Here is a 48,026-nt window from a genome sequence, read left to right as displayed (position 1 = left end):
CTGCATATCAGCAAGGGATATGATGTGCTAGTGTCGGCCTTCCGGCGGTCGGCACCCGACAATGCCGCTCTCGTCATCGTCGGCGAGGGGCCGCATCGCGCCGCGCTGGAAAAGCTCGCCAAGGGCGACAGCCGCATCCATCTGCTCGGCCATTGCAACAATGTGGCGGGGTTCCTGCGCAATCTGGATCTTTTCGTTTCGCCGTCCCGCGAGGAATCGGCGGGGCTTGCGATCCTCGAAGCCATGCATGAGGGACTGCCGATCATCGCGACGGCGGCTGAAGGCCCGTCGGAATATCTGCGTGAGCATCCGGTGACGCTGGTCGCGCCCGGCTCCGTCGAGGGGCTCACCGAGGCGCTTGCCGATGTGCTGCGGGAACAGCCTGTTGTCCGCCTGTCGCGTGTAGGCTACGACTTGGCTCCTTTCTCTCGTTCGGCAGGTATTGCGAATGTTCTCGATTTCTATTCCCGGGTTGCCCGCGGAGCCGCAGTCCAGGCTGCGCCCGACATCGATCAGCCGCGGTTGATCTATGCGTCTGAAGCCCAAGAGTGATTTCTGGCAGGTGGGCATCGTGCCCGCATCCGCTGAGGCGCTGCTCGATGCCGAGACTTTGGCGGATTGTTCCGATCGAATTACATGGCTGCCCGATCCGGGACCGTGGCGATATCTCGCCGATCCCTTCGCCGTGAAGAAGGGCGACAGCCTGCACGTCTTCGTGGAAGCCTATGACTACCACACCAAGCATGGCTTCATCGAGCGCCATGAACTGGTGGGGCCGGACCTGCAATGGCGCGGCAGGGCGGTGGTTCTCACCAAGCCTTTTCATCTCTCCTATCCCTTCCTGATCGAGCAGGATGGCGAGGTGCTGATGATGCCGGAAAGCCATAAGGCCGGGGAGGTCGCGCTGTACCGCGCCCGCTCGTTCCCCGATGGCTGGGTGCGGGAAACGGTGCTCCTGGCCGACTTGCCCGCTGCCGAGGCCTGCCTGATCGAGCATCAGGGCAAGTGGTGGATGTTTTACACGCTTGTCGGCGCCGGCGCGCGTGACCAGCGCGAGCTGCATATCGCCTTTGCTGATCGCCTGACCGGCCCGTGGAAGACCCATCCGCAAAATCCGGTTCTGGTGGATCGCTCCGGCGCCCGGCCGGGCGGCACGCCCTTTATCGGCGCTGACGGGCAGGTCATCCTGCCGGTTCAGGACTGCAGCGTCAGCTATGGCGGCGGCCTGCGCTTCCTGCGCTTCAGCCTGCTCAGCGAAACGCATGTGACCTGCGCGCATCTGCCGGCCCAATTGACGGGCGGTCTCGCCACTGCCGATTACCCCGATGGCCTGCACACATTTTCTGCCTGCGGAGAGCTGACGCTGATCGATGTGAAGCGTATCGACAGATCCTTCGGCCGCCATATCGTCAACCTGAAACGCAAGCTGCTGCCGAAGCCCGCCTTGTCCGCATTGGGGTGATATCGGCCGTTTTGCCCTCGCAATCTGCGCCGACACGGGTGAAACTGGACCCCAGCGGATTCGATGCGGAGGAACGGTCGGGATGCCTTGCCGGCGAGGGCGACAATGGTCTGGAGATGAGCGATGACGAAGCCGATGCTGTCGTTGCAGCTCTATTCGATGCGCGGGCTTGGAGATCTCGGCACGCAGCTCGACAAGGCGGCGAGCGCCGGCTTTGGCGCCGTCGAGCCGCTCGAAGGGCATTTGCGTGACGCGAATAACCTTCAGGCCGGGCTTGTCAGGAACGGGCTGACGGCACCATCCGCTCATGTCGGGCTGGAGGCGCTGCGCAGCGAACGGCAGCGCTTTGTCGATGCCTGCCAGCAATGCGGCATCGGGCAGCTCTTCGTTCCGCATCCGGCACCGTCTGCGATGAAGGAAACGAAGGCGGCATGGCAGCGGATCGGCCATGAGCTGGGCGCGCTTGCGGAGCAGATGAAGGAAGCGGGCATCGTGCTCGGCTATCACAACAAGATGGCAGGCTTCGACCGTACCATTGGCGGGCGCTACGGGTTCGAGCTGATGTTCGATGCGGCCAAGGGCAGCCCGCTCACCTGGCAGGCGGATATTGCGTGGCTGGCGCGCGCCCAGCCGAATGCGGTCGAATGGATCAGGCGCTATGCCAGCGTGCTGGTCTCGGTGCATGTGAAGGATCAGGCGCCCGAGAATGTCGGTCCGGAGGAAGGCGGCTGGGCCAATGTCGGCTCCGGCGTGCTCGTCTGGCCGTCGCTGTGGCAGGCGGCTGTCGCAAGCGGCGCGCGGCTCTTCGTCGTCGAGCACGACAATCCGCGGCTGCCCTTCGAATTTGCGGCACGCAGCTATGCCTATCTCAGCCGGTTTGTGACGTAGAACACCGGCCTTTGCTTGCCGCTGATCGCTGGAAATGTGGGGAGAGATGCGGCCGGGAACAATCATCATCCCTGCTATGCCTTTAGATATGGCGCAGGGGGGACTTGCGGCAAGACCCTAGAGAGGGCGTAGAACGCTCAACCTGATCTACAGCATCGGGAGATGAGCATGCGTGTATTGCTATCCACATACGGATCACGGGGAGATGTGCAGCCATTGGCGGCGCTGGCGGTCGCCTTGCAGACAATAGGCGCCGAGGCGGTGGTCTGCGCGCCGTCGGATGCGGAGTTTGCCGGGCTGCTTGATCGGCTCGGCGTGCCGCTGGCGCCGGCCAATGCGCCCGTGCGGCAATGGGTGAGCGAGGTGATGAAGACTGCAGAGCGCAACACGCGGGAACGTTCGGCCGATGGCATTTCGGAGCGGGCGGCCGGGATATTGGGGGGACAGTTCGAGGCGCTCTCGGCAGCTGCGGAAGGGTGCGATCTCATCGTCGCAGCGGGGCTGTTTCCCGCGATGGCAGCGGCACAGCTGGTGGCCGAGCGGGCCGGCATCGGCTATTTCGGGGCAACATTCTGCCCGATCTTCCTGCCGTCGCATCATCACAAGCCGCATGAATTCAAGGGCCGGCCGCATCCGCCCGGCGTGACCGACAACCGGGTTCTCTGGGACTATGATATCGAAACGAAGAATGTAATCTTTGGCGGCGCCTATAATCGGCTGCGCGTATCGATGGGCATGGCGCCGCTGGACAATGTGCGCGATCCCGTTCTGACCCGCCGGCCGTTGCTTGCGGCCGATCCGGTCATCGGGCCGCTGCTTGCGACGGATCTGATCGACGCGGTGCAGACGGGCGCCTGGATGCTCGATGACGACAGGCCGCTGCCGGCGGCGCTGGAGGCTTTTCTCGATGCAGGTGCACCGCCCGTCTATGTCGGCTTCGGCAGCATGCCGATGCATGCGCTGAAGGATGCCGCCGGCGTGATCCTTGCGGCGATCCGCGCTCAGGGGCGGCGTGCGGTGCTGTCGCGCGGCTGGGCCGGGCTGGTGCCTGATGAGGACGCAAGCGACTGCTTCGTCATCGACGAGGCCAATCATCAGGCGCTCTTTCCGCGAGTTGCGGCGATCGTTCATCATGGCGGAGCAGGGACGACGGCAGCGGCAAGCCGGGCGGGCGTGCCACAGGTGGTCGTGGCGCAGATTGCCGACCAGCCCTATTGGGCGGGCCGCGTTGCAGCGCTCGGCATCGGCGTGGCACATGAGGGGACGATACCGACGCCTGAGACCTTCTCCACCGCGCTTTCGGCGGCGTTGCAGCCTGATATGCGCCAGCGCGCTGCGGCCGTCGCCCCCACGATCCGAAGCGATGGGGCGATGGTGGCAGCAAGGCTGCTGCTTGCATCGGCTAGCACATAAGCGGGAGGAAACACGGTCAATCGCGCGGCAGCCTGCCGAGCAGCAGCTGGTTTCCCGTGTGGTTGCCGCAACCGATGCATTTCAGGCGAGGGCCGATCCTCGCCAGCGATATGTCCTTGCCGTAGCGGTAGGCGAGCATGCGCCGGTCGATCCTCGTCTCGTGCTGGCAGGCCGGGCAGCGGGCGTGGAGGACATACCATTGCGGCAGGGTGGCGAGCGTCTCCCTGTCGGTTGCGACCTCCTCATGGCTGGCGACGAGATCGATGCTGCGGCGGTGTTTCATGTCCGGTCAAAGGAGGACCTGTCGAAGGTGGGCCGCCAGCCGCGGGTCATGCCCCGGCTCATGGCGCCTTCGGCAAGCGCAAGCTGTTCGCGCAGGTGGCGGCAGTCTTGCAGAAGCGTAGCGATGGCAGCCTTGGCATCCTCGTCGTGCCAGGAGAGCACGGCCTCGACCTCCCAGCTCAAATCTTCGTTTCCGATCACATCACCATCGGTTTTTGGGGCCAATTGCGGACGCATGTTCTCATTCTCCTTGCAGAGCATTTCAGTTCAGGATTGTCGGGATGGCGACCGCAGCGCCAGGAATGTTCTTATTATGTTCTCATTCTGGCGGGAGTCAAGGGCTGTGGTCAGGCTGAGCGCGGAGAAGAGAATTGGATCGGGCGCGGTTTGCGGACATCACGTGATTGGGGCAGGATAGGCTCATCGAAACAGGCAGGGATGAAACGGTGCGCTGATGCTGATCGGCTCATGTCATTGCGGCAAGGCGGGCTGGACGCTGGAAGGCGATCCCGGCTCGATTACGGCGTGCAACTGCACGCTCTGCCGGCGCTATGGGGCGCTCTGGGCCTATGATTACGAGGGCGAGCGGATCAGCATGAACGGCGAGACCGGCTCCTATACGCGGACCGGCCGGGAGACGTCGTCGCTGGAAATATTGTTCTGCCCGACTTGCGCCTGCGTGCTTAGCTGGCGCGGCTTGAAGCTCAACAGGGATGGGCGCCGGCGCATGGCGGTCAATTTGCGGCTGGCGCCGCCGGATCTCGTTTCCGATCTGCCGATCGATCATTTCGACGGGCTGGAAACGTTTGACGACCTTCCGTCCAAGGGACGGTGCGTGCGCGATCTCTGGTTCTGACGGACGCAAAACCGCTGCACAATTTTGTTGGAATTGCGCTAGACCAGTCCGTGACCTCCGATAAGGATCGCCGCGCACAGGATTAAAATCGCCGCGACCGCATGGAACCGGGAAAACCCATGTCCTTCATGCGTTGGAGCCTCTGCACCATAGCCGAGGCTGCGATGGTCTTCTTCGAAGTTTGACAATAAATCGCGCATTTCATGCCCCCTAAGTATCTGGCCCAAACATCTGTCAGGCCAAGGGAATCAGCATGCGCTCGTTCTGATGATTTGGGCAGATCGCCAAAGGTTCAATCACCTTCCGGTGGATACCTCATCACCCAGCGGAAACGGCCGGTGAAACCGGCCGTCTCGAGATATGCGGGGCGCGCGCCCGTCATACGAGCAGGGAGCTGTTTACCAGGACGTCGGTATTGTCGAAGAACGTCTTGTTCACACCGATGAAAGCAATGTCCTGCGCAGCATGGGTCGTGCCGGCGCCATCGGCGTCGTAGGACAGAACACCGGTCGCGGAATTGTAGATCAGCTCAGGCCCACCCTTGGTGCCGCCGGCGCCCCACTTGTTGACGATTTCGAAAGAGGCGGCATCCACCACGCCATTATTGTCCAGATCGAGGCCGGTAAACGCCGGGCCGAGCTGGATCTTGTCGTCTGCATCGAAGTCCCAGACGAAGTCCTTGTTGGCCGTGCCCATTTCATCGAAATGGAAAGTGTCGGCGCCGCCCTTGCCGTTGAGGCTGTCGTTGCCGGCACCACCGGCGATGAGATTGCTGCCGGCATTACCGGTGATCATGTTGGCAAGGTCGTTGCCTGTCGCGTTGATATCCGCCGTGCCGTTCAGGCGAAGGTTTTCGACAGGCCCCTGGTCACGCAGATCCACGCTGACCGTCGTCCAGATCGTGTCCACGCCGCCATCGGGAACGGTGAGCAGCGGCCCTGAATAGATCGCGACGCGATCACCCGTATCATCGAATATGTAGGTGTCGTTGCCCATCGTTTCGAAAAAGATGTCGGCCCCGCCCTTGCCATCCAGCTTGTCGTCGCCCGCATTGCCGATCATTCGGTCAGCGAAATTTGAACCGATGACCGAGACATGTTCGACGTCCGGCTGGATGAAGAACTGGCCTGCATAACCGCCGTCCGCGTGAGTCAGGGCCAGGATGGATGTGTAGGTGCCCGGACCGATATTCGTGAAATCGACGTCGAGAGCTCCCATCGGCTGAAAGTTCAGGTAGGCGGAATCCGTTCCTGCGTCGCCGAAAAACGTGACGTCGATCTGGCCGAGAAAGTCATGGGGAGGCGCAAAGATCAGCGTGTCGTTACCCGATCCACCGAGAATATCGCTTGATGTTTCCAAAAGGTCCGGCAGGTCGAAAGTCGACGTCGCGATGCGAAAGGTGTCGTTGCCTCCGCGGCCTGAGTAAAAATCGCTGTTCTCAAAGATAATTCCCGCCTCTGGAATTATTATAAGAGTAGAGCTCCTCGTCCGAAACACATCATCTCCGGCTGTGCCGTCATAGCTGCCCATGCGTCTTCCTCCGTTTGCTGTGTTATCAGGATATTCTTGAATGCTTCTTGCTGGAGCAAGTGAAACTACCATGACGGTCACTCGCCCCTCGGTAGTCTGCATCCTATCATTTGACGAGGCGAATAGCTACCTTGGGTTGATGTGATTGAGGGGCAGTTTTCAAATGGAGGGCAAACCATGCAAATCGGTGAAGCCATGACCGGCGACGTTCGTGTGGCAAACCTCTAACAATCGATCCTCGATACCCGCCGCCATCGAGGATGTCGAAAGTGTGCTGGTTGACGCATGCGCGCTCATGGGGCCGAAGACGCTGCAGGCTCGTGGAGCGGCAAGTATAATTCTTTCGACGTCACCAGTTTTATCCATTCGGGCTATTTTTCCACCTTTTTTGCTAGGTGGGTGACAATAGTAAATCGACTAACTTTGCGATAATCGTAAAATAGTGAAGTTATTCTGCGCAGGCTGCGTAGCTTAATTTTGAAATTCTGGCTTTATAAAAAACTGATCCCGAAGGGAAACGATGAGGATTTACTCTTTTATCATTGCATTTCAGCTCGGCGTGCTGATGTGGGTTGGCGCCTACTATAGCGCCCGGGGATTCTATCTCACGCTGAATGCTTCGCACTCCTTTCATGTTTCCTTGGCTTCACCTGACATCAGGGTGATCCATACTGACGCCCGATGACGACGAATCCACCTGATGTGATGGTCTTGATAGCTCCCGCGACAAACCTAGAAAACGAAAACAACGCCCCCGTGAGAACGCTGCACTCCCTCCTGATCGTCTACCTTGGCCCGCCGCTGATGGCGGCCGTGCTTCTTCTGTTCATCGTCTCCTGGTTCGGTGACGGGCAGTCCGACGCACGGCCGGATGCAGCGAGCGGCGTGCGAAAAGGTGGCAGGCTCGGCAGCCAGAGCGAGATGTTTCGGTGATCGGGGAGGTATTATGCCACCATCATCAGTGGGAAAAATGAGAAGGGCCGCCAAGTGGGGCCCGGAGACCCTTCTCCGGCTGGTAGGTGCAGCATCCAGCGGGGGCAAAATACAAGCAGCGGCTGTTTCCGATAGTGACTGCGGTCACAACATGGCAATATTTTCTAGCGGAAGATGAACTAACCAGCTCTGCGTGCATTGCGGGCGCCGTCTCTACCCTGATGCTAGTCGACGAAGATATGGTTCTACACATGCGTATGATAGAGAAAATCGTCTCCTGATCTATCTTCCTTCCGGCAGGCGCGGACTTCCACAACCACAGGAGAACCAGATGTCGGGATGTAAGCATGTTGCAGCCGTTCGATCCGTAGAGCCCAGGACGCTTGGCTGCGAGGAATGCCTGGAGGACGGGCAGGAATGGGTCCATCTTCGGCTTTGCCGGGAATGCGGCCATGTCGGATGCTGCGATCAGTCCATCGGAAAGCATGCGACGGCGCATTTCCATGCCACGGGACATCCCATCATTGAAGGGTACGATCCGCCCGAGGGCTGGGGCTGGTGCTATCTCGACGAGACGATGGTGGAATTGCCGGATCAGATGCCGCAGCGCGGCCCGATCCCGCGCTATTATTATTGAGCGTGCCGACATGAGCTCCGAGAGCCTCGAAACCCGCCGTCACCAGATGTTTCCGGTGCTGAGTGCCGCACAAGTTCAAATGGCGACACGCTTTGCCAGCAGTGGACCGCATTCCTTTGCCTCTGGCGAGGTCGTGTCCCAGATCGGTGACAGGCATTCGCCCGCATGGCTGATCCTCTCCGGCCGCCTCGATGTCTTCAGGCACGACGGGCTGTCGATGCCGGAAGCCCTGATCACGAGCCATGGCACAGGGCAGTTTTCGGGAGAGGTCAGTCAGCTCTCCGGACGGCCCGTGCTTGCAGGCGGACGTGCCGGGCCGGAAGGATGTGTGGCGCTGGCATTCGATGCCGCGCATCTGAAGGCACTCATCATAGGATCGGCCGATATCGGTGAGATCATCATGCGCGCCTATATCCTGCGGCGCGTGGAACTGATCAATTTCGGCGGCGCCGGCTCGGTTCTGATCGGCAATCCCGGAGAGCCCAATCTGGTTCGCCTGCAGGGCTTTCTGACCCGAAGCGGCTACCCTCATGTCGTGCTCGATGCGGCGTCGGACCACGAAGGCCGGGGCCTGGTGGAGAGGCTCGGGATCCTGGCGAGCGAATTGCCGCTCATGGTCTGCCCCAACGGAACGGTACTCAGGCATCCGACAGACGCTGAAGCTGCCTGCTGCCTCGGCATCACGCCGGAGCTCGATCCGGCAATCGTCTACGATGTGGCAATCGTCGGAGCAGGTCCGTCGGGTCTGGCGGCTGCGGTCTACGCGGCATCGGAGGGGCTCAGCGTCATCGTCATCGACGCACGTTCGATCGGCGGACAGGCCGGCAGTTCCTCCCGTATCGAAAACTATCTCGGCTTTCCGACCGGAATTTCAGGCCAGGCGCTCGCGGGCCGCGCCTTCAATCAGGCGCTCAAATTCGGGGCGGAGATCGCCTTGCCGCTCGATGTCGACGAACTGATTCCGGCCCCGGCCGGCAAACGCAGAACAGACCCCATGGTATTGCGGATTGGCGGAGACAGGACGGTCAAGGCGCGAACCGTCGTCATCGCCTCAGGCGCCAGGTACCGCAGGCCTGATATTCCCGACATAGCGCGCTTCGAGGGCGCCGGCATTTCCTATTGGGCATCCGCAATCGAAGCGAAATTGTGCGAAAACGACGATATTGCCCTGGTTGGCGGCGGCAATTCGGCTGGCCAGGCGATCGCATTCCTGGCGCCGCGGGTCCGGCGTCTCCACCTGGTGATCCGCCGAAGCCTGACCGAAACCATGTCCACTTATCTGATCGATCGCATTGCGGCACTGCCGAACGTGGAGATGCATCTCGGATGCGAGCTGACAGCGCTGTCGGAAGATCTGCATGGTCGCCTGGCGGCAACCATTAGGGATATCAGGGCGCAGTCCGGGAAGAACTACAATCTTCGCCGCGTCTTCATGTTCATCGGCGCCGACCCGAATACCGACTGGATCAAGTGCCGCATCAAGACGGATGACAGGGGCTTCATCAGGACCGGTACGACCTTCAGCCCTGATGTCGAAGAGGAACTGGGAAGGCGCTCCCTGCAACTGGAAACCAGCCTGCCGAACGTTTTTGCGATCGGCGATGTCCGGGCCGGATCGACGAAGCGGGTTGCCGCAGCCGTCGGTGAGGGTGCTGCCGTCGTCAGTGATATTCACGCGGCGCTGAGACAGGCCGCGCTCATGAAATGATCTGCTGCCCGGGCGGCACAATTGCAGACAGCGGCCGGCGGGGAGAACGCCAATCCTTGCCCTGAACCAGGGTCCAGAAGCTCTCGGCAATGTCAGTCATGCGTGCCCGTGGTTTGATCAGCACGATCTTGACGTCGACTGCCCAGTCCGCCGATCCGGCTGAGGTCAGTCTTCCATCCGGTCCCATCTCGTCGGCTGCCAGGCTCTCCGGTATCCAGGCGACGCCTTTTCCTTCGATGGCGAGCGCCTTGAGCGTCATGGCCAGATGGGAGGTGAAGACTGTCGAGAGGTGCAGGTGATGTGTGTGGGCGGAGAGGGCGGACGAGAGGATGCGGCCCATCCCTGATGTTTCTTCGAAGGCGAGATGCGGGATTGTGCGATCGGCGGTCTGCGAAAGGCTGTGGAGCGGGTGGCCGTGCTTGTCTCTCCCGCTGACGGGGATCAGGCGGTCGGTCGCAAGCTCCACATGCCTGTAGGCATTCCTGTCGAGACGGATCCTGCTGTTCTGGTGGTCGTGGCAGAGCAGGAATTGGGCGCGGCCTTCCGTCATGATCCGCTCGCACTCGTTCATATTGTCCGAGAGGAGGCGGATCGGCATCGTCGATGCCTCGTGGCCAAGGGCCTGAATCCAGCCGGGGAAGAAGATGAAGGAGAGGGCGTGGGTGGCGGCGAAGGTGACGGTCGAGGTCGCCGCACGCATCTGCTCGAGATCACTGATAACGCGCTCCAGCCGTGCGGCAATATCGTTTGCCGCCTCCAGCATGGCTTCGCCCGCAGGGGTCAGCTTCAACCTGTGCGTCGAGCGATCGACGAGCTCGGAGCCGCACCAGTCCTCGAGGGATTTGATGCGGCGCCCGAAAGCCGGCTGCGTGATGTGGCGCTTCTCTGCCGCTCTCGAAAAATTCAGCGTTTCGGCAAGAGCCTGGAGATCGGCGAGCCAGGCGGTTTCCACGATGATTTATCCGTTTTCTGATGCCTAGGGAGCATTGAGAGAACGGCATCGTTCTGACGATTTCAAGCCAATTTATGGATACTTCGAGAAATTTACAGTGCCGATTCGGCATTAAAGGAACCCGGATCGGCATTGGATGGTGAGGGCGGATTCGCCTAAATTGTTCCTATGCGAGGGTAGCGGCCCTCAGATCCGGACTGGGAGACAGCCATGCGTATCATCGATGTCCGCGAAGTGACGAAGCCGATCGCTTCGCCGATCCGCAACGCCTATATCGATTTCAGCAAGATGACGGCGAGCCTGGTGGCCGTCGTCACCGATGTGGTGAGAGACGGGCGGCGCGTGGTTGGCTACGGCTTCAACTCCAATGGCCGTTATGGCCAGGGCGGCCTTATCCGCGAGCGCTTCAGGGATCGTATTCTGGAAGCGGCGCCGGAAAGCCTCGTGAACGATGCCGGCACCAATCTCGATCCGCACAGGATCTGGGCGGCGATGATGAAAAACGAAAAGCCTGGCGGCCACGGCGAGCGCTCGGTCGCAGTCGGCACGATCGACATGGCGGTGTGGGATGCCGTTGCCAAGATCGAGGGCAAGCCGCTCTTCCGGCTGCTGGCTGACATGAAGGGCAGGGAGGCTGACCCGAAGGTCTTCGTCTATGCGGCCGGCGGGTACTACTATCCCGGCAAGGATAACAGTGCCTTGCGCAAGGAGATGCGCGGCTATCTCGACCGCGGCTACACCGTGGTCAAGATGAAGATCGGTGGTGCTTCGATCGAGGAAGACCGTGGCCGCATCGAATCCGTTCTCGAAGAGATCGGCTCGCAGGCGCAGCTTGCCGTCGATGCGAACGGCCGCTTCGATCTGGAGACCGGCATCGCCTATGCCAAGATGCTGCGCGACTATCCGCTCTTCTGGTACGAGGAAATCGGCGACCCGCTCGATTATGCGCTGCAGGCGGCCATCTCCGAATTCTACGATGCGCCGATGGCGACCGGCGAGAACCTGTTCTCGCATCAGGACGCCCGCAACCTGCTGCGCTATGGCGGCATGCGTGCGGACCGCGATTACCTGCAGTTCGATTGCGCGCTGTCCTACGGGCTTGTCGAATATCTGCGCACACTCGACGTGCTGCGCCAATTCGGCTGGTCGCCCTCGCGCTGCATTCCGCATGGCGGCCACCAGATGTCGCTCAATATCGCGGCTGGTCTCGGCCTTGGCGGCAATGAGAGCTATCCCGATCTCTTCCAGCCCTATGGTGGATTCCCTGACGGGGTAAGGGTTATCGACGGCCACATCACCATGCCGGAACTGCCCGGCATCGGCTTCGAGGGCAAGTCAGACCTCATCAAGGTCATGCGGGAACTGGCGGAGTAAGGGCGAAGAGCTTGCGATCGTGTGACCAGCTTTATCAGCAAGACCTAAGTTTCAAGCTGCATGGCTCCCGGATGTTTAACAGCCGAATTTCTGCGCGAGGGCGCGGCTGGCGCCACGCCCCCGGGAAATGTCAGGCGTCGATCGCGGCCGCGGCACTGGCGATAAAGTCTGCGACCGCTTCGGGCTGCGACAGCATGGGGACGTGGCCGCTTTGCAGGACAAGCGTCTCGCCCTTCATGTGCGCGGCGGAATCGCGTTCCACGGCTGGCGGTATGGTTTCGTCTTTGGCCGCAACGAGGTACCAAGACGGCTTGGAACGCCATGCAGCCCTGCTGATCTTGGCGCCAAAGCAAGCGACGGCGAGCGGGCCCTGGGTGGCATAAACGATATCGGCTTCGGCTGCCGGCAGGTCCTGAACGAAGTGCTTGCGAACACCATCATGCGTCAGCGCCACATAGCCTTCGCCGTAAGGCTTGATCTCGGCGGCGCCGGGAGCGGGTTCATAGTCCTTCCACCAGTCATTGAAGGACTGGCCAGTGTCGGGTGCGCCGGCTGCGACATAGACGAGGCCCTTGACCTGGGGATGATTGCCCGCCTCGGTAATGACGGCGCCGCCCCAGGAATGGCCGACGAGCAGAACGGGACCCTCCTGCATTTCAATTACTCGATGGGCTGCCTTCACATCATCCGCAAGCGAGCTGAGCGGATTTTGAACTGCGATTGCCTTCAGCCCGCGCGCTGCAAGCAAAGGGATGACTTTCGCCCAGCAGGAGCCGTCGGCGAAAGCACCATGCACGAGAACGACTGTCTTTATGGTCATGACATTCTTCCTTCCTGTGAGTTTCTGGCCTCTGAGTTTCTGGGGGCAATCTTCTGGTTCAGTCTTCTGGTTCAGTCTGGGGAATGGATAGACGCGCCGTGCGATATGCATGAGACGAATGCAGGCATCGGATGATCTTGTCGCCAACGTTTGCACGGCATGCCGGTAGCGACAGCAACGGATATTGCTCAGCCGATGCCATAAGCAATAGGGGATGCAGAGACGCGATTGGCGGCCTGCCTGTCTGCGATAGCTCTAGCGGCTATGAAAGTCCAACACACATCACCCCAATTCCAGGTGACGGGCTTCATGGCGTTTTTCGCCGAAGATCACAGGCGCTGTAACGTAGAATTGTTGCGCGGTCGCCGGAGCGTGCAGAGACAAAAGGAAGATTGTTCGTATAGTGTGACGCGATTTTCTTTGCTGTTTTATTTTCTTATTTTATAAAAGTCTCTAATTTCGATATATAATATTTATTTTATGGGAATAATTGAAGAACGTGCTATGATTTGTTTTTTCTATGTATGAATTTGACTTTCGGCCGGCACCCATCGAACAGGCGGGGAACCTGCTGCAGAAGCGCGGATCATAACGTTCGTGCCGTCGACCTCCCAGGGGGCAATGGCCGCAAAGAACAGCGTCTCGGCCAGGCGCGGATAACGAAAATGATTGGCGAGATAGATATGCAATCGGCACGATATGGAAAAAAGGATCTGAGGTTCGCAAGGCTCCACGCCGTGAAGGCGGAGCAACGCATCACAGGCCAGGAAATCGTCGTTAAAAGGCTGCGGCTGACGGGGAGGCCGCTGGATGTCGAAAATGCGCTGTTGGGCAGGCTCTACGATCGCAAGAGACGCGTTATCTACCACTTGAAGCGTATCGAAGATTTCCTCGATGTGACATCGCAATCCGTAGTGACATCGTAATCTGGGATCAATGCCGGCGGCTGATCGGCCATATTGTCGTGGTCCGGTGCCGGCCGGTGCATTTGACGGGAGAATATCATGTCGGCCGGCACTGTTGCTGAAATCTCCGACGAGGCAATCGGTTCCGGCGCGAACAGGTACCTCGGCAAACCTTTCGAGCTCTTAACCGAGCGCGAACGGGCAGTCTTCCGGCGACTGATCTCTCGGCACGCGATTGCCCATGATTCCAATCAGTCCTTCGATGCAAAGCTGACACCGTCGCAGCGGCTGGCCGACAAGGTGGCGGAATTCGGCGGTTCGTGGACCTTCATCATCCTCTTCGGGATCGCCCTTGCAGTATGGGTCGCCGGCAATCTGCTGGCCGCAACGCGCGCCTTCGATCCCTATCCCTTCATATTCCTCAATCTCATCCTCTCCATGCTGGCAGCCGTGCAGGCGCCGGTCATCATGATGAGCCAGAATAGGCATGCCGCCAAAGACCGGGTCGATGCTGCGCACGACTACGAGGTCAATCTGAAGGCTGAGATCGAAATCATGGCGCTGCATGACAAGCTCGACGAGCTCAGAAATACCGATCTGAAATCGCTCGTCGCCCAGCAGCAGGAGCAGATCGCGCTTCTGGCGAAATTGATGCTCGGCCCGCCGGGTCAGCAACGGCAGGACCTTTAAAGTACCGGAGGCTAGCATGCAGCTGCGAGAAATGACCGATAATGCCTGCATCGAGTTTCTGGCGAGCCACATGTTTGGCCATCTCGGGTGCAGCGGTGAGCAATATCCCTATATCGTTCCCATTCACTACGCCTATGAAGGACGCCAGCTGTTCATGTTTTCCATGCCCGGCCTGAAGATCGACCGGCTTCGGGCAAACCCCCTGGCCAGTTTCCACGCCGAAGAGCTCGGCCAGGACAGAAAGTGGAAAAGCGTCCTCGTTCACGGTCGTTTCGAGGAGCTGACGGATACGCCCGCGCGCCGAGATGAACGCATCCATGCATGGTCGCTTCTGGAAAAGCGTGCCTTCTGGTGGGAGCCCGGATCTTTCAATTTCGGCGCCGATACGGATGAGCCGCTGGACGCGCCGATCTTCTTCAGCCTTTCGATCGAGGTGCTTTCGGGACGGGAGACGATCTGACGGTCCCGCACTGCATGTTTCGCCTGCGGGCCGGAGACGCCCCGGCAGCCAAGCCGGATCGATAACTCATCAGCCATCAACATCTGACAAGACGAACAGCGGTTCGGGCCGAACGCGCAGATGCGATTGACGGAGCGCAAAATTGCGGTTAGCTCTTACGCCCATGAAAATCGCAATGGTTCTCGTCGTGGTGATATCGCGCATGGGCAGGACGGTGTAACCGTCCGGCATTAGCCACCCATGCGCCGAACACAAGGTCCCTGACGGGGCCTTTTTTTATGCCCCGTCGCACCCCAATCACCCCATCAACGACGGAACAATTGCTATGACCGGCGATAAGGCTAGCTTTACCCAAAATTCTCCCGAGACTTCCGCGAATACTCCATCCGGTCGCCTGATGAACGGCGGCGAAATAGTTCTGCAAGCCCTGCGCGACAATGGCGTCGAGCACATCTTCGGCTATCCGGGCGCTGCCGTGCTGCCGATCTATGACGAGATCTTTCAGCAGGACGAGATCAGGCATCTGCTCGTGCGCCACGAGCAGGGGGCGGGCCATGCCGCTGAAGGCTATGCGCGCTCGACCGGCAAGGTCGGCGTCATGCTGGTGACCTCCGGACCCGGCGTCACCAATGCTGTCACGGCGCTGCAGGATGCGCTGATGGATTCCATTCCGCTCGTCTGCCTGACTGGGCAGGTGCCGACCAACCTGATCGGCACGGACGCGTTTCAGGAATGCGATACGGTTGGCATCACGCGGCCCTGCACCAAGCATAATTTCCTCGTCGATCACATCGATGATCTGGCGAAGACGATCCATCTCGCCTTCAGGATCGCGACATCGGGCCGGCCGGGGCCGGTTCTGGTCGATATGCCGAAGGACGTGCTGTTTGCGAGCGGGCTTTATGTCGGCCCGGAGGAGATATCGGCGCCGGCGCGTTATCAGGCGCAGGCGGGCGGTCATCGCGAGGCGATTGCGGCGGCGGTTGCGATGATGGCGCGGGCTGAGCGGCCGGTGCTCTATACGGGCGGCGGCATCATCAATTCTGGGCCGGAAGCATCGCGGCTCTTGCGGGAGCTGGTGGAACTGACGGGCTTTCCCATTACCTCGACGCTGATGGGGCTTGGCGCCTATCCCGCGTCTGGGCCGAACTGGCTGAAGATGCCGGGTATGCATGGCTCCTATGAGGCCAATATGGCGATGCATGATTGCGATCTGATGATTGCTGTCGGCGCGCGCTTCGACGATCGCGTCACCTCGCGCGTCGACAAGTTCTCGCCCGGTTCGAAGAAGATCCATATCGATATCGATCCATCCTCGATCAACAAGAATGTATCAGTCGATATCGGGATCTCGGGCGATGCGGCCGCCGTACTTTCGGAGATGATTGAAGCCTGGCGGGCGCTTCCCGAAGCGCCTGAGCGACGGCGGCTCGCGGGCTGGTGGGCCGAGATCGAAGAGTGGCGGGCGCGAAACTCCTTCGCCTATGAGAGGCGCCAGGACGAGATCATGCCGCAATATGCGCTGGAGCGGCTGTATGCGCTGACCACCGATCTCGACCCGATCGTGACGACCGATGTCGGCCAACATCAGATGTGGGCGGCACAACTCTTCGGCATCGAGGCGCCGAACCGATGGCTCACCTCGGGCGGGCTCGGCACGATGGGATACGGGTTGCCGGCGGCGATCGGGGCGCAGATTGCCCATCCCGGGCGGCTGGTTCTCGGCATTGTCGGCGATGGTTCGGTGCAGATGACGCTGAAGGAGCTTTCGGCGGCTATGCAGCATCAGGCGCCGGTCAAGATCTTCATCTTGAACAATGCGCAGCTCGGCATGATCCGGCAATGGCAGCAGATCCTGCATGGCAATCGCCGGGATCGATCCTACTCCGCTTCGCTGCCGGATTTCGTCAAGCTGGCGGAAGCCTATGGCGCGGTAGGCTTGCGCTGCGAGAGGCCGGATGAGCTGGATGCGAAGATCGGGGAGATGATCGCCATCAACCGTCCTGTCCTGTTCGACTGCCGGGTGGCGGCGCTCGAGAATGTCTATCCGATGGTTCGCAGCGGCCGGCCGCACAATGACATGCTGTTCGGCGAGGATGTGCAGGCGGCGGAAGCGGAGGGCGAGTTCGGCTTCAGCCAGGGGCTGGTCTAAATGTCTGCTGGATTTGGCCGGTGTCGGGGACATCGGCCAGCCGTCCGTCTAGCTCTCGAGGTTTTGTGCGGGTGCTGCGCTGACGCGGGCGAATTTCAGATAGGGGATCGCGATCAGTGCGCCGATGAAAACGTGCAGCAGCACGACCGCGACGGCTGCCTTCTCATCTGGAAAATTGTAGGCGGCGATTGCCATTGCAACGCCGGGATGGCGCGTGCCTGTCGCGAGCGCCAGAACCACGCGATCATGCGCGTGCGGACCACCTAGGACGTGGCCGACCAGCAGGCCGAAAGCGGTGAAAAGGGCAAGGAACAGGAGCAGCCCCCTGCCAACGAGCACCCAGACCGCAGGCAGCGTCACAAAGAGAACCGGCAGGGCCGCCAGAATGAGCAGTACTGTTCCAAGTGCTCCGACCGGTTGGGCGATCCTGGCGGCGATGGCGGGCGCGAGGCGCTCGACCAGCATGCCGAGCACGAGCGGCACGATGACGGAGATGAGCACGATGGGCACGACGCGTATGGAGGGCATCCGGTAGTCCTCGTGAAAGACGGCGTCTGCCAGTGCGATGGCGAGTGGAACGAGGATGATGGCGAGAAAGGAGGCGGTGACGCAGAGGCTGATCGCATAGGAGGAGGTGCCGGCCGCTCTCTTCTGTTTCCATGTCAGGATCGGCGGAACCGGGGCCATGGCAAGCCCGAGGAGCGCGATCTGGAGCGGCACGGGCAGCGGAAAGATGGAGGCGGCGGCAAGGGAGAAACCGAGCATGACGATGTTCATCGACAGGATGGATTTGAACAGCAGCGCCGGACGGCCCAAGAGATAGGCGATGTCCGTGAATGTCGCGCGCAGCCCGAGCGAAAAGACGACCAAGAACAGGCTGGCTTTCAGAATGAGGGTGATCGCATCCGCAAGTGTCATTGCTGTCCCCGCCGGCCGGCCCCGCTCTCGGCTGCGTGCAGTAGCCAGGGGTCGATCGGTAGGGAAAAACAGCGCAGGGCGGAAGTACGTTACGGTAAATGCCGGATATCTTCAGATGCTACCGTTCCCAGCTCTCAAACAAAGGCGGCTTTGCACCGATACCGCTTGCCGCGGTATCTGCACGAAAGCGGAGCGCTCAGCCGCTCAGTCGCGACCGACAGGCGCCCCGAGCGGGTAGAGGTGGCGGTAGGGGCGGGCCTCATCGAGCGCGCGGGCATAGCTCGGGCGCTGGAGCAGGCGGGCGCGATAGGCGCGGGCATCCTGGAGATGCTCGGGGATTGGATGCGCCCAGTCGGCATAGAGCAAGGCGGGGGCGGCGGAGCAATCGGCGAGGCTGAAGGTGTCGCTTGCCACCCATTGCCGGCCCTTCATATGCGCGTCGAGAATGCCATAGGCGGTTTCGAGCGCGTGGCGCCAGCGGATAAAGCCATCGTCAGGCTCCATCTCCCGGCCGAGTGCGGCATTGACCATGCGCTGCTGCGGATATTGGACGTAATTGTCGAAGAAGCGATCCCACATGCGCACCTTGATGGCCGTTGCGGGATCGCGAGGGACGAGCAGCCGGTCGCCGGGGCTGAGCGCGTCGATATATTCGATGATGCTGGTGGCTTCGAAGATGAAGTCGCCGCCATGCTCGAGGATCGGGAAACGCTTAATCGGCCATTTCCCCTGGAATTCCGAGGTGATCGGCTCGGCACCGTCAAGAAGTTTTACCTCGAAGGGCAGATCCTTCTCGTAGAAGGCGGTTTTCGCCTTCTGGGAATAGGAGGAGAGCGGGTGCAGATAGACTACGAGCGGCATGGCGGCCGACATTACGGACCTCGATATTTGTTCTGGCGCAATTCCGGACGTAAAACCGCTATGCACTTTTACTGGAATTGCTTTTCGACAGCACGACATGCGCAGCCAGTTCCGTCATCTCGTGGGATTTGACGGAGAAGCCGAGCGCCGGCAGGTCGATACCTTCAAACATGGCTTCGCCCTTGCCGAGGACAACGGGAGAGATGGCGAATTGCATCTCGTCGATCAGGCCGGCCTTGAGATACTGGCGCACGGTGCTGACGCCGCCGCCGATCTTGACGTCCTTGTCGCCGGCTGCGGTCTTGGCCTTTTCCAGTGCTTCCTCGATGCCGCCGGTGACGAAATGGAAGGTGGTGCCGCCTTCCATGACGATGGGCTCGCGGGCGTAGTGGGTTAGGATGAAGGTTGGCGCGTGATAGGGCGGGTTCGGACCCCACCAGCCTTTCCACTCTTCGTCAGGCCATTCGCCCCTGATCGGGCCGAACATATTGCGGCCGAGGATGAAAGCGCCGAAGCCCGCCATGCCTGCCGCACCATACTGGTCATCAACGCCAGTCGTGCCGTCGTCCTTGCCGATCATGGTGCGGAAGGTGCGGGTGGGGAAGAACCATTGGTGCACCGCCATGCCGCCTTTGCCGAGGGGATTTTCAAGGCTCTGGTCCGGGCCGGCGCCGAAGCCATCGATAGAAAGGGAAAATGCAGCAACACGTACACGTGTCATGTCAGTCTCCATCTGATTGCATTTTGAAATCGGTTGAGTTGTTGCATAACCGATCCTATGATGCAACTGGTTTTTCCCGCGGAGTCGGATATGAATATCGAAATGCGGTCGGGCTGCCCGATCAACCTGACGATGGAGGTGCTGGGCGATCGATGGAGCCTCGTCATCATCAGGGATATCATGTTCGGCAATCGCCGTCACTTTCGCGAGCTCTTGACGCGGTCGGAGGAGGGTATCGCCTCCAATATTCTGGCGGCACGTCTCAAGCGGCTGATGTCCTACGGGCTGATCACCAAACTCGACGATCCCTCCCATAGCCAGAAGTCGATCTACAGCCTGACGGAGGCCTCGATCCAGCTCGTGCCGATGTTTGCGATGATCGGCGCCTGGGGGCGCAGGCATCTGCCGGTCAGCGAGGATCTCAGCATCCGCGCGGAGTTGCTGGAGGAGGGCGGGCAGCCGCTCTGGGACGAGTTCATGGAGGATCTCAGGAGGATCCATATCGAGGACCCGATCGGCGGGGCGAATGGATCAGTCAAATCGCCGGTTCTGGCGCGGCTGACTGCGGCGTTTCTGGAGGTGCGGGCGAAGATGGATGCGGCGGGGTAGGTTGCCGGCCGAAAATTCGAACCAGCAAAGCGGAGCGCGCAAATGGCAAATGTCGATGTGATGCTGTGGGCGGAGCGAGAGTTTCTGGTCCAGCTCTGGTCTGTCCCGGATATTCCCAAGCAGCTCGGCTTCGGCCGATACTATAAGACGACCTGCGAAATCGCCCTGGAAAGCGGCGAGATCGTCTATCAAGACTGTGTCGTCCACAGACCGGCCGACGTGCGAAGTGTCGTCGGTGAGCGGATTATCGACTGGCTGCTTCTTCTCATCAGGACCGATCTTACCTCGACGCAACTTTCCCGAGCCGCGTTCAGTATCGGGCAAGACTGCGTTGCGCTAAGCGAAGCTGAAGTGCAGGCACGCTGGAGGAGAGGCTGAAGCGCGGGTTATCGGGCGCATGACACGTCTACGGGGAGTTTACGGCAACGCCCTTCCGGGAAGAATGGAATTGCCGGTCGGCCAGGTGGAAAGCGCCTGATCGGCAACGGCATTCAGCATGTTGCGGCTGAAGCCGGCCTTGGCTTGCACCGCCATGCCATGGGTCATGGCCATGATGAATGCCGCGAGGGCCTCGGTGTTGGCCGTTTCCGGCAGATCGCCTTCTGCCTTTGCCCGCTCGAAGCGCTCATGAAGCTGTGCCTGGCCTGCGGCGCGGAAGTCGATCAGCGCCTGTCGCACGGGTTCGGTTTCATCCGATCCCGCCACGGCGCCATTGATGCCGAGACAGCCCGCATGATTGGGAAAACGCGTGTTGAGGTCGACTGCATTGTAGAGGATGTGGGCTGCGACCTGGCGTGAGGTGGGGAGCTTGAGCGCTTCCGGAAGATAATCCAGATATCGCTCGGAATAGCGATCCAGCGCGCGCCGGAAGAGCGCTTCCTTGTTGCCGAAGGCGGAATAGAGGGCGGGTCTCTCGACGCCGGCAGCCTCTGTCAGGTCAGCATAGGACGCTCCCTCGTAGCCCTTACGCCAGAAAACGCATAGCGCCGCATCGAGCACTTTCTCCACGTCGAATTCGCGATGGCGTCCCATCAGATCAACTCAGTCGATTTCATAATGGTCGTTATTAAACCACTTGACAGGCTTTGTCTACATTTCATACCAATCATTATGGTAACGACCGTTACGAAAAAACTGCTCTACCTGCCGATAGGGGCGGGTGGTGCTTGGACGGGGTAGAAAGGACACTCATGTCTGAGATTTTGAAGGGAAAGGTCGCGCTTGTGACCGGTGGCTCGCGCGGGCTTGGTGCTGCGGCGGCTGAAGCGCTGGCGGCGCAGGGCGCGGATGTTGCGATCAGCTATGTGGCTTCGGCCGCGAAGGCGGAAGCGGTGGTGGAAAAGCTGCGGGCCAGGGGTGTGCGGGCTCTGGCGATCCAGAGTGACCAGGCCGACATGACGGCGGCCAAGCCGTTGATCGACAAGGTGATCGCTTATTTTGGCAAGCTCGATATCCTCGTCAACAATGCGGCAATCGCTGTGCAGGGCAAGACAGTCGATGATCCCGAGCTCGATGTGGTCAACCTCGATCGCCAGTGGCAGATCAATGTGATGGGCGCAGTGGCGACAACCCGTGCGGCAGCACCGGCGCTTTCGGATGGCGGTCGGATCATCTTCATCGGCTCGCTGTTCGGCACGCGCGTGCCGTTTCCCGGCGTTGCCGATTATGCCGGTACGAAGGCTGCCCTCATCGGCTATGCAAAAGGCGTCGCGCGCGATCTCGGCGGCCGCAACATCACCGTCAATGTCGTCCAGCCCGGCGTGATGCCGACCGACATGTCTGCCGAAGTGCTGGGAGACAGCGTGCCTGACGCGCTTCTGGACCTGCATCCTATCAGGCGCATTGCAACGCTCGAAGAAGTCTCGGCGCTCATCTGCCATCTGGCGGGGCCGCATGGCGGCTATATGAGCGGCGGCGTCATTGATGTTGCCGGCGGCCTTGGAATCTGACGACAAGGTAAGTTGCGCCTGCGGGACTGAAAGACGTCCCGCAGGCGGCAAGTTCGGCTCAGGCTGCGAGAGCGCTGTAGTCCATCGCGTCGAGATCGGCGATCAGGCCGGGTCCAACAGGCTTCCAGCCGAGGATGCGGCTGGTCTTTTCGCTGGAGGCGGGGAAGTCCAGGCCGGCGAACATGCCCATCCAGCCGAAATGCTCGGACGCCTTGTCCGGCGCAATGGAGACGACGGGCAGTTTCAGGCCGCGGCCCAACGCCTCGGCGATCTCGCGCATTGAGACACCTTCCTCATCGACGGCATTGTAGCGGGCGCCCGGTTCTCCCCGTTCGATCGCCAGCCGGTAGAGCTGGGCGACATCCAGCAGGTGGCCGGCGGGGAAGCGGTTGCGGCCTTCGCCGACATAGGCGGAGACGCCCTTTGCCCTCGATATTTCGATGAGTGGCGAGACGAGGCCCTGCTTGAACGTGTTGTGGACCTGGGGAAGGCGCATGACAGACACGTTGACGCCGGCTTCCAGAAGCGCGTTGCCGGCAAGTTCGGAAGCGATGCGCGGGTTGGGATGCTCGATATTGAAGACATCCTCGCTCGCGAGCTCTCCGAGATGGGCATTGCCGATGCCGGTGCCTGATGTGATGAGCAGCGGGCGGTTCGAGCCCTTGAGAGCCTCGCCCATTGCGGCAATGACGCGGCTGTCCTTCTGGCAATTCTCGACGAAGCGCGAAAAATCATGGTCGAAGGCCGTGTGGATGACGGCATCGGCCTTTTCGGCGCCGCTCCGGGCGCTCTCAGGCTCTTCCAGCGTCCCCTTGTGAACTTCGACGCCTGCCTCTTCGAGCGCTTTTGCGCCGGCATCCGAGCGGGTCATGCCGATGACATGATGGCCCGCCTTCAGGAGTTCGGGGACGATCGCCGAGCCGATGAAGCCGGTGGCGCCGGTGAGGAAAATGCGCATGGGTATCTCCTTGTTTTAAAACATGCCGCTGCACGCTTTAAGTCCTTGTTTTTTCGCATGTCGTTATCGCAAAACCGCTTCACGCTTTTGCGCGACAGGCTTTACAGACGCCAATATTGCGCTATGTTTTATGCTGTTAAAGTAGTGACGTTATCCTATTATAATTGCTAACAGGGACAGTATGAGCACCGACGGCAACCCCCTTGGCACCTTCCTTCGCGACCGCCGCTCGCGCCTCGATCCGGCCGTGTTCGGATTCTCGGGCCGCCGGCGCACGCCGGGCTTGCGACGCGAGGAGGTGGCGCAGCGCGCCAATATCAGCCCGACCTGGTACACGTGGCTGGAGCAGGGGCGCGGCGGCGCACCGTCGTCCGATGTTCTCAACCGGATCGCAAATGGGCTGATGCTGACCGAACCGGAACGCGAGCATCTCTTCATGCTCGGCCTTGGCCGCCCACCCGAGGTGCGCTACCGCGCCGTCGAAGGCATCAGCCCGCGACTACAGCGTCTTCTCGATATGTTTGAGGTCAGCCCGGCGCTGGTGCGCACCGCGGCCTGGGACATCGTTGCCTGGAACCGCGCGGCCACCATTGTCATGACCGATTACGGCAAGCTCGCACCTGAGGACCGGAATGTCCTGCGTATGCTGTTCTGCAACCCCAACGTCCGGAACGTCCAGCATGACTGGGAAACAGTGGCCCGCTTCGTCGTCGGCGCCTTCCGGGCGGATGCGGCGCGCGCAGGGGCTACTTCGGAGATTGCCGAACTGGTCGAGGAACTCTGCCTCGCCAGCCCGGAGTTCAAAGCGATCTGGCAGGAGAACGAGGTGATCGCCCATGGCGAAGGCACCAAGCGGCTGAGGCATCCTGTTCTCGGTGATATCGAGCTGGAATATTCGGGCTTTGCCATCGACGGCAGGCCCGATCTCAACATGGTCGTCTACAACCCTGTCGATCCTGACGTCGCAGAGCGCATTCGCGGGCTGGTCCGCGCGGCCGGATCCCAGAGCCTTTCCGGCGAAAACGGAATCGTCTGATACTCCAGCGGTTGGCCGGCACTGATATTGTCGATGTTTGCGCGGCCTGATTTACATAGAATAAAACTGAGCGTTGGCTATCTGCCGAAGGTCTTGTCGATAGTTGTTGACGAACACGACACCGCAAGTCGCATAACCAATTAGAGATTCAAAACTTATGTCCGCAACGAGATACGAAAATTCAAAAAGCTTTCGGAAAAATATACTCCGAATAACTGATTTTTTACTGGTATTGTTGATCGCTGCTGAAGGGCTCATTATATATAACAACGTTATTGTTGATATAAATCGAGATTTATACAAGATTTTTTTGAAGGGAAATTACCAAAATTTCAGCTTTTTAAATAGGAGTGACGAGCTTTTTATTGCTGCCGCTCATCATGTTGACTGTAAAAATGCTAAAGAAAACACGGCAACGAGGGTGGATATTCTGTACGAGAGGATATTCTTAATTGAGGTTGCATTTTATCTTGATGTGGAGATTGGCGAGCAGACTCAAAATGGGTGTGTAGAGCAAGTGATCGTCAGAAAAGTTCCTTAATCAATTAAATCCTGATGCGGGAAACGACGGAGCGAACATAACGGCTTAAACCCCATTGGGGCGATGTATAACAACCATACCATGCTTAACATCGGCTACGTGGATTCCGCGGGAGAGGGTTACAGCTTCACGACTGTGGAAGCATTGATGCGGATGAGACGCCGCTCGACAACGCGTTTCCAAGCGAAGTGGGAATACCGACTTCTTCCAACTTTTGCCGGAATTGCTCGAGAGCGCCGATCCTTTAGCGGGATCAGGCGCGTCTGCGTAGCGTGAACACTGTCAGTTCCGAGGGCCGGCCCAGCCTGAGCGCAAAGCCGGGCCAGAGCGCGGTGCCGTTGTTGACATAGAGCTGCATGCCGCCGACCTGGTAGTGGCCGGAGACGAAACCGCCATTGGCGCGGGCGACCAGCCGGTCGAGGCCGAGCACCATGCCGCCATGGGTATGGCCTGATAGCTGCAGCGCGATGCCGGATTTGGCCGTCTCGGCTGCCATTCGCGGCTGATGGTCGAGAAGAATGATCGGGGCCTCAGAGGGCGCGTCTTTCAGGGCCGCGGCAAGATCGGGATTGGGCATCGATCTGCCGAAGGCCGCAAGATCCGTCACGCCGGCAATGACGATGCGGCCCGCCTCGCGCTCGATGACGGCGTGCTCGTTCATCAGCATGCGCATGCCAAGACTGGCGTCGTGCTGCATCCAATCGTCGTAGCCGAAATAATATTCGTGATTGCCGGGGATGGCGAAGATGCCATCGGGCGCCTCGAGTTTCGCCAGGGGTGCAACATCCGCACGGCGCTTTTCGAGGCGACCGTCGATGAAATCGCCCGTCACGACGATCAGATCGGTTTTCAGATCATTGGCCTTCTTCACGAGTGCTTCGGCCCAGGACGCCGGAAAGAGGCGGCTGAGATGCAGGTCGGTCAATTGCAGCAGGCGGTAGCCGTCGAAGGCGTCGGGAAGATCCCGGATTGCTATCTCGACATTCTTCACGGGTGGAATGCGCACGGCTCCGGCGACACCGAAAGCGGCCAGGCCGAAGGCCGCGAGCCCGATGATATAGCGGATCTCGGGGGGCACGGCCGGAAATTGTCCCTCGACGAGAGCAAGGACTAGCGAGACGGCATCCAGCGCGATCTGGAAGACGGCCAGCAGGAGCGTCGCACCGAAGAGGAAATTCAGCACGATAATCAGCGGCCGCGGATATTCGGGCGCGAAGACGGAGCCTGACGAGATGCGGTTCAGCAGCACCTGCTGGGAGGCGACCAGGAGCACGCCGGCAACCAGGGCCTTGGCAGGCCATATCCACGGCAGGGGCAGGATGAAGCGGAGGAGGACGACCAGCCAGGGAAGCCCGAGAATGAAATGGAACATTAAATAGGCCTGTGATTATCAATGCTTATCGGAGGGAATGAAGAGATTGAATCTGGTGTCTCCGGCGTCCTGCGCAAGGGGCTAGTTGTTCTTCACGTCCGCCAGCCCGACGCCGGTCCCATGCGCGAGTGCTCAGCCTGCCTTCTGCGCCTCAGTGAACAACCAGCCGATCACGGTTTCCCGCGCAGGAGATTTCCGGTAGCGAGGCCAGACAAGGTAGATGTCCGAAGGGCCGCGCAGCCTGGCTTCGAAGACACGCACCAGCCGGCCCTTGGCCAGATCCTCGGTGACGAAGCCGCCATTGGCGAGAACGATGCCCTGTCCGGCAATTGCCGCCTCGATGGCGTGCGAGGTCTGCGAAAAGCTGATGCCCTTGAAGGAGGGGCTGCGGCTGTTGGTGAGATGGCGCTCGACGAATTCCGGCCAGAGATTGTGGGCATCGTGCAGCAGCGGATAGGCCGAGAGATCCTCGGCCGTGCGCGGTGCATTCCGGCCGGCAAGCAGCAGCGGGCTGCAGACGGCAATGACCTCCTGCTCGAACAGGAGCTCGGCATTCAGGCCCGGCCCGAAGGGCGGGCGGCCATAGCGGACGGCGAGATCGACGCCATCGGCCGCGAAATTCGAGATGCGCTCGGTCGCCAGAATATGCAGGTCTAGATCGGGATGCAGAGCGGTGAAATCAGGCAGGCGCGGGATCAGCCATTTGGAGGCGAAGGTCGGCGTCGTGCTGATGGTGAGCTTGATCGCCTGCGGCTTCAGCTCGTCCGTTGCCCGCGCGATGATCTCGAAGGCGCGCCTGATATCGGCGATGTAGCGCCGGCCCTCGGCCGTCAGCGCCAGCGTGCGGGGAAGCCGTTCGAACAGGGCCATGCCGAGCTGCGCTTCGAGCCCGCGAACCTGCTGGGCGACGGCGCCCTGCGTGACGCCGAGCTCTTCGGCGGCGAGCCTGAAGTTCAGGTGGCGCGCCGCGACTTCGAAGGCTCTGAGGCCATTGAGGGAGGGAAGCTTTCCCGGGATATCGCTCATCAAGTAGTTTTTCTACTGCCATAAAAGAGGAGAACTGGTTCGCGCTCACGTGGCGGAGATGGTATCGTGCGCGCACACATCGATCAATCGACGATATCACTTCAGGAGGGCACCGGAATGTCAGTAGAAAAAGTGGCTGTTATCACAGCAGGCGGCAGCGGCATGGGGGCCGAAAGCGCGAGACGCCTTGCGGCCGATGGATACAAGGTCGCGATCCTGTCTTCCTCCGGCAAGGGCGAGGCGCTTGCCAAGGAGCTCGGTGGCGTCGGCGTGACCGGCTCCAACCAGTCGAACGAAGACCTCAAGCGGCTGGTCGATGCGGCGATGGCGGCGTGGGGGCGCATCGACGTTCTCGTCAACAGCGCCGGCCATGGGCCGCGGGCTGCTCTCAACGAGATCACCGACGAGCAGTGGCATACGGGCATGGACGTCTATCTGATGAACGTCATCCGTCCGGTGCGGCTGGTCACCCCGATCATGCAGGCGCAGAAGAAGGGTGCGATCGTCAATATCTCGACGGCTTGGGTCTTCGAGCCGTCGACGATGTTCCCGACCTCGGCTGTCTTCCGCGCCGGTCTTGCCGCCTATACCAAGCTCTTTGCCGATACCTACGCGGCCGAAAATATCCGCATGAACAATGTACTGCCCGGCTGGATCGACAGCCTGCCGGCCACCGAGGCGCGGCGCGAAACCGTGCCGATGCAGCGCTATGGCACGAGTGCGGAAGTGGCCGCGACCATTGCGTTTCTGGTGTCCGATGGGGCGGGGTATATTACCGGCCAGAGCCTGAAGGTTGATGGCGGGTTGATGCGGTCGGTTTGAGGGCGCGCAGCTTACGCTCGATGGCGGGCGGCTGGTCGTCGAGGGCAGGGTAGCTTGAACTATTCGGCTCTCAGCCTATTGTCAGGCGGTGGACATTGCGCCCATGCCCGCGACGATCGAGAAGGCTAGATGCCATGAACAAATTCACCGTAACCATCACGCGAGAGATCGAGGCCGATAGCGCCGAGGAGGCCGCGCTTCTCCTCTATCAGGAGCTCGCCAGGGATGCGGCGCCGCTTCGTTATCTGGTCGCGGACGAGACGAAGCGGACGAGGACTGTGACGCTGGATCGGGCAAAGGCGGACGAATTCGCCGCTGTCGATCATACTGCAGATCCGGGTAACTGGTAGGCGTGATGGCAGGGGCTGTACCGCACCGGACACCAGCCTGAACCACCTTGACCGGGTGGATCATTTTTTCTCGCCGAGATACCGAAACAGGGTCTCCTTCCAGGCATCGTCGTGGATCGCTTCGAGAATGGCGACGTCGATCACCTTGCGATAGCGGCTGCCGGCCGGCATCGCCATGCCATAATTCTGCGGTTCGAAGACCGTGTCCAGCACCTGCACACTGGTGGGAAACTGCTGTTCGGCCGTCCAGGCCAGCAGCGGCTTATCGTAGACGAAGGCATCGATGGCGCCTGATGTCAGCGCCCGGAAGCCATCCTGCACATTGGCGAAATCCCGGTGCCTGATGCGTTCTTCATCGAGAAATCCTGTCGTTGCCGATCCCGACACGGCGCCGACGCGCACCCGCGGCAGGTCTTCTGCACCATTGACCAGTCCTCTGATCTGGCGCGTCGTGAGTGCGGAGGTGACACTTGCGGTGAAGACGGCGATAGTAATGATCGACATGACCATCCAGAGGATCGCCAGGGTTCGTCCTCCGAGCGTTTTCGGGCCGCGATGACCGGTGCTCGCCTGCGTCATCGCTTCGGCCGACCACCAGATGCTGGCGCCGAGCCCTCTGGCTGCGCCGCCGCCAAAATCCTCGTTGTGGCGGTGCTCAAACAGCCAGATCAAGGCGCCGACCGCCAGCGAAATACCGATGAGCGCGCCGACGGCCTGCAGGAAACCGAGGGAGGTCATCGTCTGGGTGATCTCGTACCAGACGGAAACGCTCTGAACGGAAACGGCGATGCCGAGGCCGGTGTTGTAAAACGGCTGGGTAAAATCGACATTGCGCTCCCGGTCGGCAGTGATAGTGATGGCCGCGACGGAGAGATCGTAGTCGCCACGCTTCGTCGCCTCAAGCAGGCTCTGCACCGAGGGTTCCTCGACCAGCCGGTATTTGACGCCAAGCTTTTCGGCGACCTGCTGCCAGAGATCGATTGAGAGGCCGGTCCAGGTGCCATCCGGGGCCTTCATCGCGAAGGGCGGGGCTTCCTTGGTGCCGACCACCAGTTCGCGGTTCGGAAATTCAGGCGGGGCGGCAAGTGCCTGATGGGGCAGACATCCGGCCAGGCAAAGGAAAAACGCCAGCATGGCGACCGGCAGAGCGCGATACTTGCTTATGCCGGATAAGGGCGTGGTGGTCTTTGCCATATCACCTTTCCCCTCCTGCATCAGGCGAATTGCCGCCGCGATTGCGGATCATCCTGAACGGCTGACAGCATCCGGCAAGTACGCAACGGTAAATGCAACAATCATTTACGGTGGCAGGCATTGGGCCCAGCCTGGCTTTAGGTCTCGGCGAAATGGCGACGCATGGAGAATGGGCGTGCCGCAAGTGCGGCCGTCAAGGCCGCCGGCAGGTCAGGATGAAGCGGCGGTACACCAGGGTTCTGAGTTTGTTTCTGAGGTTGGCATTCTTCCTCTGCGCCCAGGCGATCGGGGCGTGGGAGTGCAGTTCGATGCCTGTAAAGCCGGCCGATGTCAGAAGCGGCAACAGCATGTCGGGGCGCAGGCCAGAGCCGAAGGGCAGGGCTGACATGATGCGGGCGTGGCGGGTGCTGAGCGCGCCGTCATAGTTGCTGTCGGCGCCGATGAGGCGGTCGATCCAGGAGATCAGCAGGCTGGCGATGCGGCCGGTCGGTTTCGGCGTCGCCCAGTCGCCGTCGAAGAAGAGCAGAAGGCCGCCGGGTTTGAGGATGCGGAACCATTCGGCAAAACTTTCTTCCGGTCGGGTCAGCGTCCAGACCAGGTGGCGGCAGATGATCGCGTCGTAATGCGCATCCGGCTCCAGCGTGTTTTCTGCGTCCGCCAGAATGAAGCGCAGGCGCTGCTTGCCGGCATGTTTGGCGCGGGCAACCTTCAGCATCGCTTCGGAGAAATCGAGGGCGGTGACGTCGTGGCCGAGATCGTGGATCAGGCGCGTTACCTCGCCGGTGCCGCAGGCAAGTTCCAGCACGCGTTTCGGCTCAGGGCCGAGGGCATCCCGGATCGGCTTCTGCCAGGCATCGGCCTCCGGGCCGGGGGCGATCTTGTGGCCGAAGGCAAGGTCGAAGGTTTCGGAGCGTTTCGACCAGTAGTCGCGGATTTCTTCCTTCAGATCGAAATTTGACCCATCCATGCCTTAACCCATCCGATACTGGATATGTGTGCGGCCGTGCACGGCCGATCTTTCGATATGGGCGCGCACGCCGAAGACGCGCGCGATCAGATCTTCGGTCAGCACTTCCTCGGGCGTGCCTGCGGCCACGACTTTGCCCTTCTCCAGCACGGCCAGGTGATCGCAGAACATCGCCGCCAGATTGAGATCGTGGAGTGCGATGATGGAGGTGAGGCCGAGTCTGGCGACCAGCGCCAGGATATCGAGCTGATGCTGGATATCGAGATGGTTGGTCGGCTCGTCGAGCAAGAGTTCACTCGGTGTCTGGGCGAGGGCTCTCGCGATATGCACGCGCTGGCGTTCGCCGCCTGACAGTGTCTGCCACAGCTGGCCGGCGCGTTCGCTCATGTCGACGCGGGCGAGTGCTTCCGCAACGGCGGCATCGTCATCGGGTCCCCAGGAGGCGATGAGGCCACGATGCGGCGTGCGGCCGAGGCGCACGATATCGCGCACGGTGAGCTGCGTATCCGTGGTCGATTGTTGCTCGACGAAGGCGATGCGGCGGGCGAGTGCTGCGCGCGAGAGGCCGGAGACATCATCGTCGCCGAGACGGATGATGCCGGTTTTGACCTGCCGCAGCCGGCAGATGAGGCGCAGCAGGCTCGATTTGCCGGAGCCGTTCGGCCCGAGCAGGCCGAGCACCTTGCCCTTTTCGACCGATATGCTGATGCCGTTGACGATGACGGTATTGCCGGCGGCATAGGTGACCTTGTCGACTGATATGCTCATGCGCTTCTCCGCACGCGATAGAGGATGATGGCGAAGGCCGGTGCGCCGAAGAGCGCGGTGACGACGCCGATCGGCAGGATCTGCTGTGGGATGATGATGCGCGAGACGATGTCGGCGCCGACCATGAAGATCGCCCCGCCGAGCGCTGTCGCCGGCAGCAGGCGGCCATGTGCGGGGCCGACGAGGAAACGGGCGGCATGGGGAATGACGAGGCCGACGAAGCCGATGGAACCAATCATGCTGACCACGCCTGCCGTCATCGCCGCGGTGACGCCGAGCAGGGTGAACTGCACGCGGCGCACGGCGATGCCGAGGGAGGCTGCGGCATCCGTGCCGAAGGCGAAGGCATCGAGGGCGCGCACATGGGCCAGGCAGACGACGAAGCCGATGAGTGCGACCGGCACGGAGAGATAGACATCCGGCCAGCGTACGCCGGAAAGCGAGCCGAGCAGCCAGAAGAGCACGCCGCGCGCCTGTTCGGCATTGGCCGAGGTCGTGACGATATAGGAGGTCAGCGCATTGAAGAGCTGCGAGCCCGCCACGCCGCAGAGAATGATGCGCTCACTGGTGCCGCCCGCACCGGCCGCCAGAATGCCGACCAGAAGAAAGGCGATCACGGCGCCGATGAAGGCGCCGCCGGAGAGGCTGAGCACGCCAGAACCGAGGCCCAGGATCATGACGCAGACGGCGCCGGTGGAGGCACCGGCGGAAATGCCGAGCACATAGGGTTCGGCGAGCGGATTGCGCAGCAGCGCCTGCAGCACCGTGCCGCAAAGCGCCAGCGACGCGCCGGCGCTCGCCGCCACCAGCGCGCGGCTGAGGCGGTAATCCCAGATGATGCCCTGATGGATGCGGCTGAGCTCGAATGCCGTGCCGAACAGGCGGTTGGAGACCGCCTTTGCCGTGGTGGCGAGCGGGATCGATATCTCGCCGATCGAGACGGCAAGGCTGACCATCAGCCCGAGCAGGAGGAAGGCGGCGATGGTGAGCGCGGCAAGCGCCCACCATTTCCTCTGTGGCAAGGCAGCCTGGCTCACTGCGCCAGACCGGAGGCAGCGATGCCCTTTGCCAGGATTTCGATACCGTCGATCGTTCGGATCGTCGGGTTCATCGACTGCGCGTCCATCATGATGAAGCGCCTGTTCTTGACGGCATCGAGCTCCTTGGTGACAGGATCATTTTCCAGGAAATCCACCTTCACCTTCGGGTCGTCTGCGGCATAGCGGCGGCGGTCCATGGTGGCGATGACGATGACGGCGGGATTGGCCTGCGCAATCGTTTCCCAGCCGACGAGGGGCCATTCTTCCTCAGTCGTCACGACGTTCTTGGCGCCGAGCGTCTTCAGGATATAGGCCGGCGCGCTGTTCTTGCCGGCGATGAAGGCATCGCCCTTGACCTCCTTGCTGGAGAACCAGAAGACGACAGGCAGGTTCTTGGCGGCAGCACCTGAAACGGAGGCGACGGCTGCGGCCCCGCGCTTCTTCAGGTCGGCGATCAGCGCATCGCCTCGGTCCTTCACGTCGAAGATCTCGGAGAGTTCGGCAATTTCCTGATAGATCAGGTCCATCGTGAACAGCTCCCTGCGCACGCCGTCGCCGCCATCGGTGTTGATCTTGGCGACGCAATCGGCAGGCGCGACATAGGTGTTGATGCCGAGATCCCCAAATTGCTCGCGCTTGCCGACGGAGCCTTGCGTGCCGACATGCCATTCGAATTCGGCGGCCACCAGATCGGGCTCGGCACCGACGACGGATTCGAAGCTCGGATCGTTGTCGGCCAGCCGTTTGATCTTGCTGTTGGCCTCGGCATATTGCGGCAGGACCGGGCCGACCCAGACGGCCGTTCCGGCGATCTTGTCGGCAAGGCCGAGCGAGAAGAGCACTTCGGTCATGCCCTGGCCGATCGAAACGATCTTGGCCGGCGCCTTTTCGAAAGTGACCTGCTGGCCGCAATTGCTGAGGGTAAGGGGATATTGGGTGGCGGCGAAGGCGGGTGCTGCAAGGCCGGCCAAGCAAAAGCCGGCGAGCCCGAGCGCAAGGGAAAAGCCTGATACTATCTGGCGCATTGGAAACTCTCGATCGGAAGGAAAAGGGCTAGCGGACGCCGGCGCGCGCAGATGCGGGAGCCAAGCGTGGAGGGAGGGCTAGCGGCGGGTGGTCCAATCGGGACGGATCGCGTGCGGCAAGCGGCAGGAAATAAGGTCAATCATATCTGCTCCTTGTCCAGGCATCCCCGCCCGGCTGATTGGATCGTGATTGACGGCAGGTCTCCTGACTCGCGGATGTCAGCCGGTCATCTGCCTTCCCGCGCTTTCGCGCAGTGGCACTTGGAGTGACCAGCTCGCCGGTGATTTCCGGGAATGAACGACGAGGCATTCATTCCTGACATAACCGGCAATCCGCTTACAGTTGCGGGGGCAGCCACGGTCTTGGTCCCTTTTGGGTCGTCCGCACCGTGTTCCCTATTAATCCCCTCGAAGTTCTCCTCGGGGAACCGTCTCCTCGACTTAGGACGCCGCCATAGGCGACGTCAAGCGCGTCAGCGAGAACTATTGTTTGCGATGGGAGGGCGTCGGTTCCGCAAATCCGGAATGACAGAGATTTTACCTCATGCTAATGTAGAATACACTGATTGGTGGAGGAGCAACCATGAGTATTTTCGACGGTTTAGGCGGCGTTCTTTCTGATGTGCTTGCCGGCAGGCAAGTCGATTACGTCGCGGTTGCAACCAGATTATTCGACAATGCCGGCGGTCTGCAGGGCATTGTTTCCCAGCTCAATTCGGCGGGGCTCGGTCAGCAGGTTTCATCCTGGATCGGCACCGGCCACAATCTCCCGGTATCGGCAGAACAGATCGAGGCAGCCTTGTCCTCCGATCAGCTGCGCGACCTTGCTGCCAAGTTCGGCGTCAATACCGACGAGGTATCCAAGCTGCTCGCCGAGCATCTGCCGCAAGCGGTCGATGCAGCAACGCCCAATGGGACCGTTTCTTAAGCCTGGAAGATGCGGGGCCACGAAGATGCGCGGCCCCGATGACGTGCGTGCCTTGACTGCCCCCAACCGAGGATATCCCATGATTGCGAGATTGCTTGTGCCCGCTTCCGCCGGAGCGTTGATTGCCGCCGCCTTCTTCGTTTCTCCGGCCTCCGCGCTGACCATGAAGGAATGCAGCGCCAAATATCAGACGGCCAAGGCCGATGGTTCGGCCAAGGACATGAAGTGGAACGATTTCCGGGCGAAATTCTGCGGCGCGGATGCAGCCGCCGAAGATGCCGCCGATGACAAGGCAGTGGCCGCAACCACGGACAAGGAGCCCGCAAAGCCGACGGTCAAGGCACCCAAGGGTGTGACCATGCCGAAGGCGATCGACAAGAAATACGCCAGCGAGACGCCCGCCAAGGGCCGGCTGCATACCTGCGTCGACAGCTATCATGCCAACAAGGATGCCGGCACGCTCAACGATCTGAAATGGATCCAGAAGGGCGGCGGTTACTGGAGCCTGTGCAACACGGCGCTGAAGGCCGGTGGCTGAGACGCAGGCTGGCGGGTGGCGGCCGATGATTATTGCGGCACCGCCTCCGCCATTTCTTCGCGATCCTGCAGGATGCGGTCGAGCAGGCCCCATTCCAGGGCCTCCTGCGCCGTCATGAAGCGATCGCGATCCATGGCCGTCTCGAACTCGTCATAGGATCGGCCGCAATGTTCGGCGTAGAGCCGCGTCATGAGTTGTTTCGTCTTCCTGATTTCCTCGGCATGGATCAGCATGTCGGACGCCTGGCCCTGGAAGCCGCCGAGGGGCTGGTGGATGAGGATGCTGGCATTCGGAAGGGCATACCGCTCTCCCGGCTGGCCGGCCATCAGCAGGAAGGAGCCCATCGAGCGGGCCGTTCCCATGCAAAGCGTGTGCACCGGCGCGCGGATGAAACGCATCGTGTCGTACATGGCAAAACCGCTGGTCACGACGCCGCCCGGTGAATTGATGTAGAGATTGATCGGCTTCTTGGGATTTTCGGCTTCGAGGAACAGAAGCTGGGCGCAGACAAGGGCGGAGACCGTATCGTTGATCTCGCCGTTCAGAAAGATGATCCGCTCGCGCAGGAGACGGGAATAGATATCGAAGGATCGTTCCCCTCGTGAGGATTGCTCGACGACCATAGGGACGAGTTGCATCGCTTCGCGCATCGGCGAACTCCAATCGTTTGGGACTGTGACGGGTAAGGCTTGCCGCGTCAGGCGGCGAGCATCAGGGTCGGGCTGTTGCTGTTGGCGACCGATCGCGAAAGCCGCTCGAAAGTGGCACCAGTCAGCTCGTGGACGATCCGCAGGCTGGTTCCGCCGGATGCATTCGCAGCGATCGTGAAGGTGACGGTGCTTTCGAGATAGGGCGGGGCATCGTCGCGTAATCGGTAGCGGATTTCCTGGCCCGGCGTCTCGGAGAGCGATTGCGGATCGGCAAGCGCTTCTTTCGGCAGCCATCTCTCGCGAAATTCGGCGATGCTGATCGCACGCCAGACCTTTTCCGGCGGCGCATCCAGTTCGTATCTCTGTTCGAAGCCGGTTTGCTGTTGCTCGGCCGGCACTTGGGCCTTCACCTCGTTCATTGATCCATATCCTTCAGCAAGAGCTTGAGAGCATCGATGCGCGCCGGCCAGTAGGCGCGATATTTCGCCAGCCATTGGGCGATGAGGGCAAGCCCCTCCGGATCGACTTCATAATTCACGAAGCGTCCTTCTCTCTGTTCGCGCACCAGCCGTGCCGAACGCAGCACGGCGAGATGCTGGGACATGGCCGGCTGGCTGATATCCATGCCCTGGCGCAGGGCGCTGGCATTCATGCTGCCATTCGCCAGCTTCTCGAAGATCGTGCGGCGGGTCGGGTCGGCGAGCGCTCGAAAAAAGTCGTGTTCCATCATGACGACACATAAGCACACACTTATGCGATTCGCAAGTGTGTCGTATGGGCAGGTCACTCCGCCCGATGCAGCTTCTGCCGGGCTACATCGAGAATCTCATCCGCCGTCTCTTCATCGGTCACAATACGCGCCAGCGTCAGCGCGCCGACCAGCATGGTGAAGGCTGCCATTCCCTTGCGGCGGTTGGCCTTGGTGCCGGCGGGGCCGGAGCCGAAGACGGAGAACATGTCCTCGATCACTTTGGTGGCAGCTTCTCGCGTCTCTGGGCCGGAGCGGGCGAGCTCGCTGCCGAGAGAGGAGATGGGGCAGGAGGGCACGGCTTTGTCGCCAGCCCGGGTGGCTTCGATATAGGCATTGACGACATCGTCGAAGCTGGCCCCGTCGCGCACTTTGCGCATGCTTCCGGCGACCTGATCTCCCGCCTTTTCCAGCGCTTCGGCGACCAGATGATCCTTGCTTTCGAAGTGGCGATAGAAGCCGCCCGGCGTCAGGCCGGCAGCGGCCATGATGTCGGCGACGCTTGCTTCAGCAATGCCCGAACGCCTGATCTCGTCGGCTGCGGTGGCGACGATGGTCTGGCGCGTCCTTGCCGCTTCCTCGTTTGATTTTCGCATTTCCGGTCTCCAGCACCTTGACAATTTAGATTGTATCCAACATCTAATTAGATGTCACTCGTAATCTAAATTTCAAGGGCGGGCGATTTGTAACGGGCAAGCCTTGTGGTTCGCTCCGGCGGAATCCTGTGCCCTTTTCACAACTGGAGAAGACCATGTCCAAGACCTATCTGGTGACCGGAGCCACAGGCAAAACCGGCAAGCATACGACCCGCATCCTCCTGGAAAAGGGCCACAAGGTGCGCGCGCTCGTGCATAAGCAAGATGCGCGTTCTCAAGCACTCGCCGAGGCGGGGGCGGAGGTCGTGGTCGGTGACCTCACCGACCACGATGCCGTCATCAGCGCGGTCGCGGGCGTGAATGCCGCCTATCTCTGCTATCCGATCCGCCCGGATCTCATCGATGTGACGGCCTATTTTGCCGATGCCGCACGGCGGGCAAAACTCGAGCTCATCGTCAACATGTCGCAGATTTCGGCGCGCGAGGTGGCGAAAAGCCATGCTGCCCGCAACCATTGGGTCGCCGAGCGCGTGCTGGACTGGTCGGGTGTGCCGACCGCCCATATCCGCCCGACCTTCTTCTCCGAATGGCTGACATTCCCCTGGGTGAGCAATGTCATTGCCAGTGAGGGCGTGATCGAGCTGCCCTATGGCGAGGGAAGGCATGCGCCGATCACCGGCGAAGACCAGGCGCGGCTGATTGCGGCCATGCTGGAAAACCCGGCCGAGCACGCCGGCAAGATCTATCCGCTGTTCGGCCCGGTGGAGCTCAGCGAGGCGGAGATCGCAGCAAGGATGAGTGAGGTGCTCGGCCGCAAGATCGGCTACCGGCCAGCGACTGCCGAAGCCTATACGGCGCGCCTGAAGAGTTTCGGCCTTGACGATTTCATCATCCAGCACTTCCTGTGCATCGCCGAGGACTGCCGCAACGGCGTCTTTGCGGGGACCAACAACGTCATCGAGCAGTTCACGGGAACGCCGCCGATGACGGTGGAGGCTTTCGTCGAGCAAAACCGCGCCGCCTTCGAGACGGTCGCCTAAGCTCGACCGCACGCGATTGGCCGATTGCGCATCCATGCTCCAGCCTGGCAGAGATCTCGGCGCGTAGCACCCTGATATCGGCTATGGATCATCGGGATATTCCAGCCCGACACTGATGCACAGAAGGTCTTCGCGTTGCCGTGGACTGACGCCCTGACCGGCACACGCAGCAAGGCTGCGTGTGCCGCCCCAGGAAACGCGCCGATGGCGCTTTCACTGATCGAGGATCAGGGCAGGGGTCGTTCTCCAGGGATACGGAATTTTTCGACCGGCGCGATCCGTTTCCCTTCTCCGTTTCGTCTTTGGTGTGTCCGCAACTGAAGGGAACAGCCATGTCTGACGAAACCATCACTCTGATCAATCTGCTCAAAGTCGAACCATCGAAGCAGGACGCGCTGATAGCGCTTCTGAAACAGAACACCGACACGGTGATCCGCACGCTTGCCGGCTGGAAGACGACCCGGCTGATCGCGGCAAAGGATGGGGCGAGCGTCGTCATCTACTCCGAATGGGAGAGTGCCGTGGCCGTCGAGGCGATGCGCAGCGATCCGCGCATGACGGCCTATCTTCCCAAAATCCTCGAGCTGGCGAGCCTGGAGTCGATCGTGGGCTCGGCGGTGTTGAGCGAAGGCCGGTGAGTGCTGCGCGCAAGCACGCGTACAGGGGCAAGAAACAATCAGCAAAAGGAGAACTGCAATGGCACGGATGGTCGTGATCTACCGTACACCTGAAGATATTGATGCCTTCAACCGGCACTATTTCGAAACCCACATTCCTCTGGCCAAGAAGCTTCCGGGGCTCCGGAAATATGAGATCAGCCACGGTCCGATCGCAACGCCTGTCGGAGGCTCCGATATCTATCTCATCGGGACGCTGTATTTCGACGATCTCGAGGCGATGGGAAAGGCGTTCGCAAGCCCGGAAGGACAGGCGGCACGGGCGGATCGCCTGATTTTTGCACCCGATGCGTCAGGCGTTCAAATGTTCCTGTTCGAGAACAGGGAAGTCTGAAGCAATCGACTGTCAAGAGAATGCAAGATCACAGAAGAGGATCGACGATGTCGAAACCTGCAGCAGCTTTTGTCCTGGTCCATGGCGGTTGGCACAACCACTCCGCCTGGGGCAGGGTTACGCCCATCCTTGAGGCCCGGGGCTTTGCCGCGATGACGCCCGATCTTCCCGGCGCCGGGGTCCATGCGATCGCGCCGAGATCGCTCGGTTTTCGCCCGTTCGACCCGGCGGCCTTTGCCGCCGAGCCGTCGCCGATCGCAGGCGTGACGCAGGAGGAGCGGACGCAGGCGGTCGTCGCTCTGGTCAGGCAGGCCGTGTCACTCGGCGATGGCAAGGTCATCCTGGTCGGGCACTCGGCTGGCGGGATGACGATTTCGGCTGTGGCTGAGCAGGTTCCGGACCTGCTTCTCGCTGTCGTCTACCTTGCCGGCTTCCTGGTGCCGAACGGCATGCCGCTGCTTGCGATGCTGCAGCATGAAAGCCTGTCTTCGGCCTTGGCGCCGCAGCTCTTCATTGGAGATCCCGTTGCCATCGGCGCGACGCGGATCAATGCCGTATCGGCCGACGATACCTATCGGTCGCTGCTCAAGGCATCGTTCTATGCCGATGTGCCGCAGGCGGAATTCGAGCAGGCGGCGGCGCAGCTTCATTGCGACGAGTCGAACGCCGGCGCCTTGAGCCCATCGCAGATCACGGCGGGGCGCTTTGGCACGGTACAGCGCCACTATATTCGCTGCACGCAGGACCGCGCGATACCGGTGACCGGGCAGGACCACATGATTGCGACGGTTGACGCAGCCCTCGGCAACAAGACAATGATCCACACATTGGAAAGCAGCCACTCGCCATTTCTATCACAGCCGGCAGCCCTGACGGACATTCTCGTTGGTATCTACAAGGGGGCGGGCAAAGCGCCGACAGGTGTCGAGATATGAACCGTGACGAATTCGAAGATCGCCTGACAGCGCTGCGGCCGCGGCTGCACCGCTACTGCGCGCGCATGACCGGCTCGGCGGTCGATGGCGAGGATGTGTTGCAGGACACGCTCGTCAAGGCGCTGCGGGCACGCGCCGAGGGCGGCGGTGTCGATAATCTCGAGGGCTGGCTGTTTCGCATCGCCCATAACGCGAGCCTCGATTTCCTGCGCCGCAGGTCCCGGACCACGGTCATTCCGCTGACCGATGACCTCGAAGCCGCAGCGATTCCCGAGGCTGATATCGTCGCGATCAGCTTTCAGACCTTTCTGCGGCTGCCGGAGCTTCAGCGCTGCGCCGTTATCCTCAAGGATGTGCTCGGCCATCCCGTGGAAGAGATTGCCGGCATTGCAGGCTGCAGTCCGGCCGCCGCCAAATCCGCGCTGCAGCGCGGGCGCGCGGCGTTGCGGCAACTGGCGCAGGCGCCCGATGATATCAGGCTGCCGCTGATCTCGGATGCCTCCCGGCAACAAATCGCCGCATATGTCCACATGTTCCAGATCGGCGATTTCGATGCGATCCGCGCCATGCTCGCCGACGACGTCAAGCTCGAGCTCGTCAATCGTCTCAAATGGGAGGGGCGCGACAAGATCAGCCCCTATTTCACGCGCTATGCCGAAGAAACCAAATGGCGGTTCGCCCTTGGTGCCGTTGAAGGCCGCCCGGCAATGCTGGTCTTTGCAGCCGGYGGCTCCATGGAGAGGCCGGCGCATTTCGTGCTCGTAGATTGGGATAACGGCCGGATCGCTGCGATCCGCGATTTCCTGTTTGCACCCTATGCGCTGGAAGCGGTGGACTGGGTGCGATTGGTCTGAACAGGCAGGAGCGCGACATGAATGTCGCATTGAGCTTTCGCGCGGATACCGCTATCACGGATTCAATACCGAGGTAGGGGCCTCGCGGCGCAGGGGAACGATGCAACATCGTCTGGACAGGATCGAGCAATGGCTGGTGCGCATTCTGTGCACCATCGCGCTCGTCTTCGTCGGCCTTGCGCATCAGGTTCCGGCCGTCGCCGAAGATGCTCTGAGCCCCGCGGCCCTTGCCCAATATGTGTTGCCCGACGGCACGCTGCCGACGCTCTGCGTTACCGTTGTCGACGACCACGGCAAGGAACATGGCAAGATTGCGCATCTCAATCCGTGCGAAGCCTGCCGCATCGGCGCTTCCGTCGTGCTGCCGCAGCCTGCCGATATCACCGGTGCGCGCATCGGCTTTACGTTCAAGGTGGAGTTGCCGCGCCGCGTCGAAGCTTTCCATCGCCAGCTTTTCCCGCCGAATACCGGGCCGCGCGCCCCACCTGCAAATCCGATCCTTGCCTGAACCCGCATTGCGGCCAAGGCCGTGATGCGTCTTGCAATCATGGCCGGGTCGCATTGACGCCGCCGGCCGAGGATTCGGATCCACTTCCATGTCTATCACCACTGCCACTGAGGCGGCAGAGAACGCCGTACCAGGCGTTTCGCTCTATCGCGCCATCTGGCGCTGGCACTTCTTTGCCGGCCTGCTGGTCATTCCTTTCCTGCTGAACCTTGCTATTACCGGCTCGCTTTATCTCTTCAAGGACGAGATAAACGATACGGTCTTTGCCTATCGTTATGTCGTCGAGCCGGCCGGCGAGGCGCTGTCGCCGCAGAAGATTGCCGATATCGCGGCGGCTGCCGTTCCGGGTTCGGTAGCGAGCTCCTACAAGGACCCGGCCGGGCTCGACCGGTCAGCGATCGTGACCGTGTCTTCGGATGCCGGCCAGACGCTGGTTTTCGTCAATCCCTATGACGGCAAGGTGCTTGATACGGTGGGCTCCACCGAGGAGTTCAACTATGTCGTCAAGCGCATCCACAGCCTTGCGCTGTTCGGCGGCTTGCCCAACAAGCTGATCGAGATCACGGGCGGCTTTGCCATGGTGCTGGTCGTGACCGGCATCTATCTCTGGTGGCCGCGGCGGCAGGCGGGTGGTGTGGTAACCGTGCGCGGCACGCCTTCGCGCCGGGTCTTCTGGCGCGATCTCCATGCGGTGACCGGTGCCTTCGCCGGCATCCTGATTTTCTTCATGGCGATGACCGGCATGCCCTGGTCCGGCTATTGGGGCGCCAATGTCAATGCCTGGCTGACGAGCAACGATTTCGGCTATCCGGTGCAGCTGTGGGATGCCGTGCCGAAATCGCAGAAGGTGACGGAGGATATCCTTCCCAAGGCCGGCTGGATCGTCGAGAAGGCGCCGGTGCCGCTGTCGGAGATTGCGGCGGCGCAGTCGAAGAAGCCTGTTGGCCTCGATCGGGCGGTGGAGATTGCGCGGGGTCTCGGCATGGCGCCGGGCTTCGATCTTGCCATTCCCGGCAGCGAGACGGGCGTTTATACGGCGGCGGTCTATCCTGACGATCTCACCAACGAGCGCACGCTTCATATCGATCAATATTCCGGCAAGCCGCTCATCGATCTCTCCTTCGGGCAATATCCCTTCCTCGGCCGGGCGATCGAATGGGGTATCAATGTGCATCAGGGGCAGGAATTCGGGCTCTTCAACCAGTTGCTGATGCTCGCGACCTGCCTCGTCATCATCCTCTCCTGCGTGACCGGCATCGTCATGTGGTGGAAGCGGCGGCCGACTGGCCGGCTCGGCGTGCCGCCCATGCCGCCGCGGCGCTCGGTCTATCTGGGGCTCTGGACCATCGTGCTCGCCTTTGCCGTTGCCTTCCCGATGAGCGGATTGGTGATCCTGGTGATGATCGCCTTCGACCAGGTGGTGATCCGCTTCGTGCCGCCGCTGAAGCGCGCCTTTGCCTGAGGAGGGGATGATGATGAAGACGATTGTTTCTCTCTTCGTGGGCCTGCTGATCGCGACGACTGCGGTGGCGCAGGAGCCGAAGATCAGGATCGACCACGCGGCCTCGCATGCCATGGTGCCGGGCGCCAAGGTCGGTGATGGCTACCTGACGATCACCAATAGCGGCAGCGAGCCGGACCGACTTGTTGCCGCAAGCTCGCATCGGGCTGGGAACGTGCAGCTGCACCAGATGACGATGGCAAACGGCATCATGACCATGCGCGAGCTGAAGGGCGGGCTTGCCATTCCGGCCGGGCAGACGGTGACGCTGGAGCCCAATTATCATCTGATGTTCCAGAACGTCGAAAAACCCTTCAAGCAGGGCGAGACGATCCGGGCGGTGCTGAGCTTCGAGAAGGCTGGTGAGATCACGGTGGATTTCGCCGTCGGAAAGATCGCCGGGCCGCTGGACGATGTCGGTGGGGCCAGTGGCGGCATGGATCATGGCAGCATGGACCATGGGGCGATGGATATGCCGGGCATGGAAGGCATGGACATGTCCGGGCCGCCGCCTGAAGAGGCCATTCCCGCGACGCTGAAGACGATGTTCGAGCGGCCGGACAAGCCGCTGACCATTCTGCCTGTGGTCGTGCAAAATGACTGGGCGATTGCCGGCTGGCAGCAGGATGAGCGGGGCGGGCGCGCGCTGCTGAAGAAGGGGCATCATGGCTGGAGCGTTTTTCTCTGCAGCGGTGATGGGATCAGGGACGCGGCGGCGCTGGAGAAGGCCGGGCTTTCGGCTGACGATGCCAAGGCGCTGGCGGCGGATCTCGCGGAGGCTGAAGCCAGGCTCGACCCCAAAGTGCTGGCGCTGTTTGCGAGCTTCGAAGGCACCGTCATGATGGCGGGCGAGGCCGGTGACGCCGGTCAGGGCGGCCATGAGGGGCATGGCCAATGAGCGCGCGCAGCCTTGCCATTTCAGGCTTTGCCGCAAGTGCGGTCTTCATCGGCGCGCTCGTCGCGCTGATGGTGTCGCTCTATCTTTCGGAGCCGCGCACCGGGCCTTTCAATACGCATTTTTCTCTCGTCGACGACAGGGGCAATGCGGTCGACCAGTCGATCTTCCGGGGCCATCCGGCACTCGTCTATTTCGGCTATACCCATTGCCCGGAGGCCTGCCCGACGACGCTCTACGAGGTGGCCGACTGGCTGGTGACGCTCGGCGATCAGGGCAGGGCGCTGAAGGCCTATTTCTTCTCGATCGATCCGGAGCGCGACACGCGAGAGGTGATGCATGATTACGTCACCGCCTTCTCCAGCCGCATCACGGGGATTACGGGTGAGCCGGCGGAGATGAGGAAGGTCTCCGACGGCTGGTTCGTCCATGCGGCGAAGCTGCCGAGCGAAGACGGCAATTATCACATGAGCCACACGGTTTCACTGCTGATGATCGGCGCCGATGGGCGGCTGAAGGGGTTGATTCCGTATGGCACGGATCGGGATGAGGCGCTGGCGAAGATCCGTGATGTGTTGCTCGGCGGAGGGCTGTGAGATGACGTTCCTCCGCACAAAGCACAAACCCCGGCAGCAAACTGCAGCATCGCCCGGAATAAATCCGCTCTCCGACTGTCTAACCAGGCAAGGGCCAAACGCGCTATCGCCTGTCCCAATGAACCGAAAGGCATAATCTGATGTCTCAACTGACCCGCATTCTCTCTGTCGCCGCCATCGCGAGCATCGCCCTTGCCGGCCAGGCCTTTGCGCATGCGCATCTGAAAAGCTCCGAGCCGGCCGACAAGGCTGCCGTCGCGTCCCCCAGCGAACTCGATCTCACCTTCACCGAGGAACTGAACCTCAAGTTCAGCGGCGTCACCGTCACCGGGCCGGACAAGACAGAGATCAAACTCGGCGACGCCATGCTCGAGGATGGCGACAAGGTGCTGATGGTGCCGGTGTCTGATAGGCTCGCGCCCGGCAGCTATACGGTCGACTGGCATGTGCTTTCGACCGATGGGCACAAGACAGAGGGCAACTTCAGCTTCACCGTAAAGCCCTGATGACACCTGAAACCGCCAACATTGCCTGCCGTTTCGTCTTCGACGGGGCTGTCCTGTTTCTCTGGGGCAGCGCCGCCTATCTGTGGCTGCTCGTGCCCGAGGGCTTGAGCGGCTGCATCTGGGCGAAGCTCCGGGCCGTGCGTGTTGCTGCAGTGGCACTGGCTGTCATTGCAACAGTGGTGGTGCTGCCGGTGCGCTGCGCCATGCTCGGCAATGGCTGGGCCGATGGGCTGGACGGGGATGTGATGACTTCAGTGCTGACGGGAACCTCTGTCGGCACTGCCTGGGCCTGGCAGGCGGTGTTTGCCGCACTTCTCCTCGTGGTGACATTGCTGCCGTTACGGCAGAAGATTGCCCTTACGGCTGTCGTCTCCGCGCTTCTTCTCTGCGGCCTGTCGCTGACCGGCCATGCGGCCATGAATGACGGGTGGCTGCGGGTGCTGCACCGGGCGAACGACATGGTGCATCTGCTCTCGGGCGGCGCCTGGGTCGGGGCGCTGATCCCCGTGGCGCTCGTGCTTTCCCGGCTTGGCGACAGCACGAGGGGGGCCGATGCCCTGAGAGCGCTGATCCGTTTCTCGACGGCGGGGCATGTGGCGGTGGCGCTGGTCATTTTATCCGGGGTTGCCAATAGTCTGCTGATCATCGGCGGCTTGCCGCTTGACTGGAGCGTGCCGTATCAGCGGCTGCTTTCCCTGAAGATCGCGCTTGCCTTGCTGATGATGCTGATTGCCGTCTTCAACCGTTATGGGCTGGTGCCGCGCATGGGGCGGTCGCACTCGGCCGGGAAAGCGCTGGCGGCGGGGACCGTGGGGGAGCTCGTGATTGCTGCTTGCGTTGTGGCGCTCGTCGCATGGTTCGGGACGCTGGAGCCGTTTCCGGGATAGGGCGCTGCTTAACGCCACCTTCCGGAGCTAAGCCGGAAAATGCTCATCCATCCATAAACGGGCAAGGACGAAGTCGAGGTCATCTGGAGCCCATTCGTGACCTGCATCAAGCGTATGATGGGTGACCAGTGCATTTGCGGCAACCAGCTGCTCCGCAAGTCGGGTGGCGTGCCATGGTTTCCTCCTGGCGTCGTGCGCAGCTGAAATGATGAGTATCGGTTTGCCCGACAAATCCGGAAACGAAAACTCATCTGAGATGGGCTGCGGACGCAACAGCACACCCCCGACGAATGAATCCGGTGCGGCCGAGAGGAGAGCGGTGCTAAAGATTGCGCCGCTCGAATAGCCGACTAGGAGCATATCACTCAAGCCGCAAGCGGCCACGCCGTCTGGGGAAAGGCTCTGCCTGGCAAGATCGATCAGCTCCCCGGCAGGAATGGAAAAATCCGGCCGCCTCCTGAAGAAGGTAAAGCCCTCTCCATCCGCAAACGTGCCGCGAGGTGTGCAGCATGGCCGGCCTCGAGCGAGCCTTGCTGCGAATTCGCTGATGGAAGCCGGGTGTGAAGCCGAGCCATGGAGGCCAAGTATGCCGATCATTGCGATCTCCAAAAGGATCGCGCGTCACTTATTCTGATCGGATGGGCAGGGCAATATCCGCAAAGGGCCGGTTGTCGCCGTGATAGTCGCGGCGATCAGGCTGCCGCGAAGCCTTCCATTCTCAAACGCGCTTGGTTGGCTCTCGTATTGCTTCCTGCTCGATACTCAGTTGGCGGCGGAGTTTTGAGAGCTCTTCATGCTTGACTTCCTTGATGTTCGGGGAGGCCATTTCCGCGTCCAGTTTCTTCAGACTTGCTTCTATCTCGGCAGATCTGACTTCGTTTTCACTCTTTTTCCGGAATTCGATCATATCGCGTCTCCTTGGGTGGCCGATATCAGGCAGATTTGCACTCTTCTTCACACGAGGTCCGCATGGCGACCGCAACTATCCCGGTTCGAATTCTGCCGATCCCAGACGTTCAGTCATTAAACAATTTAAGTAAGATCCAAAAGATTTTAAACAAGTGGGCCGCACCGATCCGCAGTCATTCAAGGCCCGGCGGAGATAACGCTCTCTCGGATTCTACCAAAGCACGAATCCGACTAGCACTCTCAACGCAAGACTGCTAAAACGGTTTATCGGGATCGGCCATTCGGCTGCGATCCCGTCGAGGAACTCCACAATGACAGAGATTAATTTTCGGCCGTTACACGACCGCGTCGTCGTGCGCCGTATCGAGGCTGAAGCCAAGACCAAGGGCGGCATCATCATTCCTGACACGGTCAAGGAAAAGCCGCAGGAAGGCGAAATCGTCGCTGTTGGCACTGGTATCCGCGATGAGAGCGGCAAGATCCTGCCTCTCGACGTCAAGGCCGGCGACCGCATCCTGTTCGGCAAGTGGTCCGGCACCGAGATCAAACTCAATGGTGAGGATCTGCTGATCATGAAGGAAGCGGATGTGATGGGCATTATCGCCTGATCGTCGACCGCATCCTTATTCTGTTTTATAAAGATTATTGGGCGATCAGCCCGGGAGGTTTCCATGTCTGCCAAACAAATCATATTCGGCCGTGATGCGCGCGAAAAGCTGCTGCGCGGTGTCGATATTCTCGCCGATGCGGTGAAGGTCACGCTTGGTCCGAAGGGCCGCAACGTCGTTATCGACAAGTCCTTCGGCGCGCCACGCATCACCAAGGATGGCGTCGCCGTCGCCAAGGAAATCGAACTCGAAGACAAGTTCGAAAACATGGGCGCCCAGATGGTCCGCGAAGTTGCTTCGAAGACCAACGACATCGCCGGCGACGGCACCACGACCGCCACGGTTCTCGCACAGGCCATCGTTCGCGAAGGCGGCAAGGCTGTTGCAGCCGGCATGAACCCGATGGACCTGAAGCGCGGCATCGATCTTGCCGTTGCTGCTGTCGTCAAGGACCTGCTTTCCAAGGCCAAGACGATCTCCACGTCAGAAGAAATCGCCCAGGTCGGCACGATCTCGGCCAATGGCGAGACGGATGTTGGCCAGTACATCGCCGATGCGATGCAGAAGGTCGGCAACGAGGGTGTCATCACCGTCGAAGAAGCCAAGACCGCCGAAACCGAACTCGAAGTCGTCGAAGGCATGCAGTTCGACCGCGGCTACCTGAGCCCGTATTTCGTGACCAACCCGGAAAAGATGGTTGCCGACCTCGAAGACGCGTTCATTCTGCTGCACGAAAAGAAGCTCTCGAACCTGCAGTCCATGCTCCCGGTTCTCGAAGCTGTCGTTCAGACCGGCAAGCCGCTCCTCATCATCGCTGAAGACGTCGAAGGCGAAGCTCTTGCGACCCTCGTCGTCAACAAGCTGCGTGGCGGCCTGAAGATTGCTGCCGTCAAGGCTCCGGGCTTCGGCGATCGCCGCAAGGCCATGCTGGAAGACATCGCTATCCTCACGGGCGGCACTGTCATTTCCGAAGACCTCGGCATCAAGCTCGAGTCTGTCACCCTCGACATGCTCGGCCGCACCAAGAAGGTTTCGATCTCCAAGGAAAACACCACGATCGTCGACGGCGCTGGCGCCAAGTCCGACATCGAAGGCCG

58 protein-coding genes and 1 riboswitch are annotated in these 48,026 nt (G+C 61.0%); of the genes, 35 read left to right on the top strand and 23 right to left on the bottom strand.

Translation table 11 applies throughout. The features are described 5' to 3' along the window. From AC1DM5_RS32980 to AC1DM5_RS32965, 4 genes are all read left to right on the top strand, one after another. Positions 1-552: glycosyltransferase family 4 protein (locus tag AC1DM5_RS32980; RefSeq protein ID WP_477976651.1), on the top strand; the 552-nt coding region annotated here is incomplete at its 5' end. Further along, positions 530-1,462, top strand: coding sequence for a glucosamine inositolphosphorylceramide transferase family protein (locus AC1DM5_RS32975; RefSeq protein WP_477819272.1), 933 nt, complete (start codon positions 530-532; stop codon positions 1,460-1,462). The genes AC1DM5_RS32980 and AC1DM5_RS32975, both read left to right, overlap by 23 nt. 123 nt (positions 1,463-1,585) lie before the next feature. Further along, positions 1,586-2,350: a sugar phosphate isomerase/epimerase family protein gene (locus AC1DM5_RS32970; protein ID WP_477819271.1), complete on the top strand. Its 765-nt coding sequence runs from the start codon at positions 1,586-1,588 to the stop codon at positions 2,348-2,350. Positions 2,351-2,518: 168 nt separating this feature from the next. Next, positions 2,519-3,763 carry a glycosyltransferase gene (locus AC1DM5_RS32965; protein WP_477819270.1) on the top strand — a complete coding sequence of 415 codons (1,245 nt, stop codon included), beginning with the start codon at positions 2,519-2,521 and terminating at the stop codon, positions 3,761-3,763. Positions 3,764-3,779: 16 nt separating this feature from the next. Here the strand turns inward: AC1DM5_RS32965 and AC1DM5_RS32960 are convergent, their stop codons facing one another. Both AC1DM5_RS32960 and AC1DM5_RS32955 read right to left on the bottom strand, forming a co-directional pair. Further along, positions 3,780-4,046, bottom strand: coding sequence for a hypothetical protein (locus AC1DM5_RS32960; RefSeq protein ID WP_439015733.1), 267 nt, complete (start codon positions 4,044-4,046; stop codon positions 3,780-3,782). Next, the gene (locus AC1DM5_RS32955; RefSeq protein WP_113321377.1) at positions 4,043-4,282 is read right to left on the bottom strand and encodes a hypothetical protein; all 240 of its coding nucleotides are present in this window, start codon (positions 4,280-4,282) and stop codon (positions 4,043-4,045) included. Before AC1DM5_RS32955 ends, AC1DM5_RS32960 begins: the two co-directional genes overlap by 4 nt. A gap of 217 nt (positions 4,283-4,499) precedes the next feature. Between AC1DM5_RS32955 and AC1DM5_RS32950 the strand changes: the two genes are divergently transcribed. Next, on the top strand, positions 4,500-4,901 hold the full coding sequence (locus AC1DM5_RS32950) for a GFA family protein (protein WP_477819269.1): 402 nt from the start codon (positions 4,500-4,502) through the stop codon (positions 4,899-4,901). A gap of 378 nt (positions 4,902-5,279) precedes the next feature. Here AC1DM5_RS32950 and AC1DM5_RS32945 read toward each other — a convergent pair whose 3' ends face one another. Next, a complete protein-coding gene (locus AC1DM5_RS32945) occupies positions 5,280-6,260 on the bottom strand; it encodes a calcium-binding protein (protein ID WP_477819267.1) in 981 nt (326 codons plus the stop codon). 927 nt (positions 6,261-7,187) lie between these two features. Between AC1DM5_RS32945 and AC1DM5_RS32940 the strand changes: the two genes are divergently transcribed. From AC1DM5_RS32940 to AC1DM5_RS32930, 3 genes are all read left to right on the top strand, one after another. Beyond that, entirely contained in the window at positions 7,188-7,364 is a 177-nt protein-coding gene (locus AC1DM5_RS32940; protein ID WP_477819266.1) for a hypothetical protein, read from the top strand. A gap of 331 nt (positions 7,365-7,695) precedes the next feature. Then, positions 7,696-8,001 (top strand): UBP-type zinc finger domain-containing protein, encoded by a 306-nt coding sequence (locus AC1DM5_RS32935; RefSeq protein ID WP_477819265.1) that lies wholly within the window; start codon positions 7,696-7,698, stop codon positions 7,999-8,001. 10 nt (positions 8,002-8,011) lie between these two features. Beyond that, complete coding sequence (locus AC1DM5_RS32930; RefSeq protein ID WP_477819264.1) at positions 8,012-9,709, top strand: FAD-dependent oxidoreductase; 1,698 nt, start codon at positions 8,012-8,014, stop codon at positions 9,707-9,709. On the opposite strand, the gene AC1DM5_RS32925 is transcribed toward AC1DM5_RS32930, so the two are convergent. Further along, positions 9,699-10,661: a LysR family transcriptional regulator gene (locus tag AC1DM5_RS32925; protein WP_477819263.1), complete on the bottom strand. Its 963-nt coding sequence runs from the start codon at positions 10,659-10,661 to the stop codon at positions 9,699-9,701. The genes AC1DM5_RS32930 and AC1DM5_RS32925 overlap by 11 nt on opposite strands. Positions 10,662-10,871: 210 nt before the next feature. Here AC1DM5_RS32925 and AC1DM5_RS32920 point away from each other — a divergent pair, with 210 nt between their 5' ends. Next, positions 10,872-12,035 carry a mandelate racemase/muconate lactonizing enzyme family protein gene (locus tag AC1DM5_RS32920; RefSeq protein WP_477819262.1) on the top strand — a complete coding sequence of 388 codons (1,164 nt, stop codon included), beginning with the start codon at positions 10,872-10,874 and terminating at the stop codon, positions 12,033-12,035. Positions 12,036-12,165: 130 nt separating this feature from the next. Here the strand turns inward: AC1DM5_RS32920 and AC1DM5_RS32915 are convergent, their stop codons facing one another. Then, a complete protein-coding gene (locus AC1DM5_RS32915) occupies positions 12,166-12,855 on the bottom strand; it encodes an alpha/beta fold hydrolase (RefSeq protein WP_477819261.1) in 690 nt (229 codons plus the stop codon). 683 nt (positions 12,856-13,538) lie between these two features. Between AC1DM5_RS32915 and AC1DM5_RS32910 the strand changes: the two genes are divergently transcribed. The 4 genes from AC1DM5_RS32910 to AC1DM5_RS32895 all read left to right on the top strand — a co-directional run bounded on the left by AC1DM5_RS32910 (position 13,539) and on the right by AC1DM5_RS32895 (position 17,062). Continuing rightward, a complete protein-coding gene (locus AC1DM5_RS32910; protein WP_477819260.1) occupies positions 13,539-13,781 on the top strand; it encodes a hypothetical protein in 243 nt (80 codons plus the stop codon). A gap of 78 nt (positions 13,782-13,859) precedes the next feature. Next, positions 13,860-14,450 carry a DUF1003 domain-containing protein gene (locus tag AC1DM5_RS32905; RefSeq protein WP_477819259.1) on the top strand — a complete coding sequence of 197 codons (591 nt, stop codon included), beginning with the start codon at positions 13,860-13,862 and terminating at the stop codon, positions 14,448-14,450. Positions 14,451-14,466: 16 nt separating this feature from the next. Continuing rightward, positions 14,467-14,910 carry a pyridoxamine 5'-phosphate oxidase family protein gene (locus AC1DM5_RS32900; RefSeq protein ID WP_477819258.1) on the top strand — a complete coding sequence of 148 codons (444 nt, stop codon included), beginning with the start codon at positions 14,467-14,469 and terminating at the stop codon, positions 14,908-14,910. Between the two features lie 397 nt (positions 14,911-15,307). Further along, positions 15,308-17,062, top strand: a complete 1,755-nt coding sequence (locus AC1DM5_RS32895; protein ID WP_477819257.1) for an acetolactate synthase 3 large subunit — start codon at positions 15,308-15,310, stop codon at positions 17,060-17,062. 48 nt (positions 17,063-17,110) lie between these two features. Here AC1DM5_RS32895 and AC1DM5_RS32890 read toward each other — a convergent pair whose 3' ends face one another. From AC1DM5_RS32890 to AC1DM5_RS32880, 3 genes are all read right to left on the bottom strand, one after another. After that, a complete protein-coding gene (locus tag AC1DM5_RS32890; RefSeq protein WP_477819256.1) occupies positions 17,111-17,980 on the bottom strand; it encodes a Na+-dependent transporter in 870 nt (289 codons plus the stop codon). Between the two features lie 204 nt (positions 17,981-18,184). Beyond that, positions 18,185-18,841: a glutathione S-transferase family protein gene (locus AC1DM5_RS32885; RefSeq protein ID WP_477819385.1), complete on the bottom strand. Its 657-nt coding sequence runs from the start codon at positions 18,839-18,841 to the stop codon at positions 18,185-18,187. A 58-nt stretch (positions 18,842-18,899) separates the two neighbouring features. Beyond that, a complete protein-coding gene (locus AC1DM5_RS32880) occupies positions 18,900-19,562 on the bottom strand; it encodes a dihydrofolate reductase family protein (RefSeq protein WP_477819255.1) in 663 nt (220 codons plus the stop codon). Positions 19,563-19,652: 90 nt separating this feature from the next. On the opposite strand from AC1DM5_RS32880, the gene AC1DM5_RS32875 reads away from it, so the two are divergent. Both AC1DM5_RS32875 and AC1DM5_RS32870 read left to right on the top strand, forming a co-directional pair. Further along, positions 19,653-20,171: a winged helix-turn-helix transcriptional regulator gene (locus AC1DM5_RS32875; protein WP_477819254.1), complete on the top strand. Its 519-nt coding sequence runs from the start codon at positions 19,653-19,655 to the stop codon at positions 20,169-20,171. A gap of 42 nt (positions 20,172-20,213) precedes the next feature. Further along, positions 20,214-20,549, top strand: a complete 336-nt coding sequence (locus tag AC1DM5_RS32870; protein ID WP_477819253.1) for a hypothetical protein — start codon at positions 20,214-20,216, stop codon at positions 20,547-20,549. 39 nt (positions 20,550-20,588) lie between these two features. On the opposite strand, the gene AC1DM5_RS32865 is transcribed toward AC1DM5_RS32870, so the two are convergent. Then, positions 20,589-21,203 (bottom strand): TetR/AcrR family transcriptional regulator, encoded by a 615-nt coding sequence (locus AC1DM5_RS32865; protein WP_477819252.1) that lies wholly within the window; start codon positions 21,201-21,203, stop codon positions 20,589-20,591. 158 nt (positions 21,204-21,361) lie between these two features. Between AC1DM5_RS32865 and AC1DM5_RS32860 the strand changes: the two genes are divergently transcribed. Continuing rightward, the gene (locus AC1DM5_RS32860) at positions 21,362-22,120 is read left to right on the top strand and encodes an SDR family NAD(P)-dependent oxidoreductase (protein ID WP_477819251.1); all 759 of its coding nucleotides are present in this window, start codon (positions 21,362-21,364) and stop codon (positions 22,118-22,120) included. 58 nt (positions 22,121-22,178) lie between these two features. Here the strand turns inward: AC1DM5_RS32860 and AC1DM5_RS32855 are convergent, their stop codons facing one another. Next, positions 22,179-23,078, bottom strand: coding sequence for an SDR family oxidoreductase (locus AC1DM5_RS32855; protein WP_477819250.1), 900 nt, complete (start codon positions 23,076-23,078; stop codon positions 22,179-22,181). Positions 23,079-23,259: 181 nt separating this feature from the next. Here AC1DM5_RS32855 and AC1DM5_RS32850 point away from each other — a divergent pair, with 181 nt between their 5' ends. Next, positions 23,260-24,114: a helix-turn-helix transcriptional regulator gene (locus AC1DM5_RS32850; protein WP_477819249.1), complete on the top strand. Its 855-nt coding sequence runs from the start codon at positions 23,260-23,262 to the stop codon at positions 24,112-24,114. 157 nt (positions 24,115-24,271) lie between these two features. After that, positions 24,272-24,655 (top strand): hypothetical protein, encoded by a 384-nt coding sequence (locus AC1DM5_RS32845; RefSeq protein WP_477819248.1) that lies wholly within the window; start codon positions 24,272-24,274, stop codon positions 24,653-24,655. Between the two features lie 253 nt (positions 24,656-24,908). Here AC1DM5_RS32845 and AC1DM5_RS32840 read toward each other — a convergent pair whose 3' ends face one another. Both AC1DM5_RS32840 and gcvA read right to left on the bottom strand, forming a co-directional pair. Beyond that, on the bottom strand, positions 24,909-26,027 hold the full coding sequence (locus AC1DM5_RS32840; protein WP_477819247.1) for a metallophosphoesterase: 1,119 nt from the start codon (positions 26,025-26,027) through the stop codon (positions 24,909-24,911). A gap of 132 nt (positions 26,028-26,159) precedes the next feature. Further along, the gene (gene gcvA / locus AC1DM5_RS32835) at positions 26,160-27,053 is read right to left on the bottom strand and encodes a transcriptional regulator GcvA (protein ID WP_477819246.1); all 894 of its coding nucleotides are present in this window, start codon (positions 27,051-27,053) and stop codon (positions 26,160-26,162) included. 117 nt (positions 27,054-27,170) lie between these two features. Here gcvA and AC1DM5_RS32830 point away from each other — a divergent pair, with 117 nt between their 5' ends. Together AC1DM5_RS32830 and AC1DM5_RS32825 are read left to right on the top strand one after the other, a co-directional pair. Next, positions 27,171-27,875: an SDR family oxidoreductase gene (locus AC1DM5_RS32830; RefSeq protein ID WP_477819245.1), complete on the top strand. Its 705-nt coding sequence runs from the start codon at positions 27,171-27,173 to the stop codon at positions 27,873-27,875. Positions 27,876-28,009: 134 nt separating this feature from the next. Next, a complete protein-coding gene (locus AC1DM5_RS32825) occupies positions 28,010-28,225 on the top strand; it encodes a hypothetical protein (protein ID WP_007817282.1) in 216 nt (71 codons plus the stop codon). Positions 28,226-28,285: 60 nt separating this feature from the next. Here the strand turns inward: AC1DM5_RS32825 and AC1DM5_RS32820 are convergent, their stop codons facing one another. The 5 genes from AC1DM5_RS32820 to AC1DM5_RS32800 form a co-directional block, all read right to left on the bottom strand. Next, positions 28,286-29,419 carry a transporter substrate-binding domain-containing protein gene (locus AC1DM5_RS32820; RefSeq protein ID WP_477976649.1) on the bottom strand — a complete coding sequence of 378 codons (1,134 nt, stop codon included), beginning with the start codon at positions 29,417-29,419 and terminating at the stop codon, positions 28,286-28,288. A gap of 193 nt (positions 29,420-29,612) precedes the next feature. Continuing rightward, positions 29,613-30,386, bottom strand: coding sequence for a class I SAM-dependent methyltransferase (locus AC1DM5_RS32815; protein WP_477819243.1), 774 nt, complete (start codon positions 30,384-30,386; stop codon positions 29,613-29,615). A 3-nt stretch (positions 30,387-30,389) separates the two neighbouring features. Further along, a complete protein-coding gene (locus tag AC1DM5_RS32810) occupies positions 30,390-31,154 on the bottom strand; it encodes an ABC transporter ATP-binding protein (RefSeq protein ID WP_477819242.1) in 765 nt (254 codons plus the stop codon). Beyond that, entirely contained in the window at positions 31,151-32,191 is a 1,041-nt protein-coding gene (locus tag AC1DM5_RS32805; protein ID WP_477976647.1) for a FecCD family ABC transporter permease, read from the bottom strand. Before AC1DM5_RS32805 ends, AC1DM5_RS32810 begins: the two co-directional genes overlap by 4 nt. Then, complete coding sequence (locus AC1DM5_RS32800) at positions 32,188-33,219, bottom strand: ABC transporter substrate-binding protein (protein WP_477976645.1); 1,032 nt, start codon at positions 33,217-33,219, stop codon at positions 32,188-32,190. Before AC1DM5_RS32800 ends, AC1DM5_RS32805 begins: the two co-directional genes overlap by 4 nt. A gap of 178 nt (positions 33,220-33,397) precedes the next feature. Next, positions 33,398-33,666: riboswitch (cobalamin riboswitch) on the bottom strand. Positions 33,667-33,802: 136 nt separating this feature from the next. Here AC1DM5_RS32800 and AC1DM5_RS32795 point away from each other — a divergent pair. Both AC1DM5_RS32795 and AC1DM5_RS32790 read left to right on the top strand, forming a co-directional pair. Beyond that, positions 33,803-34,147: a YidB family protein gene (locus AC1DM5_RS32795; protein ID WP_477819239.1), complete on the top strand. Its 345-nt coding sequence runs from the start codon at positions 33,803-33,805 to the stop codon at positions 34,145-34,147. Between the two features lie 79 nt (positions 34,148-34,226). Next, positions 34,227-34,685, top strand: coding sequence for a hypothetical protein (locus tag AC1DM5_RS32790; RefSeq protein WP_477819238.1), 459 nt, complete (start codon positions 34,227-34,229; stop codon positions 34,683-34,685). Between the two features lie 29 nt (positions 34,686-34,714). On the opposite strand, the gene AC1DM5_RS32785 is transcribed toward AC1DM5_RS32790, so the two are convergent. Genes AC1DM5_RS32785 through AC1DM5_RS32770 form a run of 4 tightly spaced genes read right to left on the bottom strand, consistent with a single transcriptional unit; the run spans position 34,715 to position 36,679 of the window. Further along, entirely contained in the window at positions 34,715-35,335 is a 621-nt protein-coding gene (locus tag AC1DM5_RS32785) for an ATP-dependent Clp protease proteolytic subunit (RefSeq protein WP_477976643.1), read from the bottom strand. A gap of 47 nt (positions 35,336-35,382) precedes the next feature. Next, on the bottom strand, positions 35,383-35,754 hold the full coding sequence (locus AC1DM5_RS32780; protein WP_477819236.1) for an SRPBCC family protein: 372 nt from the start codon (positions 35,752-35,754) through the stop codon (positions 35,383-35,385). Then, on the bottom strand, positions 35,751-36,065 hold the full coding sequence (locus tag AC1DM5_RS32775) for an ArsR/SmtB family transcription factor (protein ID WP_477819235.1): 315 nt from the start codon (positions 36,063-36,065) through the stop codon (positions 35,751-35,753). Before AC1DM5_RS32775 ends, AC1DM5_RS32780 begins: the two co-directional genes overlap by 4 nt. Before the next feature lie 53 nt (positions 36,066-36,118). Further along, positions 36,119-36,679: a TetR/AcrR family transcriptional regulator gene (locus tag AC1DM5_RS32770; RefSeq protein ID WP_477819234.1), complete on the bottom strand. Its 561-nt coding sequence runs from the start codon at positions 36,677-36,679 to the stop codon at positions 36,119-36,121. Positions 36,680-36,834: 155 nt separating this feature from the next. Between AC1DM5_RS32770 and AC1DM5_RS32765 the strand changes: the two genes are divergently transcribed. The 11 genes from AC1DM5_RS32765 to copD all read left to right on the top strand — a co-directional run bounded on the left by AC1DM5_RS32765 (position 36,835) and on the right by copD (position 45,412). Continuing rightward, a complete protein-coding gene (locus AC1DM5_RS32765) occupies positions 36,835-37,719 on the top strand; it encodes an NmrA family NAD(P)-binding protein (protein ID WP_477819233.1) in 885 nt (294 codons plus the stop codon). A gap of 332 nt (positions 37,720-38,051) precedes the next feature. Continuing rightward, positions 38,052-38,357, top strand: a complete 306-nt coding sequence (locus AC1DM5_RS32760; protein ID WP_477819232.1) for a putative quinol monooxygenase — start codon at positions 38,052-38,054, stop codon at positions 38,355-38,357. A 58-nt stretch (positions 38,358-38,415) separates the two neighbouring features. Continuing rightward, positions 38,416-38,730, top strand: coding sequence for an EthD family reductase (locus AC1DM5_RS32755; protein ID WP_477819231.1), 315 nt, complete (start codon positions 38,416-38,418; stop codon positions 38,728-38,730). A 47-nt stretch (positions 38,731-38,777) separates the two neighbouring features. Continuing rightward, complete coding sequence (locus AC1DM5_RS32750; protein ID WP_477819230.1) at positions 38,778-39,665, top strand: alpha/beta hydrolase; 888 nt, start codon at positions 38,778-38,780, stop codon at positions 39,663-39,665. Next, on the top strand, positions 39,662-40,519 hold the full coding sequence (locus AC1DM5_RS32745; protein ID WP_477819229.1) for a sigma-70 family RNA polymerase sigma factor: 858 nt from the start codon (positions 39,662-39,664) through the stop codon (positions 40,517-40,519). The genes AC1DM5_RS32750 and AC1DM5_RS32745 overlap by 4 nt, the downstream gene beginning before the upstream one ends. A 100-nt stretch (positions 40,520-40,619) precedes the next feature. Continuing rightward, a complete protein-coding gene (locus tag AC1DM5_RS32740; RefSeq protein WP_477819228.1) occupies positions 40,620-41,027 on the top strand; it encodes a hypothetical protein in 408 nt (135 codons plus the stop codon). 88 nt (positions 41,028-41,115) lie between these two features. Beyond that, positions 41,116-42,489 carry a PepSY-associated TM helix domain-containing protein gene (locus AC1DM5_RS32735; protein WP_477819227.1) on the top strand — a complete coding sequence of 458 codons (1,374 nt, stop codon included), beginning with the start codon at positions 41,116-41,118 and terminating at the stop codon, positions 42,487-42,489. Positions 42,490-42,499: 10 nt separating this feature from the next. Further along, a complete protein-coding gene (locus AC1DM5_RS32730; protein ID WP_477819226.1) occupies positions 42,500-43,426 on the top strand; it encodes a copper uptake system-associated protein in 927 nt (308 codons plus the stop codon). Beyond that, on the top strand, positions 43,423-44,019 hold the full coding sequence (locus AC1DM5_RS32725) for an SCO family protein (RefSeq protein ID WP_477819225.1): 597 nt from the start codon (positions 43,423-43,425) through the stop codon (positions 44,017-44,019). The genes AC1DM5_RS32730 and AC1DM5_RS32725 overlap by 4 nt, the downstream gene beginning before the upstream one ends. 140 nt (positions 44,020-44,159) lie before the next feature. Continuing rightward, positions 44,160-44,525, top strand: coding sequence for a copper homeostasis periplasmic binding protein CopC (copC, locus tag AC1DM5_RS32720; protein WP_477819224.1), 366 nt, complete (start codon positions 44,160-44,162; stop codon positions 44,523-44,525). Continuing rightward, positions 44,525-45,412: a copper homeostasis membrane protein CopD gene (gene copD, locus AC1DM5_RS32715; RefSeq protein ID WP_477819223.1), complete on the top strand. Its 888-nt coding sequence runs from the start codon at positions 44,525-44,527 to the stop codon at positions 45,410-45,412. Before copC ends, copD begins: the two co-directional genes overlap by 1 nt. 27 nt (positions 45,413-45,439) lie before the next feature. On the opposite strand, the gene AC1DM5_RS32710 is transcribed toward copD, so the two are convergent. After that, complete coding sequence (locus tag AC1DM5_RS32710; RefSeq protein WP_477819222.1) at positions 45,440-46,009, bottom strand: alpha/beta hydrolase; 570 nt, start codon at positions 46,007-46,009, stop codon at positions 45,440-45,442. Between the two features lie 121 nt (positions 46,010-46,130). After that, positions 46,131-46,319, bottom strand: a complete 189-nt coding sequence (locus tag AC1DM5_RS32705; protein WP_477819221.1) for a hypothetical protein — start codon at positions 46,317-46,319, stop codon at positions 46,131-46,133. A 313-nt stretch (positions 46,320-46,632) separates the two neighbouring features. Here AC1DM5_RS32705 and AC1DM5_RS32700 point away from each other — a divergent pair, with 313 nt between their 5' ends. Together AC1DM5_RS32700 and groEL are read left to right on the top strand one after the other, a co-directional pair. Next, complete coding sequence (locus AC1DM5_RS32700) at positions 46,633-46,929, top strand: co-chaperone GroES (protein WP_477819220.1); 297 nt, start codon at positions 46,633-46,635, stop codon at positions 46,927-46,929. Positions 46,930-46,992: 63 nt separating this feature from the next. Beyond that, positions 46,993-48,026 (top strand): chaperonin GroEL (gene groEL / locus AC1DM5_RS32695; RefSeq protein ID WP_477976641.1); only part of this gene is annotated, 1,034 nt, incomplete at its 3' end.

Source organism: Rhizobium sp. 01T437 (assembly GCF_056398505.1).
The sequence above is the reverse complement of the archived record's forward strand: the minus strand, read 5'-3'. Positions and strand labels throughout refer to the sequence as shown.

Coding starts and splice junctions, on each gene's coding strand:
- AC1DM5_RS32975 (WP_477819272.1), top strand. CDS start 530: ATGCGTCTGAAGCCCAAGAGTGATTTCTGGCAGGTGGGCATCGTGCCC.
- AC1DM5_RS32970 (WP_477819271.1), top strand. CDS start 1,586: ATGACGAAGCCGATGCTGTCGTTGCAGCTCTATTCGATGCGCGGGCTT.
- AC1DM5_RS32965 (WP_477819270.1), top strand. CDS start 2,519: ATGCGTGTATTGCTATCCACATACGGATCACGGGGAGATGTGCAGCCA.
- AC1DM5_RS32960 (WP_439015733.1), bottom strand. CDS start 4,046: ATGAAACACCGCCGCAGCATCGATCTCGTCGCCAGCCATGAGGAGGTC.
- AC1DM5_RS32955 (WP_113321377.1), bottom strand. CDS start 4,282: ATGCGTCCGCAATTGGCCCCAAAAACCGATGGTGATGTGATCGGAAAC.
- AC1DM5_RS32950 (WP_477819269.1), top strand. CDS start 4,500: ATGCTGATCGGCTCATGTCATTGCGGCAAGGCGGGCTGGACGCTGGAA.
- AC1DM5_RS32935 (WP_477819265.1), top strand. CDS start 7,696: ATGTCGGGATGTAAGCATGTTGCAGCCGTTCGATCCGTAGAGCCCAGG.
- AC1DM5_RS32930 (WP_477819264.1), top strand. CDS start 8,012: ATGAGCTCCGAGAGCCTCGAAACCCGCCGTCACCAGATGTTTCCGGTG.
- AC1DM5_RS32920 (WP_477819262.1), top strand. CDS start 10,872: ATGCGTATCATCGATGTCCGCGAAGTGACGAAGCCGATCGCTTCGCCG.
- AC1DM5_RS32915 (WP_477819261.1), bottom strand. CDS start 12,855: ATGACCATAAAGACAGTCGTTCTCGTGCATGGTGCTTTCGCCGACGGC.
- AC1DM5_RS32910 (WP_477819260.1), top strand. CDS start 13,539: ATGCAATCGGCACGATATGGAAAAAAGGATCTGAGGTTCGCAAGGCTC.
- AC1DM5_RS32905 (WP_477819259.1), top strand. CDS start 13,860: ATGTCGGCCGGCACTGTTGCTGAAATCTCCGACGAGGCAATCGGTTCC.
- AC1DM5_RS32900 (WP_477819258.1), top strand. CDS start 14,467: ATGCAGCTGCGAGAAATGACCGATAATGCCTGCATCGAGTTTCTGGCG.
- AC1DM5_RS32895 (WP_477819257.1), top strand. CDS start 15,308: ATGAACGGCGGCGAAATAGTTCTGCAAGCCCTGCGCGACAATGGCGTC.
- AC1DM5_RS32890 (WP_477819256.1), bottom strand. CDS start 17,980: ATGACACTTGCGGATGCGATCACCCTCATTCTGAAAGCCAGCCTGTTC.
- AC1DM5_RS32885 (WP_477819385.1), bottom strand. CDS start 18,841: ATGCCGCTCGTAGTCTATCTGCACCCGCTCTCCTCCTATTCCCAGAAG.
- AC1DM5_RS32880 (WP_477819255.1), bottom strand. CDS start 19,562: ATGACACGTGTACGTGTTGCTGCATTTTCCCTTTCTATCGATGGCTTC.
- AC1DM5_RS32875 (WP_477819254.1), top strand. CDS start 19,653: ATGAATATCGAAATGCGGTCGGGCTGCCCGATCAACCTGACGATGGAG.
- AC1DM5_RS32870 (WP_477819253.1), top strand. CDS start 20,214: ATGGCAAATGTCGATGTGATGCTGTGGGCGGAGCGAGAGTTTCTGGTC.
- AC1DM5_RS32865 (WP_477819252.1), bottom strand. CDS start 21,203: ATGGGACGCCATCGCGAATTCGACGTGGAGAAAGTGCTCGATGCGGCG.
- AC1DM5_RS32860 (WP_477819251.1), top strand. CDS start 21,362: ATGTCTGAGATTTTGAAGGGAAAGGTCGCGCTTGTGACCGGTGGCTCG.
- AC1DM5_RS32855 (WP_477819250.1), bottom strand. CDS start 23,078: ATGCGCATTTTCCTCACCGGCGCCACCGGCTTCATCGGCTCGGCGATC.
- AC1DM5_RS32850 (WP_477819249.1), top strand. CDS start 23,260: ATGAGCACCGACGGCAACCCCCTTGGCACCTTCCTTCGCGACCGCCGC.
- AC1DM5_RS32845 (WP_477819248.1), top strand. CDS start 24,272: ATGTCCGCAACGAGATACGAAAATTCAAAAAGCTTTCGGAAAAATATA.
- AC1DM5_RS32840 (WP_477819247.1), bottom strand. CDS start 26,027: ATGTTCCATTTCATTCTCGGGCTTCCCTGGCTGGTCGTCCTCCTCCGC.
- gcvA (WP_477819246.1), bottom strand. CDS start 27,053: ATGAGCGATATCCCGGGAAAGCTTCCCTCCCTCAATGGCCTCAGAGCC.
- AC1DM5_RS32830 (WP_477819245.1), top strand. CDS start 27,171: ATGTCAGTAGAAAAAGTGGCTGTTATCACAGCAGGCGGCAGCGGCATG.
- AC1DM5_RS32825 (WP_007817282.1), top strand. CDS start 28,010: ATGAACAAATTCACCGTAACCATCACGCGAGAGATCGAGGCCGATAGC.
- AC1DM5_RS32820 (WP_477976649.1), bottom strand. CDS start 29,419: ATGGCAAAGACCACCACGCCCTTATCCGGCATAAGCAAGTATCGCGCT.
- AC1DM5_RS32815 (WP_477819243.1), bottom strand. CDS start 30,386: ATGGATGGGTCAAATTTCGATCTGAAGGAAGAAATCCGCGACTACTGG.
- AC1DM5_RS32810 (WP_477819242.1), bottom strand. CDS start 31,154: ATGAGCATATCAGTCGACAAGGTCACCTATGCCGCCGGCAATACCGTC.
- AC1DM5_RS32800 (WP_477976645.1), bottom strand. CDS start 33,219: ATGCGCCAGATAGTATCAGGCTTTTCCCTTGCGCTCGGGCTCGCCGGC.
- AC1DM5_RS32795 (WP_477819239.1), top strand. CDS start 33,803: ATGAGTATTTTCGACGGTTTAGGCGGCGTTCTTTCTGATGTGCTTGCC.
- AC1DM5_RS32790 (WP_477819238.1), top strand. CDS start 34,227: ATGATTGCGAGATTGCTTGTGCCCGCTTCCGCCGGAGCGTTGATTGCC.
- AC1DM5_RS32785 (WP_477976643.1), bottom strand. CDS start 35,335: ATGCGCGAAGCGATGCAACTCGTCCCTATGGTCGTCGAGCAATCCTCA.
- AC1DM5_RS32780 (WP_477819236.1), bottom strand. CDS start 35,754: ATGAACGAGGTGAAGGCCCAAGTGCCGGCCGAGCAACAGCAAACCGGC.
- AC1DM5_RS32775 (WP_477819235.1), bottom strand. CDS start 36,065: ATGATGGAACACGACTTTTTTCGAGCGCTCGCCGACCCGACCCGCCGC.
- AC1DM5_RS32770 (WP_477819234.1), bottom strand. CDS start 36,679: ATGCGAAAATCAAACGAGGAAGCGGCAAGGACGCGCCAGACCATCGTC.
- AC1DM5_RS32765 (WP_477819233.1), top strand. CDS start 36,835: ATGTCCAAGACCTATCTGGTGACCGGAGCCACAGGCAAAACCGGCAAG.
- AC1DM5_RS32760 (WP_477819232.1), top strand. CDS start 38,052: ATGTCTGACGAAACCATCACTCTGATCAATCTGCTCAAAGTCGAACCA.
- AC1DM5_RS32755 (WP_477819231.1), top strand. CDS start 38,416: ATGGCACGGATGGTCGTGATCTACCGTACACCTGAAGATATTGATGCC.
- AC1DM5_RS32750 (WP_477819230.1), top strand. CDS start 38,778: ATGTCGAAACCTGCAGCAGCTTTTGTCCTGGTCCATGGCGGTTGGCAC.
- AC1DM5_RS32740 (WP_477819228.1), top strand. CDS start 40,620: ATGCAACATCGTCTGGACAGGATCGAGCAATGGCTGGTGCGCATTCTG.
- AC1DM5_RS32735 (WP_477819227.1), top strand. CDS start 41,116: ATGTCTATCACCACTGCCACTGAGGCGGCAGAGAACGCCGTACCAGGC.
- AC1DM5_RS32730 (WP_477819226.1), top strand. CDS start 42,500: ATGATGAAGACGATTGTTTCTCTCTTCGTGGGCCTGCTGATCGCGACG.
- AC1DM5_RS32725 (WP_477819225.1), top strand. CDS start 43,423: ATGAGCGCGCGCAGCCTTGCCATTTCAGGCTTTGCCGCAAGTGCGGTC.
- copC (WP_477819224.1), top strand. CDS start 44,160: ATGTCTCAACTGACCCGCATTCTCTCTGTCGCCGCCATCGCGAGCATC.
- copD (WP_477819223.1), top strand. CDS start 44,525: ATGACACCTGAAACCGCCAACATTGCCTGCCGTTTCGTCTTCGACGGG.
- AC1DM5_RS32710 (WP_477819222.1), bottom strand. CDS start 46,009: ATGATCGGCATACTTGGCCTCCATGGCTCGGCTTCACACCCGGCTTCC.
- AC1DM5_RS32705 (WP_477819221.1), bottom strand. CDS start 46,319: ATGATCGAATTCCGGAAAAAGAGTGAAAACGAAGTCAGATCTGCCGAG.
- AC1DM5_RS32700 (WP_477819220.1), top strand. CDS start 46,633: ATGACAGAGATTAATTTTCGGCCGTTACACGACCGCGTCGTCGTGCGC.